Raw genomic sequence first — 56,298 nt, 5'->3', positions numbered from 1 at the left:
GCTCGACGCGATCAATACGGCCGGCGGGTCGCTGTTCGTCTCCGGTGTCGACCCGGGCTGGGGCAACGACGTGCTGCCGCTGCTGCTCAGCGGTCTGGGATCCGTCGTGGACGTCCTCCGCTGCCAGGAGATCTTCGACTACTCCACGTACGACCAGCCCGACTCGGTGCGTTACCTCGTCGGCATGGGGCAGCCGATGGACTACGAACCGCCGATGATCGCGCCGACCGTGCCGACGATGGTGTGGGGCGGGCAGATCCGGCTCATGGCGCGGGCGCTCGGCGTCGACCTCGACGACATCCGCGAGACCGTGCAGCGGCGCACCCTCGAGGCGGACGTGACCACCGCGACGATGGGCGACTTCGCGGCCGGAACCCAGGGCGCGCTGCGGTTCGAGGTGCAGGGCATCGTCGGGGGAGTGCCGCGGATCGTCGTCGAGCACGTCACCCGCATCCATCCGTCGTGCGCGACGGACTGGCCGATGCCGCCCGACGGCGGTGCCGGGGCGCACCGCGTGATCGTCGAGGGTCGCCCGCGGATCGAGGTCTCGGTGGAGGCGACCGACGAGGGCGGCAGCCGGGCCGCGGGTGGCAACGCGACCGCCGTCGGACGTCTCGTGAACGCGATCGACTGGCTCGTCGAGGCCGAACCGGGACTGTACGACGCCCTCGAAGTGCCGCTGCGGCCGTCGCCGGCACTGGGATTCTCGGCGACAGCCACGGCCGCGGCGGGCACACTGGGGACAACCGGAAGGACCGAGCAATGAGAATCGACATCCCCGAGGGCAAGGACCCCGTCGGCTACGTGTGGGGCGAGATGGTGCCCGGCATCGGGATCGCGGCGTCCAAGTTGTCGCTCGCCGTCTACTCGCAGTCCACGCTGGCGCTACGTGAGTTCGAGGCCGCCCGGCTGCGCATCGCCCAGATCAACGGCTGCATCGTCTGCATGGACTGGCGTACCGAACGCGACGGCGAGAAGGTCGAGGACGGGTTCTTCGAGGCCGTCGAGAACTGGCGCACCACAGACGCTTTCGACGACCGGACCCGCCTGGCCGCGGAGTACGCCGAACGGTACGCGCTCGACCACCACAACCTCGACGACGAGTTCTGGGCGCGGATCGCCGAGCACTACAGCCAGCGCGAGATCGTCGAACTGACCATGAGCATCGGCTCGTGGATCGTCTCCGGGCGGCTCAACCACGTCCTCGGACTCGACACGGTGTGCGCGCTGCCGGAACTCTGACGGCTGTCGGACCCCTGCGCTAGCGTCCGGTCATGGCACTCACACTCGGCATGATCACGATCGACTCCACCGATCCGGGACCGCTCGCGCAGTGGTGGGCGGACCTGACCGGCGGCACCATCGAGCAGGAGAACGACGGCTGGTTCTACATGGTCGGGGTCCCCGGCTGGGGCCACAAGCTGGGCTTCCAGAAGGTGGGCGATCCCACCCCCGGGAAGAACCGTCAGCACATGGACCTCGGGTCGGAGGATCTCGACGCGGAGGTCGAGCGCGTCCTGGCGGCCGGCGGCACCGAGGTGCACCGCGAGAACATGGACGGCTTCCGCTGGGTCACGTTCGCGGACCCGCAGGGCAACCAGTTCTGCGTCTCGGGAGCCCACTGAGTCGGGCACGCGGTACTGCATGATTGTCGGTATGCCATCGATGACGCAGGCCGACGCCCAGGGATTGTGTTCGTTCGTCGACGCTTCGCCGTCGCCGTTCCACGTGTGTGCGACGGTCGCGGCGGAGCTCACCGAGAACGGTTTCACCGAACTGCGCGAGACCGACGCCTGGCCGTCGGCGCCCGGCCGGTACTACCTGATCCGTGGGGGCTCGCTCATCGCGTGGAGCACCGAGGGCGTCCCGGACGGCGGCCCCGCGTCGCCGTTCCGCATCGTCGGCGGGCACACCGACAGCCCCAACCTGCGGGTCAAGCAGCACCCCGATCTCGTCTCCGCGGGCTGGCAGCTGGTCGGCCTCGAGCCGTACGGCGGCGCGTGGCTCAACTCGTGGCTCGACCGCGACCTCGGCATCTCCGGGCGACTGAGCGTCCGTGCCGGGGACGCGGTCGAGGAGGTCCTCGTCCGCGTCGACCGGCCCATCCTGCGGGTGCCGCAGCTGGCGATCCACCTGTCCGAGGAACGCAAGGGTGTGCAGCTGGACCCGCAGCGGCACGTCAACGCGGTGTGGGGGACGGGCACCGAACCACGCTCGTTCATCGGCTTCCTCGCCGGTGAGGCCGGGGTGGCCGCCGACGCGGTCCTCGGCTGGGAGCTGATGACCCACGACCTCGCCCCGTCTGCGGTGGTGGGGGAGGACGCGTCGCTGGTGAGCGCGCCGCGGCTCGACAACCAGGGCACCTGCTACGCGGGGACGCAGGCGCTGCTCGCGGCAGTCGCCGAGCCCGGCGACTGCACACCGGTGCTGGCGCTGTTCGACCACGAGGAGGTCGGCAGCATGTCCGACCGCGGCGCCTTCTCGGACCTGCTGAACTCGGTGCTCGAGCGGATCGTGCTGCTGCGCGGCGGCGGCCGCGAGGACTTCCTGCGGGCGATGTCCGGGTCGGTGTGCGCGTCCGGCGACATGGCGCACGCGACGCACCCCAACTACCCGGACCGGCACGAGCCCGCGCATCGGATCACGATCAACGGCGGACCGGTCCTCAAGGTCAACCAGAACCTGCGGTACGCGTCCGACGCCGCCGGCGCCGCCGAGTTCGCGCTGGCCTGCGACCGTGCCGGGGTGCCGCTGCAGCGGTACGTGCACCGCGCCGACCTGCCGTGTGGCTCGACCATCGGTCCCATCACCGCGTCGCGGACCGGTCTGTCGACCGTCGACGTCGGCGCACCGCAGTTGGCGATGCATTCGGCGCGCGAGCTGATGGGTGCCCGGGACGTCGGCATGTACGCGGACGCGCTCGCGGCTTTCCTGACGCCGGTGCGGTAGTCGGCCGGTCCGGCGACGGGGTGCGCAGTGTGTCGGCGCCCCCGGCTAGACTTTGGGCTGGCAGCCCGCCGTCCGGCCTGCCGATTCGATCCCAGAGGGAAGGGACCACACGCCCCGTGTCTCCGCAGGTAGATACCGTCACCAACGCTTCCGCGACTCCCGACGTCGCTCAGCCGTTCAAGGAGCTGGGCCTCAAGGACGACGAGTACGCCCGCATCAAGGAGATTCTCGGCCGCCGTCCCACCGACGCCGAGCTCGCGATGTACTCGGTGATGTGGAGCGAGCACTGCTCCTACAAGTCCTCCAAGGTCCACCTGAAGTACTTCGGTGAGACCACCACCGACGAGATGCGCGCCTCGATGCTCGCCGGCATCGGCGAGAACGCGGGCGTCGTCGACATCGGAGACGGCTGGGCGGTCACCTTCAAGGTCGAGTCGCACAACCACCCGTCGTACATCGAGCCCTACCAGGGCGCGGCCACCGGCGTCGGCGGCATCGTCCGCGACATCATGGCGATGGGTGCGCGTCCGATCGCGGTCATGGACCAGCTGCGCTTCGGCGCTGCGGACCACGCCGACACCCGCCGCGTCGTCGACGGTGTCGTGCGCGGCGTCGGCGGCTACGGCAACTCCCTCGGCCTGCCCAACGTCGGCGGCGAGACCGTGTTCGACGCCTCCTACCAGGGCAACCCGCTCGTGAACGCGCTGTGCGCGGGCGCGATGCGCGTCGAGGACCTGCACCTGGCGTTCGCGTCCGGCGCCGGCAACAAGATCATCCTGTTCGGTGCGCGCACCGGCCTCGACGGCATCGGCGGCGTGTCCGTCCTCGCGTCCGAGACGTTCGACGACAGCGCCGGTGGCCGCCCCAAGAAGCTGCCCGCCGTCCAGGTCGGCGACCCGTTCACCGAGAAGGTGCTCATCGAGTGCTGCCTCGACCTGTACCGCGAGAAGCTGGTCGTCGGCATCCAGGACCTCGGCGGCGCCGGTCTGTCCTGCGCCACCTCCGAGCTGGCGGCGGCCGGTGACGGCGGCATGCACATCGACCTCGACCTGGTCCCGACGCGTGCGACCGGGATGACCCCCGCCGAGGTGCTCTCGAGCGAGTCGCAGGAGCGCATGTGCGCGGTCGTCACCCCCGAGAACGTCGACGCGTTCATGGAGGTCTGCAAGAAGTGGGACGTCCTGGCCACCGTGATCGGTGAGGTCACCGACGGCGAGCACCTCGTCATCGACTGGCACGGCGAGACCGTCGTCGACGCCCCGGCCAACACCATCGCCCACGAGGGCCCGGTGTACGAGCGTCCCGTCGCGCGCCCCGACACGCAGGACGCGCTGATCGCCGACACAACCGCGAACCTGCAGCGTCCCGAGACCGCGGACGAGCTGAAGGCGACGCTGCTGAAGATGATCTCCTCGCCGGCGCTGTGCAGCCGCAAGTGGATCACCGAGCAGTACGACCGCTACGTGCGCGGCAACACCGTGCTCGCCGAGAACGCCGACGGCGGCGTCGTGCGCATCGACGAGGAGACCGGCCGCGGCATCGCGCTCGCGACCGACGCGTCGGGCCGCTACACGATGCTCGACCCGTACGCCGGTGCGCAGCTCGCGCTCGCCGAGGCGTACCGCAACGTCGCCGTCACCGGCGCCACCCCGAAGGCCGTCTCCAACTGCCTCAACTTCGGTTCGCCGGAGGATCCGGGCGTCATGTGGCAGTTCCAGCAGGCCGTGCGCGGCCTGGCGGACGGCTGCGCGCAGCTCGGCATCCCGGTCACCGGCGGCAACGTCAGCTTCTACAACCAGACCGGATCCACCGCGATCCTGCCGACGCCGGTCGTCGCCGTCCTCGGCGTGATCGACGACGTGCACCGTCGCATCCCCACCGGTCTCGGCCTCGAGCCGGGCGAGACGTTGATCCTGCTGGGCGAGACCCGTGACGAGTTCGACGGCTCGATCTGGGCCCAGGTCGAGCACGGTCACCTCGGCGGCGTCCCGCCGAAGGTCGACCTCGAGCGTGAGCGCCTGCTCGCCGACATCCTGCTCGCGGGTTCGCGTGACGGCCTGATCTCCGCCGCGCACGACCTGTCCGAGGGTGGCCTCGCGCAGGCCGTCGTCGAGGCGGCGCTGGCCGGCGAGACCGGCTGCCGGATCCTGCTGCCGGAGGGCGAGGACCCGTTCGTGACGCTGTTCTCCGAGTCGGCCGGCCGCGTGCTGGTCGCGGTGCCGCGCACCGAGGAGACCCGTTTCACCGGGATGTGCTCGGCCCGTGGTCTTCCGTGGACCCGGATCGGTGTCGTCGACGAGGGCTCCGACTCCGTCGAGGTGCAGGGTCAGTTCTCGGTCACGATGGCCGAGCTGCGTGAGACGCACGAGGCGACCCTCCCGGCATTGTTTGGGTGATGCGTGACGGACTCGGGGATCGAACGGGAGGCGGTCGCTGAGCTGCGGGAGGACCCGCAGCCGACGACCCCTGCCGTCCCCGGGTTCGATCAGCGGCACCCGTTCGTCCTCTGGGCCTGGGGCCTGCTGAAGCTCGACTTCACCGGCATCGCGTTCGCGTCGCTGTTCTTCTGCTGGTCGCTGACGCCGTCGCTGCTGCCGCGTGACTGGCTGTTCCAGGGCCTGATCGGCGGCATCAACGCCGCGTTCGGTTACGCGGTGGGCACCGCGATCGGCTGGGTCGTCTACGAGTTCGGGCTTGCCCGCCGGACGTGGTGGCCGCTGCCGGACCGGTACATGCGGGCGATCAAGGTCGCGGTACCGGTGCTGTCGGCGCTGGCCGCGGTCATCATGCTGGTGTACGCCGCCGGCTGGCAGCGGGAGCTGTCGGCGCTGATGAACGCCGAGGGCACCACCACCACCGGCTATATCCGCACCGGAGGGCTGAGCCTGCTGGTGGCGGCCGCCCTGATCTCGCTGTGGCGGGTGCTGCGCGACATCGTCCGCTGGGTCGCCCGGCAGCTCAACAAGTGGCTCAAGATCCCGCGTCCCGCCGCGTCGGCGGCCGGGTTCGCCGTCGTGCTCGTGCTCGTGTTCATGCTCGTCGACGGCATCCTGCTGCGGGTCGGCTACGGGGTCGTCAACTCGATCTTCAGTCTGCAGAACAGCGAGACCCGTCCCGGCGCCGTGCAGCCGATGCTGCCCGAGAAGTCGGGCAGCCCGGCGTCGGCGGCGCCGTGGGACACCCTCGGGTTCGAGGGCCGCAATTTCGTCTCCGGCGGCATCCACGCCGATGGACTCACCGCCGCGAACGGCGCGCCCGCCAAGGAACCGATCCGGGTGTACGCGGGCCTCGAGACCGCCGACGACACCGCCGCCCGTATGAACGTCGTGCTGGACGAACTCGAGCGGACCAAGGCCTTCGAACGCAAGACGCTCGTCATCATCCCGACCACCGGCACCGGCTGGGTCAACCCCACCGCCGCGCAGGCGATCGAACTCGTCGAGAACGGCGACAGCGCGCTCGTCGCGGCCCAGTACTCGTACCTGCCGAGCTGGATCTCGTTCGTCGCCGACCGCGGGCGGGCCGCGGTCGCCGGTAAGGCACTGATCCAGGCGGTCCACGACCGGTGGCTCACGAAACCCGAGGCCACGCGGCCCAAGCTGTACGTGTACGGCGAGAGCCTCGGAACGCAGGCCGGCGAGGGCGCCTTCGACGGCCTCGCCGACATTCGCGAGGACGTCGACGGTGTGCTGTGGGTGGGCCCGCCCAACTCGAACCCGCTGTGGCGCGCACTCACCGAGCGCCGCGATCCCGGCACCCCCGAGATCCAGCCGGTGTACGCGGACGGCCTCGTCGTGCGGTTCGCCGACGACGCGGGCGCGATCCCCGGCGGTCCCGGTCCGTGGCTCGAACCCCGGGTGCTCTACATCCAGCACCCGTCCGACCCGGTCGTGTGGTGGTCGCCGGATCTGGCGTTCGCCCGGCCCGACTGGCTCTCGGAGCCACCGGGATTCGACCGGCTCCCATCGATGAAGTGGTTCCCGTTCGTCACGTTCTGGCAGGTGAGCGCGGACCTCGCGAACGCGGCGGGCGTGCCGGACGGGCACGGTCACAACTACGGCACCGTGATCCTCGACGGCTGGGTCGCCGTCACCGCCCCGGACGGCTGGACGCCCGCCGACACCGAACGGGTGCGGGGCGTGCTCGAGGAGTTGCGCGGGCACGACGGGCCCGAGAAGTGAGCCGGGCGACGGCGCTGGGTTTCGGGTCGGCGCTCGTCGCCTGGAACAACGGCGTGCTGCCCGCGCTGCGGCTGTCGTCGCGGCATCGGGCGACCGCCGGCACCGTCGTCGCACTCGGGGCGACCGGTACGGCCCTGGCCGGCGGCCTACGCCCGGACGAGTTGGGGCTCGGCAACATTCGCGCCGGGCTGCTGTGGGGGAGCGCGGCGGCGGCCGTCCCCGTCGCCGGTTACGCGGTCGCGCTGGCGATGCCGTCGCTGCACAGCAGGTTCGCCGTGCCCGACGACGTGCGGCACGACTTCGTCGAATGGGTGGCCGCGCACATCCCGTTCGGCACGGTGATCACCGAGGAGTTGCTCTTCCGCGGCGTGCTGACCGCGCTCACCGATCGGGCATGGCCGGCGCCGGCGGCCACCACGGTGCGGGCGGCGGCGTTCGGGCTGTGGCACGTGCACCCCGCGCACGTCGCCGACGACTCTGTGCCCGGCACCGTCGCGTTCACGGCGTCGGCGTCGCTCGTGTTCGACTGGTTGCGGGCCCGCAGCGGCAGCCTGCTCGCACCCGCGCTGCTGCACCTGGCCGTCAACGTCGGGGGCGCGCTGTTCCTGCGCCGTATCCAAGTAACCACCGGGGCCGACGAGGCGCCGCTGCCGCCGGTGTGACGCGACGTCAGGGCAGTGCGGCCATGCCGTACACGCGGTCGGCGCGGACGCGCAGCACCAGGCGGCGCTCCTCGACCATCGCGCGACGGAACTCCTCCCAGTCCTCGTGCTCGCGCCCCGTCGCCGCCCGGTAGACGTCGACGAGTTCGTCCACTGCGGCGTCGTGCGGGTCGGCGGCCACCGCGGAGAGTTCGGCGTCGGCCTCGAGGACGGCATAGCTCCAGAAGTCCGGCGCGCTCACGTGCAGGGACACCCGGGGGTCGCGTGCGGCGTTGCGGGTCTTCGCGCGATCGGCGGTGACCGAGACCCGGGCGGTGCGGGTGCCCGGATCCCACGCGTACAGGACGTTGGACAGCTGCGGACGGCCGTCCCGCTTCACGGTCGCGAGGGCGGCCTTGTTCTGCGACGCAACGAGATCGAGAAGCGGGCGTTGCGCGTCGACGTCGGTGCTCATGACTCGTGCAACCGCGGCGTCGGAGGGCTTGTTCCTTCCGGTCGGTAGATTCGGTGCCCATGCCAGCCCGTCGTGCCGTCGATCCCGCCGAACTCCGCAGCGCCCTGCTCGCGGTCGGCCCGTGGCTGCGCGGTGAGGTCGAGGACAAGCCGGCCCGCGCCGAACTCGCCGCCGCGGTCCGTCTCAGCGCCCGCACACTCGAGCAGATCGCGCCCGGGTCGAGCGTCGAGGTGCGGGTGCCGCCGTTCGTGGCGGTGCAGTGCATCGAGGGGCCCCGGCACACCCGCGGCACGCCGCCGAACGTGGTCGAGACGGACCCCCGGACCTGGCTGTCTCTGGCGACCGGACTGCTCGGATTCGACGCCGCGGTCGCGGGCGGTTCACTGACCGCTTCCGGTGGGCGGGCCGGGGAGATCGCGCACTGGTTGCCGCTGCTACGCCTGTGATGCGCCTGTGACATGGGTCGCATCGGCGTGATCAGGTACACCGACCGTCGAATCTGCGCGAGCTGGTCGTTAGAATGGGGCACGCCCCCCGCACCGAATCCCCTAAGGGAGCGCTTGCCGTGACTCGTGCCGAACTGTCGGTCAACAGTCGGAATCTTCTCGCTACGACCGCACCAGACGAGGACGAGAACGAACCTCGCGAAGAGTGTGGCGTCTTCGGTGTCTGGGCGCCGGGCGAGGATGTTGCCAAGCTGACGTACTACGGGCTCTACGCCCTCCAGCATCGTGGCCAGGAGGCTGCCGGCATCGCCGTCGCCGACGGCTCGCAGGTGCTGGTCTTCAAGGACCTCGGTCTGGTCAGTCAAGTGTTCGACGAGCAGACCCTCGGCGCCATGCCGGGACACGTCGCCATCGGCCACTGCCGTTACTCGACCACCGGCTCCACCACGTGGGAGAACGCGCAGCCGATCTTCCGCACCACCGCCGCCGGCACCGGTGTCGCGCTCGGTCACAACGGCAACCTGGTCAACACGGCCGAACTCGCGCAGCGCGCGCGGGATGCCGGCCTGGTCGACGAGAAGCGGCCGGGCGCCGCGACGTCGGACTCGGACATCGTGGGTGCGCTGCTCGCGCACGCCGCCGCCGACAGCACGCTCGAGCAGGCCGCGATGAAGCTGCTGCCGACGCTGCGCGGTGCGTTCTGCCTGACCTTCATGGACGAGCACACGCTGTACGCGGCGCGTGACCCGCACGGCATCCGCCCGCTCTGCCTGGGTCGCCTCGACCGCGGCTGGGTGGTCGCGAGCGAGACCGCCGCTCTCGACATCGTCGGCGCGTCGTTCGTGCGCGAGATCGAGCCCGGTGAGCTGCTCGCGATCGACGCCGACGGCGTCCGGTCGTCGCGGTTCGCGAACCCGGAGCCCAAGGGCTGCGTGTTCGAGTACGTCTACCTGGCCCGCCCGGACAGCGTGATCTCCGGCCGGTCGGTGCACTCGACGCGCGTCGAGATCGGTCGACGCCTCGCCAAGGAGCACCCCGCCGAGGGTGACCTGGTCATCCCGGTGCCGGAGTCCGGCACCCCGGCCGCGGTCGGCTACGCGCAGGGTTCGGGGATTCCCTACGGCCAGGGCCTGATGAAGAACGCCTACGTGGGCCGCACGTTCATCCAGCCGTCGCAGACCATCCGTCAGCTCGGCATCCGGCTCAAGCTCAACCCGCTCAAGGAAGTCATCCGCGGCAAGCGCCTCGTCGTGGTCGACGACTCGATCGTGCGCGGCAACACCCAGCGCGCGCTGATCCGGATGCTCCGCGAGGCGGGTGCGCTCGAGATCCACGTCCGTATCGCGTCGCCGCCGGTCAAGTGGCCGTGCTTCTACGGCATCGACTTCGCGTCGCCTGCCGAGCTGATCGCGAACGGTGCCGAGGGCAGCGGCGTCAACGCCACGTTCGACGAGATGCTCGACGGCGTCCGCCGGTCGATCGGTGCCGACTCGCTCGGCTACATCTCGATCGACGGCATGGTCGCGGCCACCGAGCAGCCCCGTTCGCGGCTGTGTGCGGCGTGCTTCGACGGCACCTACCCGATCGCGCTGCCGGAGGGTGGCATCGGCAAAAACGTCCTCGAGGGGATGTTGGAGTCGGCCGCGGGCGCCGCGGTCAGCCATGACAACGACAACGCGGACGCGCTGTCTCGCCCCTAGTTCGCAGGACGCTGCCGGGGTGCCGTGGGCACTCCGGTAGCGTTAGGGCGCAATCGAGGTGATTGCGCTGTACCCGTATGCCCGACGACGGCTGGCGCCGAAGTCGACATTCACCGAGATCAAGGCTGGAGCCAGAAACCGATGACCGAGGACAGTACCCGCACGCAGGGCGCTTCGTACGCCGCCGCCGGAGTGGACATCGAAGCGGGCGACCGGGCAGTCGAGCTGTTCGCCCCCCTGGCGAAGAAGGCCAGCCGCCCCGAGGTGATGGGTGGCCTCGGCGGGTTCGCCGGCCTGTTCTCGCTCAAGGGCGACTACAAGGAGCCGCTGCTCGCCGCCTCCACCGACGGTGTCGGCACCAAGCTGGCCGTCGCGCAGGCGATGGACAAGCACGACACGGTCGGCCTCGACCTGGTCGCGATGGTCGTCGACGACCTCGTCGTGTGTGGCGCCGAGCCGCTGTTCCTGCAGGACTACATCGCTGTCGGCCGCGTCGTGCCGGAGCGGGTCGCGGAGATCGTCGGCGGCATCGCCGAGGGCTGCATCCAGGCCGGCTGCGCGCTGCTCGGTGGCGAGACGGCCGAGCACCCCGGTGTGATGGCGGACGGCGACTACGACCTGTCCGCGACCGGTGTCGGTGTCGTCGAGGCCGATCAGGTCCTCGGCCCCGACCGTGTCCGTCCGGGCGACGTCGTCATCGGCATGGGCGCGTCGGGTCTGCACTCCAACGGCTACTCGCTGGCCCGCAAGGTGCTGCTCGAGATCGACCGCATGTCGCTGACCGGCCACGTCGACGAGTTCGGCCGCACCCTCGGTGAGGAACTGCTCGAGCCCACCAAGATCTACGCCAAGGACTGCCTGGCCCTCGCGGCCGAGACGGACGTGCGCACCTTCTGCCACGTCACCGGTGGCGGTCTCGCGAACAACCTCGCGCGGGTCATGCCGAAGGGCCTCGTCGCCGAGCTGGACCGCGGCACCTGGAGCCCGGCCCCGATCTTCACGATGATCGGGCAGCGCGGCCGTGTCGAGCGCGCCGAGATGGAGCAGACGTTCAACATGGGCGTCGGCATGGTCGCGATCGTCGCGCCCGAGGACGTCGACCGCGCCCTCGCGGTGCTCACGGCCCGCCACATCGACTGCTGGACGCTCGGCACCGTCAAGAAGGCATCGGACGGCGACGCCGCGCGCGCGCTGCTCCTGGGCGATCACCCGCGCTTCTGACGCACCCTTACATCGCGCACGTCCCCGGTACCTCGCAAAGAGGTGCCGGGGACGTCGTGTTTCGGGCGCAGATTCCGGAGCGCTACAGCCGGCGCCGGATACCACGAAATGAGGGGGAGCCGTCGGGCTCCCCCTCATTTCGAGGTGTGTCAGGTGACGTCAGTACGACAGTCAACGACGCCAGTCGTCGTAGTCGTCCTCGTCCCAGCGCGAGCGAGAATCCTCGTCGGCGCGCTTGTCCGCGATCACTCCGCCATTGCGGGGCGAGCTCGGCGCTCCGCCAGTCGAGAGCTCTCGTTGCAAGCTGTCGAAATCCGTGGACGGCGAGCTGTATTTGAGCTCCCGTGCAACCTTGGTCTGCTTTGCCTTAGCCCGGCCGCGGCCCATGGCTGACCCCCTCGCGCTTTCGCGGGGCGGCCTGGGGAATTTGGCGGCCCCGCGTTGAGTGTTGATGTTTTCCTGACCCACACTCTAGCGTGCAAATCTCGCTTCCGCCTCCACGTATGGTCCCCAGCGGTGTCTGATTAGTCTCACCGGGCCTGTGAGCTGCCTCTATGCCCGATTCGTGCAGGCTAGAACACGCCCGGAACGGCGCGGATCGTGCCGACCCGGTTGCTCCCGCCGAGGACCGGCTGAGAGGCCAGTGCGGCGTGGTCCTCGGACCAGCCCACGCCGAGGCGATGCAGCAGCGCGGCGGTCAGCGGCAGCCGGGCCCGCTCGTGCCCGTCGTCGATCTTGAAGGCGAAGGCGGTGCCGTCGGGCAGCGCGCCGGCATGGACGCCGTCGGCTCCCGCCTTGCACAGCAGTCCGGGCACCGCGGGCATCAGTCGGGCGTCGTCGCGTCCGGTCCCGGAGATCACGTGCGGGTGCGCGCGGATCGCGTCGGCGACGGACCGTTCGGGGGTTCCGGGGTCGGCGGTGACGAGACGACCGAACGCGCGCGCGAGGTTGGTGAGCGACACCGGGACGATCGGCAGGCCGCAGCCGTCGATGCCGAGTTCGGTCTCCGGTTCGCCGGTGAGGTCCGCGATCGTCTCGATCACGATCTGCTGCAGCGGGTGCGCCGGATCGAGGTACGTGTCGAGCGGCCAGTCGTTCGCGACGCACGCGGCGAGCATCGCGGCGTGCTTGCCGGAGCAGTTCATGTAGACCGGGCGGCGCGGGGCGCGGGCCGCGAGGACCTCGGCGCGGGCCTGCTCGTTGCCGGGTAGGTCGGGCGGGCACAGCAACCGGCGTTCGTCGAGGCCGGTGTGCCCGAGGAGTCGCTCGACCAGTTCGACGTGCGCGGCCTCGCCCTCGTGCGACGCCGACGCGATCGCCAGTTCCTCGGTCGAGCGCGGCACGAAGCCGGCGCGCAGCAGCGCGACCGCCTGCATCGGCTTGTTCGACGAGCGCGGGTAGATCGGGGTGTGGACCTCGCCGAGTTCCACGCTCGCCGTGCCGTCCGGCGCCAGTACGACGAGCGACCCGCGGTGCACGCATTCGCGGAACCCGGATCGGACGACTTCCACCAGTTCGACGCTCACGACGGCACCTGTTCCTCTAGACGGTTCAAGAACTTGCGGGCGCGGGACTCGGCCCCGTCCGCGAGATCGGGTTGGGCGGCGAGAAGGGCGCGCAGCTTGTCCGGGTCGTCGCCCGTGAAGACGTCGCGGATCGTCACCCCGTGCGCCGGCACCGACAGGATCTCCACCGGATCGCCGGCCTGCAGGTGGCCGGGGGCGAGCACCCGCAGATACGCCCCGACGTCGGCGCGCTCGGTGAAGCGCTTGACCCACTGCGGCTCGCCGGTCCAATGCGCGAAGGTGCCGCACGGGACGCGCGGCTCGGTGACCTCGAGTTCGGTGGTCCCGATCCGCCAGCGGGTGCCGATCACGGCGTCGGTCGTCGCGACGCCGGCCACCCGGAGGTTCTCGCCGAACCAGCCCGGCACCAGCTCCCGTCCGAGCTCGGCGCCCCACCGCCCGGCCGCCTCCGCGGAGTACGCGTAGACGGCCTTGTCGAGGCCGCCGTGGAACTTCGTGTCGCACACGTGGTCGCCGGTCACCCCGCCGGTCTCGACGCGCACGGGACCCGGCACGGGCCGCTTGTCGATGGCCGTGCGCGGGGAGCGGCGGCTGGGGGCGTCGAGTTCGGCGAACACGACGCACACCGCCTCGACCCGCCCGGTCACCCGCGCCCGCGCAACTTGTCGACGGCCGCCCGGCCCGCCTGGACCTCGTCGTGTCGCGGCACCGAGTCGGCGTCGATCGCGGCGGCGCACGGTCCGGCGACGAGCGCGGTGTCGGCCGGCACGGAACGCTTGACGAGGGCCAGGGCGATCGGGCCCTCCTCGAAGTGGTCCACGACGGTGCCGACGCGGCCGACGGTCCGTCCGTCGGCGGTCAGGGCCTCGCCCACCTCGGGGCGGCCCTCGGCCGAGCCGTCGAGGTGCAGCAGCACCATGTGGCGCGGCGGCTTGCCGAGGTTGTGGACGCGCGCGACGGTCTCCTGACCGCGGTAGCAGCCCTTCTCGAGGTGCACGGCGCCGTGCTCGGCGGGGCCGCCGATCCAGCCGACCTCGTGGGGGATGGTGCGGTCGTCGGTGTCGAGTCCGATCCGGGGACGGTGCGCGGCCACCCGCAGCGCCTCGAACGCCCACGTGCCGGCCGGGCGGGCACCGGCCGCGGTCAGCCGGGACCACCACCGGGGCAGGTCGGCGCGCGGGACGAGCAGGTCGAACGAGGTGTCGGTGGGCCACGGCATGCGCCGGACGAACCCGCCGCCGTCGAGCGGCACGGCCTCGTACACGCCGGGCAGCGCGGGCACACCGAGTGCCTCGGCGAACGCGGAGGAGGTTGCGACGTCGGGGCCGATCAGGCTCAGTACGGCCATCTCGTTGCCGTCGCGGGGTTCGGCCTTGGACCAGAACACCATCTTCTGCAGGAAGCCGAGCAGGTCGGGCCCGCGGTCGGCCTCGGTGTCGATCCACGTCACGCCGTCGATGTCGGTCATCACGAAGTGGTGTTCGACGCGGCCGTTGAGGTCCAGGCTCAGGTTCTCGGCGCTCGCGCGGTCGGGCAGCGCGGCCACGTGCTGGCTCGAGATGGTGTGCAGCCAGGTGAGTCGTTCCTCCCCGGAGATCGCGATGACGAACCGGTGGGAGCGGTCGACGACGGCGGCCGACCGGATCGCGGCGCGCTGTTCGGCGAACGGATCGCCGTGGTGCCACGCGACGCCGGCGTCGGGTGATCCGTCGAGCGGCGGCACGGCGCCGGGGGAGGAGAGGAGCGGACTGGGCGCGGCGAGCGGGGTGTCGGACACGGGCCCATTCTAGGAGCGTGGGCCCGTCGGGCAGGGGTGGGCGGGTGCGGAACTGCTGGTCGCGCGCGGTTCTGGTTATGGTGGGCGCATGGCTGAGCAGGTTCTGGTGACGCTCGACGGGCAGGTCCGGGATGCCGGCACGCCCCTGCTGCACGTGGACGACCTCGCGGTGGTCCGCGGCGACGGCGTCTTCGAGACGCTGCTGGTGCGCGACGGGCGGGCCTGCAAGCCGGCCCTGCACCTCGATCGGTTGGAGGCGTCGGCGCGGGCCCTGGACCTGCCGTGGCCCGGGCGCGGCCTGTGGACCCGGGCCGTCGAGACGGCCGCCCGCGAGTGGGGCGGTGACCGCGAGGGCTGGATGCGCCTGGTGCTCAGCCGTGGCCGGGAGGCCGGCGGGCCGCCGACGGCGTTCGTGACCGTCGGGGCGGTAGCGGAACGGGTGCTGCGGGCGCGCCAGGACGGGGTGTCGGCGCTGACGCTGCCGCGCGGCTATTCGGTCGATCTGTCCGCGTCGGCGCCGTGGCAACTGTTGGGCGCGAAGACGTTGTCGTACGCGACGAACATGGCGGCGCTGCGGCACGCGCAGGCGCAGGGCGCCGACGACGTCGTCTTCACCAGCAGCGAGGGCAGGGTCCTCGAGGGGCCGCGCTCGACGGTGGTGATCGCCCGCGGTAAGACCTTGATCACTCCGCCGCCGGAGCAGGGCATCCTCCCGGGCACCACGCAGAAGGCGCTCTTCGAGGTGGCCCCGGACAAGGGGTACGCGTGCGAATACGCCCCCCTGTTTCCCTCCGATCTCATTGCGGCAGAAGGTGTCTGGCTGGTCTCGAGTGTCACGCTCGCGGCCCGGATCCACACCCTCGACGGGCTGGCGCTGCCGGAGTCCCCGGCCGCCGAGGACGTCGCCTCCCTGATCGATCTGGCGGTGGAAACGGTCGGTTCGGACTGACCCCGGCTAGGTTTGTACCGACGGGTCTACTACATTCCGTAGTAGCAAATAGCTGCGCTGAGCTTCACGGCGCAGTAACTTTGTGAACAGGGATCGAGCGGACGCCCACGTCTCGACCCCGAAGCCTGTCCTACGGGCCGAGTTTTCGGAGTAGCCATGGATGTCTTGGATGTCTCGCGGTGGCAGTTCGGAATCACCACCGTCTACCACTTCATCTTCGTTCCGCTCACGATCGGACTGGCGCCGCTGGTCGCGATCATGCAGACCATGTGGGTGGTGACGAAGAAGGACCACTGGTACCGCCTCACCAAGTTCTTCGGCAAGTTCTTCCTCATCAACTTCGCGATCGGTGTCGCGACAGGCATCGTCCAGGAATTCCAGTTCGGCATGAACTGGAGCGAGTACTCCCGCTTCGTCGGTGACGTCTTCGGTGCGCCACTGGCTCTGGAGGGTCTCGTCGCGTTCTTCCTGGAATCGACCTTCCTGGGCCTGTGGATCTTCGGGTGGACCCGGTTGCCGAAGGGTGTTCACCTCGCGACGATCTGGCTGGCCGCGATCGGTGTGAACGCGTCGGCGTACTTCATCATCGTCGCGAACTCGTTCATGCAGCATCCGGTCGGTGCACGCTTCAACCCGGACACCGGACGTGCCGAGCTCGAGAGCATCTGGGCGCTGCTGTCCAACAACACCGCGATCGCCGCGTACTTCCACGCGGTCGCGGGCGGGTTCCTCACCGCAGCGACGTTCGTCGTCGGCATCGCCGGTTGGTGGATGGTGCGCAACATGCGCAAGTCCAAGACCGTCACCGGCGAGGAGTCCGAGGGCCTGGTCAAGGACGCGCGCGAGATGTTCCGGCCCGCGGCCCGGATGGGCATGCTGGTGATGATCATCGCCGGCATCGCCGTCATCTACACCGGTGACGTGCAGGGCAAGCTGATGTTCCAGCAGCAGCCGATGAAGATGGCGTCTGCGGAGTCGTTGTGTCACACCGAGACCGATCCGGACTTCTCGATCCTCACCGTCGGCACCCACAACAACTGTGACAGCGTCACGCACGTCTTGAAGGTGCCCGCCGTGCTGCCGTGGTTGGCCGAGGGCAAGTTCAGCGGCGTCACGCTGCAGGGCGTCGAGGACCTGCAGGCGCAGTACGAGCAGCAGTTCGGACCCGGCAACTACCGCCCGAACCTGTTCGTCACGTACTGGTCCTTCCGCGCGATGATCGGCCTCGGCGCCGGTGCGCTCGCACTGGCACTGGCCGGACTGTGGGTCACCCGGAAGGGGCGCGTCCCGGACCAGAACTGGTTCAAGTGGTTGTGCCTCATCGCGATTCCGACGCCGTTCCTCGCGAACAGCGCGGGCTGGATCTTCACCGAGATGGGCCGTCAGCCGTGGGTGGTGCACCCGAATCCGACGGGCGTCGACCTGATCCGGCTCACCGTCGACCAGGGCGTCTCGGATCATTCCGTCGGGCTGGTGTGGACGTCGCTGATCGTGTTCACGCTGCTGTACGGCGCACTGGGTGTCGTGTGGTTCTACCTGATCCGCCGGTACGCGATCGAAGGCCCGTCGCCACACGATCTGCATCCGCCGGGCGAGGGTCCGAAACCGAAGGCCGGTGGCCCGGGCGAACCGGGTGAACCGGAAGCCGACGAACAACTTTCGTTCGCCTACTAGGAGACCGTCATGGGACTGCAGGAGTTCTGGTTCATTCTCATCGCGGTGCTCTTCGTCGGATACTTCGTCCTCGAGGGATTCGACTTCGGCGTCGGCATGCTGATGCCGGTGCTGGGCAAGACGGAGAACCGTCGCCGCGTGCTGCTCAACACCATCGGACCGGTGTGGGACGGCAACGAAGTGTGGTTGATCGTCGGTGGCGGTGCGCTGTTCGCGGCGTTTCCGGACTGGTACGCGACCCTGTTCTCAGGGTTCTATCTACCGTTGCTGATAATCCTGGTGGCGTTGATCCTGCGGATCGTCGCGATCGAATGGCGCGGCAAGATCGACGACGACAAGTGGAGGGCCCGCGCCGACTGGGGCATCATGATCGGCTCGTGGGTGCCGGCGGTGCTGTGGGGCGTGGCCTTCGCGAACATCGTCCGAGGTGTCGCGATCAACGCCGACAAGAAGGTGACGTCGAGCTTCTTCGATCTGCTCAATCCGTATGCGCTGCTGGGCGGTATCACCACCGCACTGGTGTTCGCGCTGCACGGCGCGGTGTTCATCGCGCTCAAGACGGCCGACGACGTGCGGATCGACGCTGCGGAACTGGCGAAGAAGCTGGCCATTCCGACCGTGCCGATCGCCGGCGGGTTCGTGCTGTGGACCCAGCTGGCGCACGGCAAGGGTTGGACGTGGATCCTGGTGGCGCTAGCGGCAATCGCGGTGATCGCGGTCGTGTTCCTCACCCGCGCCGAGAGCGAGGGCTGGGCGTTCGCGTTCACGACGCTCGCGGTGATCGCCACGGTGGTGCTGCTGTTCGCGTCGCTGTACCCGAACGTGATGCCGTCGACCACGAGCGACGCGTACACCCTCACGATCGAGAACGCGTCGTCGAGTCCGTACACGCTGAAGGTGATGAGCTGGGCGGCGGTGATCCTCACCCCGATCGTGCTCATCTACCAGGGCTGGACGTACTGGGTGTTCCGTAAGCGGATCTCCACCAAGCACATTCCGCCGTCGATCGGGCTGCCTCGCAAGGCCGGATCCACGAAGGTCTGATGAGTACAGAGGTCGAACGCCCCGCCCGATCGCGACGACGGGCGGGGCGCCGGGAAGGTGGGCGTAGCGGTCCCGTCGATCCCCGGCTGTGGAAGTACTCGGCGTCGGCCCGCGGCTACCTGATCCTCACGGTCGTGCTGTCCGCGGTGAACGTCGCGATGGTGATCGTGTCGGCGGTGCTGATCGGCACGATCCTCGCCGGTGTCATCACGTCGGACCGGCGCGACATCGCGGACTGGCGCACCGACTTGATGTGGCTGGCCGCCGCGATCGCGGTCCGGGTGCTGGCGGCGTGGCTGCACGCCCGCTACGCGCACCGCGCCGCGAATCGGGTGGTCGCCGAGCTCGAGGTCGAGGTACTCGAGTCCGCGACCCGGATGTCGCCGCGGGAGCTCGATCCGCGGCGCGACGAGATCGCGACGGTCCTCACCCGCGGGATCCGGGGCCTCGCGCCGTATCTCACCGGCTACCTGCCGGCGCTGATCCTGGCGGCGACGCTCACGCCCGCGACGTTCGTCGTGATCGCCCTGCAGGATCTGACGGCGGCGATGATCGTCGTGATCACGCTGCCGCTGATTCCGGTGTTCATGATCCTCATCGGACTGCTCACCAAGGGGAAGTCGGAGGCGAACCTCGGTGCGATGACCCGACTCTCGGGTCAGCTGATGGATCTGCTCGCGGGTCTGCCGACCCTGCGTGCCCTGGGTCGCGAGCACGGTCCGGCCGCCCGGGTCCGGGAACTGGGCGACGCGCACCGCAAGACGACGATGTCGTCGCTGCGGGTCGCGTTCCTGTCGTCGATGGTGCTCGAGATGCTCGCGACGCTGTCGGTCGCGCTGATCGCGGTGAGCATCGGCCTGCGGTTGGTGTTCGGCAACATGGAACTCGAACCCGGCATCGTGGCGCTCATCCTCGCCCCCGAGGTGTATCTGCCGCTGCGCATGGTCGGTATGCAGTTCCATGCTGCCGAGGACGGTCTCGCCGCCGCGAACAAGGCGTTCGCGGTGATCGACGAGGCGCCCGAGCGCCGATCGTCCGCAACCGGTTCCGAGGTGCCCGCCGACAACTCCGTCGACCTGGTGGGCGTCAGCGTGCACTCCCGGTCCGGTCTCGCACCGCACCGGCTGGACGTGTCGTGCCCGCCCGGTGCGGTGACGGTGCTGACCGGGGCCAACGGCTCCGGGAAATCGACGGCGCTGCAGGTGATCCTGGGCCTCGCCGAACCCGTCGAGGGTGAGGTGCGCGTCGGCGGCGTCGATGTCGCCGACCTGGACCGGACGCGGTGGTGGGACCGGATTGCCTGGCTCCCACAGCACCCGGTCCTCCTGCCGGGCACCCTCGCCGAGAACCTCGCACTCGTCGGCCCGGTGGATCCCGACTCCGACGAGGTCCGCCGGGCCTGCCGGGCAACCGGATTCGACGAGGTTCTCACCGAACTCCCGCGGGGGTGGGACACCGTCGTCGGTACCGGTGGAACGGGCCTGTCGCTCGGTCAGCGGCAGCGTCTCGCGCTGACCCGGCTGCTGGTGTCGCCGCGTCCGGTGCTGCTGCTCGACGAGCCAACCGCGCACCTCGACGACGACACCGAACGCACCGTGCTGAACTCGCTGCGCGACCTCGCCCGGGAGGGCCGGACCGTCGTGGTGGTGGGCCACCGCCCGACGGTGCTCGCGGCGGGTGATCGGGTGGTCCGGGTGGAGGCCCAGCAGGAAGTCGGGGCGCAGCAACATGAATCGTGATCTGGTGCGGGCGATCCGCCTGCTCGACCTCGAGCCGCGACGCGTGCTTGCCGCGATCGCGGCCGGCGTGGCGACGCTGGGCAGTGCGCTCGCGCTGGCCGCGTTGTCGGCGTGGTTGATCACCAAGGCGTGGCAGATGCCGCCGGTGCTGGACCTGACCGTCGCGGTGGTCGCGGTACGGGCGCTGGGCATCTCCCGGGGCCTCTTCCGCTACCTCGAGCGGCTCGCGACGCACGACGCCGCGCTGCGCGGCACGACCTCGGCGCGGACCATGATCTACCGGCGTCTCGCCGACGGCGACCCCGCGGCCGCCGCGGGGCTGCGCCGCGGTGATCTGCTCGCCCGCACCGGAGCCGACGTCGACGCGCTCGGCGACGTCGTCATCCGGGCGCTGGTGCCGATCGCGGTCGCCGTCGTCATGGCACTGTCCGCGGTGGTCCTGCTGGGGCTGATCTCCCCGGCCGCCGCGCTGGTGCTCGCGGTCGCGCTCGCGGTGTCCGGGATACTGGCCCCGTGGCTGTCGGCCCGTGCGGCGCGTCTCGCGGAATCCGAGAGTGCCGCCGCGACGGCCCTGTTCAGCGAGACTGCCGTCACCGCGTTGGATCACGCAGCCGAGCTGCGCGTGGCCGGACGCCTCGACGACGTCGTCGCCCGCGCGGAGGCCGCCGACGACGCGGCCGTCCGCGCCGCCGACCGCGCGGCGATGCCCGCCGCGTTCGCCGCGGCCGCCACCCCACTCGCGATCGGTGCGAGCGTGCTCGGTTCGCTGCTGATCGGCATCACGCTGTACGGGGCGGACGGCGGGGCGCCGGGCGGTATGACGCCGATGTCGCTGGCGATCCTCGTGCTGGTGCCGCTCGCGGCATTCGAGGCGGCCGGCGCGCTGCCCGCCGCGGCCGTCGCGCTGACCCGGGCCCGGATCGCGTCCACCCGGATCCTGGCGCTGCTCGACCGCGCGGGCGAGCCGCAGCCCGGCGGCACCCGCACGCCGCCCGACCCGGCGCACGTCCGGGCGCAGGATCTGCGCTGCGGCTGGCCCGGCGGCGACAAGGTGACCGCACCGCTCGACCTGGATCTGCCGCCGGGCGCGCGTGTCGCGGTGGTCGGTGGCAGCGGCGCCGGCAAGACCACACTGTTGATGACGATGGCGGGACTGCTGCCGTCGGTGAGCGGAAGCGTCACCGTCGACGGCGACGCCCTCACGGACTTCCGGCCGGACGACCTCCGCCGGGAGATCGGGTTCTTTGCCGAGGACGCGCACCTGTTCGACACGTCGGTGCTCGAGAACCTGCGGGTGGCCCGCGGTGACCTGACCGAGGACGAGGCGCTGGCGGCCCTGCGGACCGTGGGCCTGGGGGAGTGGGTGACGCGGTTGCCGCGCGGCGTCCACACGTCGTTGGGCGGTGGAGCGCGGGCCATCTCGGGTGGCCAGCGCCGACGCCTGCTTCTCGCCCGGGCACTCGTCTCACCGGCCCGAGTGCTGCTGCTCGACGAGCCGACCGAGCACCTGGACGCGGCCGACGGCGCACAGATCCTGCGCGAGCTACTCGACCGCCGCGGCACCCTCGTCGATCCCACTCGGACCGTGGTGCTCGTCACGCACCAGTTGCCCGTCGACGCGCGGCCGGACCGCATCGTTACCGTGGGGGAGGGACCGGTCGGAATTGGAGACGGTGTCAGTCCCGGCGAACCGCTCGGTGCGTCGCGGCGGCCCTGACCACGGACTATGTGAACCAGGCATCTCCACCGGCAGTGTTGTAACAGGTTCCAGTTTTGACGCGATCGTTCACGGGGGCTGTCGCGTTACGCTCGTCGAATCGTCGAAAAGTGCTCGCGACCTCGGTGCTAGATTTCTGGACGTACGTCCGATTCCGTAGCTAGTATGTGATCGACTTCACGACGAAATGGGCAACTCGGCCAAGTTGCACTCTCGATACTGAAACGCGTTCTACCTTCCCCCTCAGGCCCGAACGAAGGAGCATGTCCATGTCTCGAACTGTCAGCCGCCGCATCGCGGCCTCCGTTGCCGCTGCCGCTGTCGTCGCGGGCGGAACCGTTTTCGGCGTCGGTGCCGGCGCGGGAGTCGCTTCCGCGGCCGAGTGCGGCACAAAGGCGACCAAGGTTCAGTATGGCTCGGCGAACATCGTCGGCATCCGCTTGACCAAGGAGGTCGTCGGCAGTGCCTCTGTGGCCCCTGGTGGGACTGTCACGTACAAGACGACCGTTTCCAGCGCCAAGGGCGTGCCGCCGCTGCTTCGTGCGATGGCCGACTACTTCCCCGCCGGCTTCACCCTCCAGTCGGCGACTGTCAACGGCAACGCGACGACTCCGGCGGTCGACACCAACACGGGCGCTGCATCGGTGTACTCCGGCGGCGGGTGGCTGATCAACGGCGGCAACACTGCGACCTACGTCACCACGTACAAGGTCCCGGACAACGTTGCAGTCGGCACTGTCATCGACAGTGGTGCGTCCATGACCCCGGACATGTGGGGTGAGCAGAAGTGGAACCCGATCGGCGTGTGCGTCAAGGTCCGCGACAAGAACGCCGTCGAGGCCGGTACGGGCAGCCTCGAGGGCATGGGCGTTGATGGTCAGGTCTTCGGGTCGCTGACCGACCCGCAGGGTTCGATGTCCAACGTGATCGGCGGAATCCTGGGCAACGTGCTCGGCAACATGAGCTAGTTCCCCCCGAATGGGACACCACGGCACGCTTTCCGCGTGAACCCGTGCCGTGAGTTCCCGTTCGACCTGCACCACACACGAGCCCCGTCCCGGATCCGTCCGGGGCGGGGCTCGCGCGTTGCGCGAACCTCCTCGCCGAATAATCCGTTGCCGAGTGCCCGAGTCGGGCGTAGCTTCGGGCTTACACGAGGAAGGAGGTGGTCTGAAGTTGAATGACAAACGGACACGTGAGGTGGCTGTCAGCTAGCCACGATGCTCTCGGGTTTCTCTGACCGCAGCGCGGCTGGCGAATCCCAGGCAGCTACCCGACCCCCGAGCCCTCCGGTGCGTCCAGACCGGAACCCACGAATGACGAAACCCCCGGGCCTCGTCACGTGGACGGGCCCGGGGGTCGCTGCTTGTTCGAGGACGTGTCAGCCGATGTAGCGCTGGAGGCGCGCGGAGTACCGCGGCTCGAGGGGGCCGTCGGCGACGACGCGCTCCTCGACGTACGCCAGATCGCCGCCCTCGACGATGCCGTACAGGCGCTTGGCTCCGCCGATGAGCTCACCGGACTGGCTGCGGATCACGACGTCGGTCGCGAGTTCCCACGACGACTGCGTCAGCGCCTGCCCGTAGAACATTTCGACGACACCGGACGCGTGCGTGAGGAGGAGTTCGATGACCTCCTCGTTGGTGCTGCCGGGGATGCCGTCGCCGGCGACGCGCCAGTAGCCGCTCTCACGCTGATCGGGGCCGACGTATCCGCCGTCGGCGTCCAGGCGCCACGTGCGGGACTCCCAGGCCAGGTAGTTCTCGCCGTCGTGCGACACGACGATCTGCTGGCCGAACGGGTAGTCGCCGGTCTCCGGATCGTGCCCCTCGCCCTCGCCGCGCCACACGCCGACGAGCGGCAGGAGCGCGAGCAGACCGGGGTGCAGGTCCGGCCCGAGTCGCAGATTCGCGGTGTCCTCGGGCAGGGGGAGATCGGGCAGCGTCGGGATGTTGCGTCCCGCCGTATCCTTCGCACGCTCTTCGGCAGCCGCGACCGCCCGGTCGCCGCTACCACGAACTACGTGCGACTCGGTGTCGTCAGGCTGCGAACCGCCTGCGTCCGGATCCTGATTCACGGCTTGTCGGTGACCAGCCGGTACACGACGTACAGCGAGAACCAGGTGATCAGGATGGCGGCAAGAACCAGGAGAACCTCGAAGAAGATGACCACGGGCTCATCTTAGACCGCGCCCCCGCAGCCTTCGAAATCGGACGGGACCGTGCCGCCGGGTGAATCGATCCGGCCGAATCCCGCTCGGCGCCCGTTTTGCGGGAGTACGGTGCTCCCGGATCGCCAACGGAACAAGATCAGCACTGTGTGCGAACGGTCGGAGGTGTCGATGGGACGCAGGGGTCGGCGGGTGGTCGGGTCAGCTCTCGGCGGACTGGTCACGGTGGTGGCGCTGCTCGTCTCCGGTGGTGTCGCCGCGGCGGAAGGGTCGGCGGGGGTGGGTTCGACGGGTTCGCCCGCCGTGGATCCGAACAACAACGGCGCCGGGTGCCCGGACATCCTGGTGGTCGCGGTGTCCGGTGCCGGCGATTCGACCGTGGACCGCGACCCGTTCGACGACAAGAACCAGCTGCCGGGGGCGAACTGGCTGAACCGGATCACGGTTCCGCTGGGACAGGCGAACCGGGACCAGCCGGGCACGGTCGGGTGGATGTACGTGCCCTACCCGTCGACGTACGGCCTCGGGCTGCTGTCCGACGTGCCGACGTACCAGGACTCGGTGGCCGCCGGTGTGGCGTCGGAGAACCGGATCCTCGACGAGAAGAAGGCGCAGTGCGGCGCCGCGACCCGGTTCGTCCTGCTCGGCTACAGCGTCGGCGCCGAGGTCACCGAGCGGGTGGCGCGCGACATCGGCCACCGGGACGCCTCGGCCACCGTGACCGCCGCCGACATCGCCGGGGTCGCGCTCGTCGGTGATCCCTACCGGCCCGCCGGGACGCCGTCGCTCGGCGAGCCCGGACCGGCCGGCGGCGGATTCATGGCGTCCGAACCGGCCGACTACGGCGCGCTCGAGGGCCGGATCCTCTACGACTGCCGACCGATGGACATCGCGTGCGACGCCCCGCCGGACATCGCGCTGCTCGAACTCGCGCTCGGCGTGCTGGGGCAGGTGCGGTTCACGATCCTCAACCCGGTGCAGACGTTCGCCGACTTCGGTCGCGTCGCATCCGACATGTCGGCTCGCGCGATCGCCCACATCGTCACCCGCGAGGACTGGTTCACCTCCGACGAGTCGCTGCTCGATGTGCTGCGCACCGTTGCCGACCAGACCAACCGCGACGACGCGGCGATGGCCGCCGCGACGCCGGAACGCGTTGCCGCGCTGGATGCCTGGGCGCGCGGGCCGGGCGCGGACGTCGTGCGTGCGAAGGCGCAGGCCGAATCGGCGGGGTTCCTCGAGGACAACCGCGGCATCGTCGACCTGATCCTGAAGCCGTACATAGTCCTGGGCCCGCTCCAGCACGTCCTGTACTGGTTCGACGGCCCCGCCTCGCTCCTCGGGGACAGTGGGCGGGTGGCGGACTGGATCGACGGACTCCCGCGCGGCGGGGCTTAGGCAACGAAAAGGGCGCCACTCCAACAGGAGTGGCGCCCTTCTCGGTCTGGTGTCCGAACCTACTTCGCGACCGTCACGTCGACGGCGTAGACGCCGGCGCTGTCCGGGTTGATCGTCACGTCGCCGTTGCCGGTGCTCGACAGGGCGCGGACCTTCCACGTGCCGGGCGCGGCGAAGAAGCGGAAGTCGCCGGTCGCGGACGCGACGACCTCGGCCGTGAACTCGTCGGTGCCGTCGAGCAGGCGGACGAACGCGCCACCCACCGGCTGGCCGTCAGCGGCCAGGACGCGGCCGGTGATGACGGTCTCCTTCTCGACGTTCACGCCCGCGGGCAGGGTCTGGGTCTGAACAGGTGCTCCGCACATTTTCCTTATGCTCCCAACTCGATCGGTGCGCCGACCAGCGAGCCGTACTCGACCCAGCTGCCGTCGTAGTTCTTCACGTTCTGCTTGCCGAGGATCTCCTGCAGCACGAACCAGGTGTGGCTCGAGCGCTCGCCGATGCGGCAGTAGGCGATGGTGTCCTTGGTCTCGTCGAAGCCCTTGTCCGCGTACAGCTTCGCGAGGTCTGCGTCCGACTTGAAGGTGCCGTCCTCGTTGGCGGTGGTGCTCCACGGGATGTTGATGGCGCCGGGGACGTGGCCGCGCTGCTGCGCCTGCTCCTGCGGCAGGTGCGCCGGGGCGAGGATCTTGCCCGAGTACTCGTCGGGGGAGCGGACGTCGACCAGGTTCGCGGAACCGATCGCGGCGATCACGTCGTCACGGAAGGCGCGGATCGAGGTGTCGGCGGCGGCGGCCTTGTACTCGGTGGCCGGGCGGGTGACGGTCTCCTTCGACAGCGGACGGCCGTCGAGTTCCCACTTCTTGCGGCCGCCGTCGATCAGCTTGATGTCCTGGTGGCCGTACAGCTTGAAGTACCAGTACGCGTAGGCCGCGAACCAGTTGTTGTTGCCGCCGTAGAGGACCACGGTGTCGTCGTTCGCGACGCCCTTGGCGGACAGCAGCGCGGAGAACTGCTCCTGGTTCAGGAAGTCGCGACGGACGCCGTCCTGCAGATCCTTGCGCCAGTCGAGCTTGATCGCGCCCTCGATGTGGCTGGCGTCGTAGGCGGCGGTGTCCTCGTCGACCTCGATGAAGACGGTCTTGGGGGCGCCGAGGTTCTGCTCGGCCCAGTCTGCGGAGACCAGGACGTCGGAGCGAGCCATGAAGTGTCCTTTCGATGATGGAACGCGGGTGTGAATGCGTGGAGCGAAGCGAGCGGGACCGGTGCGGGCATCGGCCCGCACGGGTGGAGACGGTGCTGCGGGGTCAGGCTGCGCTGGGGGTGCCGGCGCCGCGCAGCCGCGCGACGAGCGGGTAGATCTGGCAGCCGAGGCAGATGCCGAAGGCGGCGTTGAGCAGGGCCGCGAACAGGGCGAACCCGGTCGCGATGCCGCCGACGATGCCCGCGCCGAGCAGGAACGCGACCGCGCCGACGACGGCGAAGGCCAGGCCGACGCCCTGCGCGAACCGCAGCGGGGCGACAGGCTCGCGTTCGACGGTGGGGCTCAGGCGCGGCGCGACGAAAGCCGCGAACAGCCGGCCGTACGGGCTGCGGCGAGGGCCGGCGACGGCGCCGATCCCGAACACCACGGCCTGCGCGGTGAGCAGCAGGCCGGCGGCGAGGATGGAGACGGTCGAGAGCAGCAGCACGACGACGAGGACCGCGCTCGTGACCCACGCGGCGAAGCGCGGACCGCGGACGTCGACCTGCTGGGTCTGGAGTGTGGACGTGGGAGTTGCCATTGTGGAGTGCTCCTGCGGGCTACCGATTGTTGACGTGCCGACGTGGAGATGCGGCAGGGACCGGACTCGGGGGATTCACCGATCGCGGACGGTGTTCTCAGCGGGAAGACGCTGGGCGAAGAGAGGAGACAGCCGTCTGCGGGATCAGCAGCAGGGACAGCAACAACCACCGAGGCGGCACAGGTCGACTGCGCGGCGACGGGTGAGCATCAGCTCGTGGTTGGCGTACACGTGGTGCAGCGTACCCGGTTTTTCAGGAATTGGGGCGCCCGGTTTCGAGGAGGGGTGCCAGCGCGGTCTCGAGGTCCGCGGCGGACGGCACACCGGAGATCCGGAAGCGCTCGGTGAGCGCGCCGTCGAGGATGAACGTGGTGGGCAGTGAAAGAACGCCGAGAGTCTTTGCCAGCGAGGGGTGTTCGTCGATGTCGAGTTCCACCTCTGTGGCGGCGGGGGTGCCGTCGTCGTCGGCGCCGAGTCGGGTGAGGACCTGTCCGATCACGCGGCGGACCGCGGCGCACGGACCGCACCAGTCGGCCGAGAAATGCAGCACGATCGGGCGTCCGGTGGCGGTGACGCCGGCGGCCACGAGTTGCGTCGAACGCTCGTCGTCGACGGCTGCGGTGGCGGCAGGGGCGGTGGCGCGCACCTTGCCGGCGCGCGACTGCAGGACCAGCCCGACGGCCACGGTCGCGGCGATGGCCACGACGAGAATGATCAGCGCGGTCACAGCTGGGCCTGCAATTCGTCGAGGTTGATGATGAGGTTCTCGCCGGTGCCCTCGATCACGATCTGCGAACCCTGCGCGTACACCTCCGTCGGCATGATCCCGAACGGCAGCGACTGCGGGTCGATCGTCTTGGTGAAGCGGTCGAGGACCTGCTGGCGCAGCGGGGCCGGCACCGTGAACTCGGCGTCGCCCTCGGGACCGAAATTGAAGTCGGTGGCGACGATCATCAGCTGCTCGCCGCGCAGGACCAGGTCGGCCTGCACACTCACCGTGGTCTGCAGCGGCCCGACCGGAACGGTGCCGGTGAGCACGATGCCGCCGTCGTCGGTGGTGGAACCCGATCCGCCCGATCCTCCGGTGCCGTCCGACTTGCTCGCCGGCGGCGCGGAAACCTGCAGGTCGGGGATGCCGAGGAACTTGCCGAGGTCGGTGGCGTCGATCTTCATGCGGCCGTCGAGGTAGTCCACGGGGACCGTGTGGACCGAGCCGTCGAGCAGCGCGGACGCCGGGACGGTGACCCCCTTCAGCGACGCCTCGATCGTGACCTCGCCGATCATGTCGGCCTCGACCTGCTGGGCCCGGATCTCGACGTTGTCGTACTTCCCGTTCCACGCCTGCGTGAGGAACGGGAATCCGTGGATGGTCACCTCGGGATCCGCGTTGAGCGACCCGCCCTCTCTCAGCGCACGCGAAACCCGGAACTCGGAGTAGGCAGCGGCGCCGAAATCGACGACGACGACGAGTCCGACGAGGCACACCAGGCCGATGATGAGTTTGCGCACCTCATCATTCTTACCGAGTCCGTCGGGCACCGGTGCGACGGTCCTGGTCGAACTCGCGCTAATCTGTCCCCGAAACATGAACGTCGGTCCACTCGGTGTCGGCCCCTGCGTCGGCACTCGCGACGCAGAGAGGGAGGTTGAGTGGAGCTACTGCTTCTGACCTCCGACCCCAATCCCGATACGGTGCTGCCCTCGTTGGCATTGCTGTCCCATTCCGTGCGCCCAGCTCCGACAGAGGTTTCGTCGCTGCTCGAGGCCGGCGCTGCGGATGTGGCGCTCGTCGACGCCCGCAGTGACCTCGCCGCGGCACGCGGCCTGTGCCGACTGCTCGGCAGCACTGGATCGGCGATTCCGGTCGTGGCCGTACTCACCGAAGGCGGCCTGGTCGCGGTGAACTCCGACTGGGGGCTCGACGACATCCTGTTGCCGTCGACCGGCCCCGCGGAACTCGACGCGCGGCTGCGGTTGCTGGTCGGCCGCAACGGCGGGGTGGCAAGCCCCGAAGCAGCCGGAAAGATCACGCTCGGCGAGCTGGTGATCGACGAGGGGACGTACACCGCGCGACTGCGGGGACGTCCCCTCGATTTGACTTACAAGGAGTTCGAGCTCCTCAAGTACCTCGCGCAGCACGCCGGCCGGGTGTTCACCCGCGCCCAGTTGTTGCAGGAGGTGTGGGGTTACGACTTCTTCGGCGGCACCCGCACCGTCGACGTCCACGTGCGACGGCTGCGCGCCAAGCTCGGCTCCGAGTACGAGTCGCTGATCGGCACCGTCCGCAACGTCGGCTACAAGGCCGTCCGCCCGGCACGGAGCTCGGGCCGCGGTGGCCCCGTCGGCGATCCCGGTGAACCCGAGGACGCCGACGACACAGACCTGACACCTACCAACGGATCGGCGTATTAGATGACCGTGCAGCAGCTCGACTGGATCGATTCACCGCCGGTCGAGGCGGTTCGCGCGATGATCGCCCGGGCCACGGTGGCCGACGGGACCGCGCCGATCTCCGAACAGGCGGTGCACGCACTGACCGCCGAGGGGCCGGCCCGGCACCTGGTCTGCACGGTCGACGACCGCGTGGTCGGCTACGCACATCTCGAGTCCGGGCACGGCGACCATCCCGCGATGGCGGAGGTCGTCGTTGACCCGGCCGAGCGCGGTGCCGGTGTCGGCGGACGTCTGGTGGCCGGGGTTCTCGAGGCGGGCGGGCCCGGCACCCGGGTGTGGGCGCACGGCAATCTGCCCGCCGCCGTCGCGGTCGCGCGACGGCTCGGCCTGACGGGCGCGCGCGAACTGCTGCAGCTGCGTCGCTCGCTCACCACCCCGGAACTGCCCGACGTCGTCGTGCCGGAGGGAATCACGCTGCGGACGTACCGCGGACCCGAGGACGACGCAGAACTGCTGCGCGTCAACGCGGCCGCGTTCGCGTGGCACCCGGAGCAGGGTTCGTGGACGCAGCACGAGATCGACGAACGCCGCTCCGAGTCCTGGTTCGACCCCGCAGGGCTGTTCCTGGCGTTCCCGTCCGACGACGCCGCGGGGGACACGAACCGACTCCTCGGCTTCCACTGGACCAAGGTGCACGCGCCCGAGAACGGCAACCCCGCGCTCGGTGAGGTGTACGTGGTCGGCATCGATCCCGACGCGCAGGGCCGCGGGCTGGGCCGGGTGCTCACGCTGGCGGGACTGCACTATCTGCGGGACCGCGGACTGGGCACGGTGCTGCTGTACGTCGAGGGCGACAACACTGCCGCGCTGCACACGTACGAGCGCCTCGGATTCGATCGATTCCACGTGGACGTCGCGTACGCCGCACAGCCCTGACCGGGCTGTTCGGGCGGTGTGACCCACGTCTCGGCTGATTTCCGGCGGGTGTTCATCTTCCGTTCACCGAACCGGGTCCCGTTGGCTACCGGGTGCCCCTACCTTTCTGGCCTGGGTGGCGAAACGTCACCCGGTGCGGGTCGCCTGCGTCCCGCGCCTACCGTGCCGCCCGACCGTGGGCGTGACGCTAGACCAGCGGAGGACCAGGGTGAATCTCGACCGCAAGGGCGCACTGCTCGGAGTGGTAGCTGTGGGTGCCGTGACGGCGATGTCGCTGACCGCGTGCGGCAGCGACAACAACGCCGCGTCGTCGACCGTCGACACGTCGGCGTCCACGGCCCTGTGTGACGGCAAGGACAAGCTCTCCGGCGCCGGATCGTCTGCGCAGAAGAACGCGATGGACGAGTTCACCTCGACCTACATCGCGGCCTGCCAGCAGAAGGGCAAGAGCGTCAACGTCGCGTACAACCCCAGCGGCTCCGGTGACGGCCGCACGCAGTTCATTGCGAACAACATCGACTTCGCGGGCTCCGACTCCGCCATCAAGGGCGAGCAGGCCGAGCAGGCCAAGCAGCGCTGCCAGGGCAACGACGCGTGGAACCTGCCGCTCGTGTTCGGTCCCGTCTCGATCGCCTACAACGTCGACGGTGTCGACAACCTGGTGCTCAACGGCGAGACTATCGCCAAGATCTTCAACGGCGGCATCACCAACTGGAACGACCCGGCCATCGCCGCGCTCAACTCCGGCGTGAAGCTGCCCGACGAGAAGATCAGCCCGATCGTGCGCTCGGACTCGTCCGGCACCAGCGACAACTTCCAGCAGTACCTCGAGGCTTCCTCGAACGGCGCCTGGACCCAGGGCACCGGCTCCGACTTCAAGGGCGGCGTCGGCGAGGGGGCGAAGGGCTCGGCCGGTGTCGCGCAGGCCGTTGCGACCGCGCCCGGTTCGATCACGTACGTGGAGAAGTCCTTCGCGGATCAGCAGAAGCTGCCCTCCGCGCAGATCGACACCGGCGCCGGCCCGGTGAAGCTGACCCAGGAGACGGCGTCGAAGGCCATCGCGAATGCGTCGTTCAAGGGCTCCGGGACCGGTGACCTCACGCTCGATCTGAAGTCGATCTACGGCACCAAGGAAGCCGGCGCCTACCCGCTGGTTCTGGCGACCTACGAGATCGTCTGCTCCAAGGGCTACGACGAGGCCACGGGCAACGCGGTGAAGTCGTTCCTCACCAGCGCCGCGAACGAGGGACAGCAGACGCTGGCCGACCAGGGCTACGTGCCGCTGCCGGAGTCGTTCCGCGCCAAGATCAACGAGTCGATCTCCGCGATCGCCTGATCGGAACGATCGTTCGACGGACCGCCCATCTATATTCAGACGGAGAATGTGAGCGCAGATGACTGACGCGAGCACAAGGTCGACACCACGCGCCTCCGACCCCGCGGACGGCGGGGCCGGGGTGGGCGGTCCGCACGGTACCCCGGAGGCCCCGATCACTACCCCACAGGCCACGAAGAACAAGACGGTCACCCGTCCCGGCGACCGGATCTTCGGATCGCTGGCGTCGGGATCGGCGGTCTTCATCACGCTGCTGGTCGCTGCCGTCGGCATCTTCCTGATCTGGCGCGCGGTCCCGGCGCTGCAGCGCAACGAGGTCAACTTCCTCACCAGTCGGGTGTGGGACACCGACAACATCAACGCGATGGCGTTCGGTGTCCTGGACCTGCTGTCGGTCACGGTGATGGTCTCGGTGTTCGCGCTGGTGCTGGCCATGCCGGTGGCGCTCGGCATCGCGATCTTCCTCACCGAGTACGCGCCCAAGAAGTTGTCCCGGCCGCTGGCCTACGTGATCGATCTGCTCGCTGCGGTGCCGTCGATCGTGTACGGCCTGTGGGGTCTGCTGGTGTTCGCGCCGGCGATCGCACCGTTCGCGGTGTGGCTCAACGAGCACCTCGGCTGGATTCCGATCTTCGCCGACGGCAGCGGCTCCATCCGCGGTGGCGGCACCATCTTCACCGCCGGCATCGTGCTCGCCGTGATGATCCTGCCGGTGATCACGGCCGTGACCCGCGAGGTGTTCGCCCAGACGCCCAAGGCGCACGTCGAGGCCGCACTCGCGCTCGGCGCCACGCGCTGGGAAGTGGTGCGCACCACGGTCATTCCGTTCGGCAAGTCCGGCTACATCAGCGGTTCGATGCTCGGCCTGGGTCGCGCGCTGGGCGAGACGATGGCGCTGTACATGATCCTGCGCACGACGTCGCAGGCGTTCAGCGGATCGCTCTTCGACAGCGGCTCGACGATCGCGTCGAAGATCGCGCTCGGATACGCCGAGTTCAACAACAACATCCAGGCGGGCGCCTACATCGCCGCCGGCCTGGTCCTGTTCGTGCTCACCTTCGTGGTCAACGCGGCAGCGCGTGCCGCGATCGCCGGAAAGCGGGACTGACCGATGACCAGCGTCCTCGACAAGCCGATCAAGGCGCCCGCCTTCCAGGGCGTCGGACTCCGTCGCCGCATCACCGATCTCACCGCCACGGTGCTGGTCACCCTCTCCGTCCTCGTCGCGCTCGTGCCGCTCGTGTGGGTGCTGTGGACGGTGGTGGTCAAGGGCATCGGCGCGATCACGTCGCAGACGTGGTTCACCCACTCACTCAGCGGACTGTCCGCGTCGGCCGACGGCGGCGGCATCTACCACGCCCTCATCGGCACCCTCATGCAGGGACTCGTGTGCGCCGCGCTGTCGGTTCCGCTCGGTCTGTTCGTCGCCGTCTATCTCGTGGAGTACGCGGGCAATTCGCGGCTCGGCAAGCTCACCACGTTCATGGTCGACATCCTCTCCGGTGTCCCGTCGATCGTCGCGGCCCTGTTCATCTACGCGCTGTGGATCGCGACGTTCGGCTTCCCCAAGTCGGCCTTCGCGGTGTCGCTCGCGCTGGTGCTGCTGATGGTCCCGGTCGTGGTCCGCAGCACCGAGGAGATGCTGCGCATCGTGCCGAACGATCTGCGGGAGGCGTCGTACGCGCTGGGCGTACCCAAGTGGAAGACCATCGCGCGCATCGTGGTTCCGACCGCGCTGCCCGGCATCATCACCGGCGTCATGCTGGCCCTGGCCCGCGTGCTCGGCGAGACCGCGCCGCTGCTGATCCTGGTGGGCTACGCGCCGTTCATCAACTTCAACCTGTTCGGTGGAGAGATGGGCACGCTGCCGGGCGTGATGGTCGCGGAGATGAACAACCCCACGGACGCCGGCTCCAACCGGATCTGGGGTGCCGCGCTGACCCTGATCCTCCTCATCGCGGTCCTCAACATCGTCGCGAAGGCGATCGGTCACTTCACCACGGTGCGCAACAAGTGAGCACCGAACACGCGGCGATCGACGCAATCACCGCAACCCCCGAACCTCGTAAGCACATACTCGAGCTGTCGCTCGCACCAGTAGGGAGCCGATGAATGGCCAAGCGTCTGGATCTCAAGGACGTCAACATCTACTACGGCAAGTTCCACGCCGTCGCCGATGTGGGGCTGTCGGTACCTCCGCGCAGTGTCACCGCGTTCATCGGCCCGTCGGGCTGCGGTAAGTCGACGGTGCTGCGGTCGCTCAACCGCATGCACGAGGTGACCCCGGGCGCGCGCGTCGAGGGCTCGGTGCTGCTCGACGGCGAGGACATCTACGGCTCCTCGGTCGACCCGGTCGGCGTCCGCAAGACCATCGGCATGGTGTTCCAGCGGCCCAACCCGTTCCCCACGATGTCGATCCGCGACAACGTGGTGGCCGGCCTCAAGCTGCAGGGCATGCGCGACAAGAAGAAGCTCGACGAGATCGCCGAGCAGTCGCTGCGCGGCGCGAACCTGTGGAACGAGGTCAAGGACCGCCTCGACAAGCCGGGCGGCGGCCTCTCCGGTGGTCAGCAGCAGCGTCTGTGCATCGCCCGGGCGATCGCGGTCTCGCCCGACGTGCTGCTGATGGACGAGCCGTGTTCGGCGCTGGACCCGATCTCGACGCTCGCGATCGAGGACCTCATCACCGAGCTGAAGAAGGACTTCACGATCGTCATCGTCACGCACAACATGCAGCAGGCCGCGCGCGTGAGCGACCAGACGGCGTTCTTCAACCTCGAGGCCACCGGCAAGCCCGGCAAGCTGATCGAGATCGACGACACCGAGAAGATTTTCTCCAACCCCACCCAGAAGGCCACCGAGGACTACATCTCGGGCCGCTTCGGCTGATCGCCTTTCGACACGACGAGACCCGGTGCCACGACCGTCGCGCCGGGTCTCGTCGTATTCGGCTGCGGCCGCAGGCTCAGATCCGGTCGGCGTCGGTGTAGCGGATCACGCCACGAATGTTTCTGCCGTCCAGCATGTCCTGGTAGCCGTCGTTGATCGCCTCGAGGCTGTAGGTCTTGGTGATGAGGTCGTCGAGGTTCAACTTGCCGGAGTGGTACATCGACAGCAGCGACGGGATGTCCTTGCGGGGGTTGGCTCCGCCGAAGATCGTGCCGCACAGCTGCTTCTGCAGCATCGACAGCTGGAACAGGCTGAGCCGGGTGTCCATGTCCGTCACCGAGGCGAGGCCGATGACGACGCACTTGCCGCCCTTGGCGGTCAGGATCATCGCGGGCTCGATGTCCTCGCCGTGCACCACACCCATCGCCAGCATCACCTTGTCGGCCATCCGACCCCAGGTGATCTCCATGACCGGTTCGATCGCCTCCTCCATCGAGGCGAAGGTGTGGGTGGCGCCGAAACGCTTGGCCTGGTCGCGATGGAACTCGACCGGGTCGATCGCGATGATCCGCTCGGCGCCGGACGCCGCGGCCGCCTGCACCGCGTTGATGCCGATGCCGCCGATGCCGACGACGATCACGTTCTCGCCCGGGCGCACCTCGGCGATGTTGGTGGCCGACCCCCAGCCCGTCGTCACACCGCAGCCGACGAGCGCGGCCGCCTCCAACGAGATGTACGGCTCGATCTTCACCACCGAGTACTGGTTCACGGTCACGTACGGCGCGAAGGTGCCCAGCAGACACATCGGGATGACGTCCTTCCCGCGCGCCTGCACGCGGTGGGTGCCGTCGGAAATCGCCTGGCCGGTGAGCAGATACATGCCGAGGTCACAGAGATTCTGGTGGCCGGTCGAACATTGGACGCACTGGCCGCAGGCCGGGATGAACGACAGCACGACGTGATCGCCCTCGGCCAGACCCTTCACGCCCGGGCCGACCTTGCTGATCACGCCGGCGCCCTCGTGGCCACCGAGCGCCGGGAAACTCGGCAAGGCGATGTCGCCGGTGACGAGGTGGTGATCCGAGTGGCACAGTCCCGACGCCGCGAGTTCGACCTGGACCTCGCCTTCGCGCGGATCACCGAGTTCGATCTCTTCGACCGACCACGGCTCGTCGATACCCCACAGGATTGCACCCTTGGTCTTCATGCTGCGGATTCCCCTCTACGAGACGACGTTGTGATGACGGACTTCGAAGTGAGTACTGCACATGGATCAGTGGTCGAGTCGTAAACGATCTCGGCTCGGATTGCTCACACAATGGCACTCGCTGGACGGCGTGTCAACGAAATCTGCGACGCCGGCGGAGGTAGACATGTCTGGACGAAACCGTCACGCGCTGAGGTGCGTGAGGCCTTCGCTGTGCGTCGGCCGCTTCTTCTGATTGCTTTGGTGCATAGGGGATCTGGTTGGGCGATGAAGCTAGGTGTTACGAGCCGTCGGGGCGCAGTCGGACGTCGACCAGCAGACCGTGATGGTCGGATCCGACGATGTCGATGCGCTCGAGGTCTGTCGCCGCGGCACCCTTCGTGACGACCCGATCGATGCCGGTGATGGCGGGGTACCACCGCGCGGCCGGCATCGTCGGCACCAGACCGGCGCCCACCTGATCGGCGGCGTCGGCGTAGCCGTCGGTGAGCAGTGCCCGGTACTGCGGCTGGGTGTAGCTCGCGTTGAAGTCCCCGCTGACGACGACGTTGTCGCGACCGGCAAGTGCGCGCATCTCGTCGTGGATCCAGCCCAGTTCCGCCGCCCACAACTGGGCCGGGAACAGATACGCGGGCGCGGGGTGAACTGCTAACAGCGCCAGCGGTTCCCGAAGTCCCACGTCGATGTCGGCGGTGAGATTCACCGAGAAGAAGTCGGGCAGGTTGTGGGTGTTCGACAGCGGGAACCGGCTGTAGACACCGCCGCCCTGTCCACCCGGGCCGTACGACATCACGAACCTGTGGGGGAGGACGTCGTCGAGACCGGCCGCGTCCAGTGCCTCGATCGACTCGTCGGTCAGCTCCTGCACGGTCAGGATGTCGACGTCCCGGTCGCGGGCGGTACGGACCAGCGCGTCCGGATCGGCCTGCCCCACTTTGATGTTGGCCTGCATGACGCGGACGGTGGGGCCGGTGGCCGTGTCGGGGGAGATGCCGTCGGCCCCGGGGATGTAGAGCGGTGCGAGCAGCCATGTGCCCAGCGCGCAGACGACGAGGCACGAGGCGGCCGCGAACCAGCGGCGGCCGAGCGTGGCGACGATCGCGCCGAACAGCGTCAGCAGAAGCAGGGACGGCGTCCGGCCCGCCAGTAGCACGACGAACCGATTCTCCACCGGCACGGTCGAGGCGAGCAGTCCCACCGCCCCGTACCCGGCGCACAGCGCACCGACGATGCCGGTCGCTCGTTCGAGGTGTCGGGGCAGGCGCACGTGTCGATCATGCCTGTCTTTCGACGCGAAGCGCCCGCCGGGAAACCCGGCGGGCGCTTCGGAGTCGGTGCGCTACAGCTCGGGGTACGTGGTGAGGTCGTCGGACTCGGTGCTGGGCTCGACGGGCATCTTGCCGGTGACGAGGAAGATCACGCGGCGCGCGACCTCGACGGTGTGGTCGGCGAAGCGCTCGTAGAAGCGGCCGAGGAGGGTGACGTCGACGGCGGCGGCGACGCCGTGACTCCACTCGCGGTCCATGAGCACGCTGAACAGGTGGCGATGGAGGTCGTCCATCGCGTCGTCCTCTTCGTGCATCTTCGCGGCGCGCTCGGGATCGCGGGTCTCGAGGACCTCCTTGGCACCCGCGCCGAGGGCGACGGCGATCCGGCCCATCTCCGCGAAGTAGCCGTTGACCTCCTCGGGGAGGACGTGGTTGGGGTGGCGGCGGCGGGTGATCTTGGCGACGTGCAGCGCGAGGGCGCCCATCCGGTCGATGTCGGAGACGATCTGGATGCCGCTCACCACCGAACGGAGATCGCCGGCCACCGGGGCCTGCAGCGCGAGCAGCGCGAACGCCCGCTCCTCGGCGACGACGCTCAGCTCGGTGATCTTCTCGTGCTCGCCGATGACCTGCTCGGCGAGTCCGAGATCCGCCTGCAGCAGTGCCTGGGTTGCCTTCTCCATGGCCGCACCGGCCAAGCCCGCCATCTCGCCGAGGGTGTCGGCGAGCTCGGTCATCTGTTCGTTGTAAGCCACGCGCATGAGGTCACAGCCTACGGCGTGCCGGAAACCAAGTCACCACGGTCGGGTGAACGGAGAGTGAATGACCGGGGCAGTTCCGGGCTCAGGCGCAGGGGTTGTCGGTGGCGTTCGTGACGGCGAGGTCGGCGGGCAGTTCCGCGTCCTCGTCGGCGTAGATGCGCGTGGGGCCGGAGTCGACGGGCGTGCCGGGCGCAGCGGGTGCGGTGAGCGTGCCGTCGAACTCGGTACCGAGAACCACCTCGACGATGCTGCCCAGCCCCGACGTGGACTCGAGTACGGCGCCCGGAATCGCCGACGCGACCGTGGCGGCCTCGGCCTCGAGGCCCGGGGCGAAGCGCACGATCGTCTGCCGGCTCGTCGAGCTGTAGTTGCCGACGCTGTAGATGCCGAAGCCGTAGGCGGCGAGTCGGTCGGCCGTGCCGGCGGCCAGGCCGGACACGCCGGAGCCGTTGGAGATCTGCAGCGACAGTTCCTCTGGGGTGGTCGCGACCTCGGTGACCTCCGGCGCGGGGGCCGGCGTGGAGTCCTTCTTGTCGCCGGTCGAGCGTTCCTCACCGGGCAGCGGCTGGTCGTCGATGATGGCCTGGAAGATCGCCTTGATGTCGTCGAGGCGCGGAATCTCGTTGCCCCAGTCGTTGGTGCCGGCGGTGGGGACGGTGATGAACGTGACCGCTCCGGCGTCGACGTTGCGCAGGGACTGGCCGAGCGTGAGCAGCGACCGGGTGTCGACGCCCTCGACGAACGTGGCGCGGGTGAACGCGTTGATGAAGCCGTTGAGCTTGCCCGGATCGAACAGCACCTTGCTCGACATGGCCTCGCGCAGCAGCGCGGACAGGAACAGCTGCTGACGCTTGATCCGGCCGTAGTCGCCGTTGCCCTCGGCCTCGACGTGGCGGGCGCGGACGTAGTCGAGGGCCTTGCGGCCGTCGAGGGTCTGATTGCCGGCGGTGGCCAGGACGGTGCCGAGTTCGCCGTCGATCAGCGGCTGCGGGACGCACACGTTCACGCCGCCCACCGTGTCGACCATGCTCTCGAAGCCCGCGAAGTCCATGCCGACGAAGTGCTTGATCTGCAGGCCGGACATCTTCTGGATGACCTTCACCAGGCACTTCGGGCCGCCGAGCGCGTACGTCGCGTTGAGCTTGTCGCCGTCCGCGGCCGGGTACTTCTCGCTGGAGTAGGTGCCGGTGTCGTTGTCCCAGGCCTGGCACACCGGTCGCTCGACGTCGAGGTCGCGGGGGAACGAGACCGCGACGACGCGGCTGCGGTCGGCGGGCACGTGGACCAGCATCACGGTGTCGGAACGGGCGCCCTCGGCGTCCTCGACGGTGCCGGCGCCGATCGCGCCGGACGCACCGGCACGCGTGTCGGTGCCGACGATGAGGTAGTTCTCGTCGCCCATCTGGCCGCCGGGATCGACGATGTCCGCCGAGTTGGTGTCGAGTGCGGCGATCTGCGAGAAGCGGCCCTCGGCGGAGCGGAGGTAGCCCCACACCGTTCCGGTGGCGAGCAGCGCCATGACGGCGACGAAGGCGACCATCGAGCGCCCGACCACCAGCGCCTTGCGGCGCTTACGGCTCTTGTTCGCGGCGAGACGACTCCGGTTCGGGGTGCCGACGGCCTGCGGGGAAGCAGTGGTCACCGCCTCCTCGACCCAGTTGGGTTCGGCCGGCGCCGGCTCAGGCCAGGAATCGGCGGGTGGCACGTCGGTGACAACGGGAATGACTTCGGTGGCCTCGACATCGGGGACGGGACGGAAGCCGGCATCCGGCTCGTCGACCGCCGGGGACTCGTCGACTTCGTCGGACTCGCCGATTTCGTCGGGCTCGTCCGGCCGCGCTCGGCGGCGTCCCGATGCGGCGGGCGCCGAGTGGCCCATCTTCTGCATCAGGTCGGCGACGGACAGCTGCTCGCTGGGTTCGTCGTCCAGAGCCCGGCGACCGGTGTCGCCGTCGTGGCGACTGCGGCGGTGGCTGTGCGCTTCGCGATAGTCGGGATCGGCGATGGGGCGTTCCCAGGGGGCCCGGCCTTCCGGCGCGGCGTGACCGGGATTGTGCTCGTCACCCACCTATTCGCCCTGACCTTCCCGCCTCCAAATAGATACCGTCGCTCGACGACGTCGCAATGATACTGATTGATGCCCGCTGGGGCATCAGTGCGCGGCGGGGAGATCCGTTGTCCCGGTTGCCGGGGAGGTCAGCGGACGCCGTCCCAGCGGTGCGGATCGCACTCGAGTGCGGTGCGGTCCCACTCACCGTTGTCGGCGGCCGCGACGTACGTGGTCTGCAGGAATCGCTGCAGCGTGGCATCCGGGTCGGCGGCGGTGCGGACCACCTCGTACGGCAGCAGGAACTGCCGGAACTCGGGGCTGTAGAACGCTTGTTCGGGCTCGACGGGGTGGCTCGCGAAGCCGTCGGGCTCGGGATACGCGTACGCGTAGAAGGCGCCCTCCTCGCCGCCGCCGGGCCAGAACCCGCAGCTCGACAGTTCCCGCGAGTAGCCCTCGACCATCACCCAGTCACCGCAGTTGGGGGCGCCGCCGGGATGTGGGGGAGCGGTCCGCCCGGAGAACCGGGTGCACGCCAGGTCGAACGAGCCCCAGAAGAAGTGCACGGGGCTGACCTTGCCCATGAAGTACGACCGGAACGTGTGCAGGCCGCGGTCGGCCTGGATGAGCTGCTTCCAGAACAGGCTCGCGGCGGCCGGGTCGTACGAATCGTGGACGGTGTCCTCGGCGAACGGGATGGCGTCGGGCACCTCGTTGGGCGTCGGCTGGATCTGCGTCTCGATGCCCAACTCGTCGAGGGCCCGCATGACGCGGGTGTAGAAATCGGCCACCGGCATCGGCTGGAGCGGGAACTCGCGGTGCGCGCCGTTGCTGTCGCGGATCACCAGTTGGTGGCCCGACAGGTCGAACTCGATCTCGAACACCCGGGTGCGGTACGGGATCGCCGACGTCGTCAGCCCCCGCGCGCTCACGTACAGCGGCACCTGCCACCAGTGGTTGACCAGCGGGGTGTGCGCCATCCGGACCTTCCCGACGATCTGCGTCCACATGTGCAGGGTGTCGCGGGTGGGTTGCCAGTCGTCGACCCGCAGCGCGGGCCACGGGTCCGAATCTGCTGGTGAAGCGGCCACGACGTCTACCTCCGGAAGAAATCCTCGAGGAACTGCAGGCTTCTTCGGAGTGTAGGCGCGGGGCGCGAGCGGCCGGGGCTATCCGCCGGAATGCATGATGTCGGCGCCGGCCGGGACGAGGGTGTCCTCCGGGTCGTCGAGCCAGCCGTCGGGCAGTGCGACGGTGCCGGGCGAACCCTGGCGGCCGCGCGGACCCTCGGCGTCCTTGGGGAACGGGACCGTCGGATCGAGCTGGCCGAGGAAGCCCTCGAGTTCGGCCAGTGACGACACTCGGGCCATGCCGTTGCGCAGTTCGGAGCCGGCCGGGAAGCCGCGCATGTACCAGGCGATGTGCTTGCGCATCTCGCGCATGCCCTTGTCCTCGCCGTGGTGATCGGCGAGCAGACGGCCGTGCCGCATCATGATCGCGGCGACCTCGCCGAGCGTCGGCGGCGTCGGCACCTCGGTGCCGTTGAGCGCGGCACTGAGCTCGGCGAACAGCCACGGCCGGCCCAGGCAACCGCGTCCGACGACGACGCCGTCGCAGCCGGTCTGGGACATCATCTTCTCCGCGTCCTCGGCGGCGAAGATGTCGCCGTTGCCGAGCACCGGGATGTCGGTGACGTGCTCCTTGAGGCGGGCGATCTCGGACCAGTCGGCCTGGCCCGAGTAGCGCTGGGAGGCGGTGCGCCCGTGCAGCGCGACGGCGGCGGCACCCTCCGCGGCGGCGATCCGTCCCGCGTCGAGGTGGGTGTGGTGCTCGGCGTCGATACCGACGCGCATCTTCACGGTGACGGGGATGTCGGTGCCCTCGGTCGCCTTCACCGCCGCCGCGACGATCTGCCCGAACAGGCGGCGCTTGTACGGCAGGGCCGATCCGCCACCCTTGCGGGTGACCTTGGGGACGGGGCAGCCGAAGTTCATGTCGATGTGGTCGGCGAGGTTCTCGTCGACGATCATCTTCGCCGCGGCGTAGGTGATCTCCGGGTCGACCGTGTACAGCTGCAGCGAGCGCGGCGTCTCGGTGGGGCCGAAGGTGGTCATGTGCATCGTCACCGGGTGGCGTTCGACGAGTGCGCGGGCGGTCACCATCTCGCACACGTACAGACCCGACGTGCTGCCGGCGCGCTCGAGCTCGAGTTCGCGGCACAGCGTGCGGAACGCGACGTTCGTGATGCCCGCCATGGGGGCGAGAACGACGGGGCTGCCCAGCTCGAGCGAACCGATGCGAAGGGGTGACATGGAGACCTCGGGATAATTCTTCGGGAGAAAAGACTGTGCCCGGTACCGAATCCGGTACCGGGCACAGGATAGCTGCAACGAGGCAGGTGGCGACCTGTCAGGAGGCCTTCTCGGCGCGAGCGGCGTCCCGCGCGAGCGAGCGGTCGCGCATCTCCTCGAACTTGGTGGCCTGCTTCTCGAGGGTCTCGAGGAACGTGGCGAGTTCTTCGCGGGTGTCCTCGCCGCGGGCGGTGAAGTCGGTGCGGTCGAAGACGTTCCACTTCCGCAGGACCGGCATCACGACCTCTTCGAGGTGCTGACGCAGGTCGTAGATGCCGTGCTTGGCCATCAGCACACCGTTGCGCCGGAAGTTCGGCATCCCGGCGCCGGGCATCTGGAAGTTCATGATGATGTCGGTCACGGCCTTGAGCGTCTGGTCCGGCGCGATGTCCATCGCGGCGCCGCAGATGTTCCGGTAGAAGATCATGTGCAGGTTCTCGTCGGCCGCGATGCGCTGGAGCATCTTGTCGGCGACCGGGTCCTGGCACGCCTTGCCGGTGTTCCGGTGCGAGACGCGGGTCGCGAGTTCCTGGAACGTCACGTACGAGACCGAGTGCAGCAGGCCCACGCTGTCGCCGGCGGGGGAGCTGTAGCCGTTGGTCATGTGGATCATGCGGGCGTTCTCGAGTTCGACGGGATCGACGCCGCGGGTGACCACGAGGTAGTCGCGCATCACGATGCCGTGCCGGTTCTCCTCGGCAGTCCACCGGCCCACCCACGTGCCCCAGGCGCCGTCGCGGGAGAAGTTCTCCGCGATCTCCCGGTGGTACGAGGGCAGGTTGTCCTCGGTCAGCAGGTTGGTGATCATCGCGGCCTTGGCGACCTCGTCGAGGCGGGACTGCTCGGGATCCCAGTCCTCACCGCCCATCGCGGCGAAGTTGCGGCCCTCGTCCCACGGAACGTAATCGTGCGGATGCCAATCCTTGGCCATGGCGAGATGCCGATTGACGTTCTCTTCGGCGACCGGCTGCAGCTCCTGCAGCAGCTCGAGCTGAGTGAGGTCTCTCGACATCGGTATCTGCCTCCGTGAAAGTTGTTGACGCTGAATGCCTGTGGCGCTGTACTTCAGGATCGTGCTGACAACCTACGGTACCGTAGGTTCGAGGCCGGGACGGAGTTCGGAACAAACCGATCGGTGTCTCCCGGATGCCCCCGCACCGGTTTTCACGCACGTTCCCCGCCCGTTGCGAAATGCACCGTCTCCCGTGTGGCGAACGTTACACGTCGGTGACCAGGCCGGGACCCGTTTTCGGCGGTTCCTCCCGCTGCGAATCGGCTGTGAAACGCAGGAATCGATCCGCCGCGGGTGGCAGTGGACGGCCCTGCGCCCGGATCATGCCGATCTCCCGACCGGCGCCGCGCAACGGGACGAGGGTGACGCCGTCGGGCCACGAGCGGGGTTCCTGCCACGGCATCACCGCGACCCCGAGCGACGCCGACACCAGGCCCCCGATGGTCGCCAGTTCACTCGACTCGAACACCACGTCCGGCACGACGCCGGCCTCCGCGCACAGTTCGTCGAAGATGCGGCGCATCCCGTAGTCCTCGTGCATCCCGATGAACTGTTCGCCCGCCGCAGCCCCGAGGTCGAGGTCGGCGCGGGTGCTCAGCGGGTGTCCGGACGGCACGGCGAGGGCGAGCCGCTGGTACGTCACCGGCGTCCAGTGCACTTGCGGCGTGCGCGGCCGGGGGGAGACGAAGGCGAGGTCGTCGCGGCCCTCCACTACCCGATCCACCAGCGTCTGGGCGGCGTCCTGGTACAGCGTGAACGACACCCTCGGGTGCTGCGCGCGGTAGGCGCGCAGCACGTCCGGGACCAGCCAGGTGCCGAACGAGTGCAGGAAGCTCAGCCGGACGGTGCCCCGATCCGGGCTGTCGAACGCGTCGATCTCGCGCTGGGCGGCGGCGAGCTCGGTGGCGGCGCGGCGGGCGTGATCGAGCAGCACCCGTCCGCGGTCGTTGAGTTCGAGGCGCCGGCCGTGCCGGTCGAACAGTTCCGCGCCGATGTCCCGCTCGAGCCGGGCCAGGCGGCGCGACAGCGTCGGCTGGGAGATGCGCAGCATGTCCGACGCGGCCGTCACCTGCTCGGTCTCGGCCAGCGCTATGAACCAGCGCAGGCCCTCGATCAATTCCACCGCCCAAGCTTATGCACAAGATGCATCAACAACTGTTGATAGATGTATTTCCTTTGTATCGGTGACCTCGACAGGATGGTTCACGGAGGAAGATGCATGGATCACACGTTGGCGAGCGATACGCCGTCGGAGTCGACGAGCCCGCCCGGCGCCCGGCCGACCCGGGGCACCCGCGGGTACCGCGCGGTCACCGTCGCGCTGTTCGCGGCCGGGCTGACGACCTTCGTCTCGATGTACTCGGCGCAGGCCCTGCTGCCGGCATTGACGGACGAGTTCGGGGTGTCGCCGGCCGTTGCCGCGCTCGCGGTGTCGGTCACGACCGGCATGGTCGCGCTCGCGATCATTCCGGCGAGCGCGCTGTCCGAACGATTCGGGCGTACCCGGGTGATGGTGACGTCGGCAGCGGTGTCGAGCGTGCTCGGCGTGCTGCTGCCGTTCAGTCCGAGCATCGAGGTGCTGCTGATCGGGCGCGCCCTGCAGGGCGTCGCGCTGGCGGGAATCCCCGCAGTCGCGATGGCCTACCTGGCCGAGGAGATCCACACCCGTGACCTCGGCGCGGCGATGGGCCGGTACGTCGCTGGCACCACGATTGGTGGTCTGATCGGACGCCTGGTGCCGTCGGGGGTGCTCGACGTCGCGTCGTGGCGCTGGGCGATGGAGGCGGCCTCACTCCTGGCGCTCGCCCTGGCCGTCGTGATGACCCGCAAACTCCCGCCGTCGCGACACTTCTGTCCGCAGCGGGTGAGCCCGCGGATCGTGCTGTCGAATCTGGCCGGGCACCTTCGCAATCCGGCGCTCGCGCTGCTGTTCGCGCTGGGCTTCCTGCTGATGGGCGGCTTCGTCTCCGTCTACAACTTCCTCGGGTTCCGGTTGCTCGATGCCCCGTTCTCGCTGCCAGAGGCGCTCGTCGGCCTGGTGTTCCTGCTGTATCTGTCCGGGACGTACACGTCGGCCGCGGCGGGGGCGGCCGCGGACCGGTTCGGCCGTGCCGTGGTCCTGCTCGGCGCGGTGCTCGCGATGTCCGTCGGTCTGGCGATCACGTTGTGGGCGGTGCTCCCGCTCGTCCTGGCCGGGATGCTGCTGTTCACCGGCGGATTCTTCGCCGCCCACTCGGTGGCCAGCGGTTGGGTGGGACTGCTCGCCACCGAGCACCGGGCGGAGGCGTCGTCGATGTATCTCTTCGCGTACTACCTGGGTTCGAGCGTCGCCGGTGCCGCGGCGGGGATCGCCTACGCGCACGGCGGCTGGCCGGCGACGGTGGGGTTCGTCGGCACACTGCTGGTGGTTGCGCTGGCGGCGGCGTCAGCGATGTTCCAGCAGTCGCGTCGCCGCGTCTCCGCGTCCGACACCGTGCCGGGCCCCGGCGAGGGCCGCGATCCCGGCTGCGACCAGGAGCATCCCGGCGCCGAGTCCCGTGACCGTGCTGGGCGCGACGTCGGTTGCGAGCCCGACGGCGAGCGCGGCGGCCGCGACTGCCGTCACGGCAACGCCGAGAGGGACGAGCCACAGGTCGTCGAACAGGCGGGCCAGCGGTAGGAAATGGATGCCGACGCCCGCGCAGATCCACACCGGGATCCAGGTACCGAGTCCGACCGCCCCCATCAGCGCCGACCCGGCGAAAAGGATGCCGAATTCGGCCGCGACCACGATGTTGTACCGCCGCCGTACGAGGGGGTCGGCCATCGGAGTGCGCTCCCCGGTGCTCCGGATCGCGGTCACGACGCCGGCGATCACCAGCAGTCCGGCAACCACCTGCCCGGCGATCAGCGGACCGGCAAGCCAGCTCGGAGCGTCGGCTGATCCCCAGCCGAACCACATGAACGCGAAGAATCCCTCGATGACGGCCGTGATTCCGCGGGTGCGGTTGTTCGTGGCGGCAGCAACCTGAGTCACCCGCAGATTGAAACATCCCTCGCCGACATCGTCTCGCCGAAAACCTTGCGGCACGGGGCGCGGGGGCACAGAATCGCGCCATGGTCGCGAACATGACTCGGCTGCAGCGGATCGTCGACGAGCTGCCCGAGGCCGTGCGCGTCGACATCGAGGAGTGGGGCGGACATCCCACGTTCCGCGTGCGCGGCAAGAATTTCGTGTTCAGCGACCCGGACGCGTCGAGCCTGTCGCTCAAACTGCCTCACGACGAAGCCGCCGCCGTGGTCGCCACCGAAACGGGTGCGGAGCCGGCCGGGTACGGGCTCGGCCGGCACGGCTGGATCTCGCTGACCGTGCCGCCGTCCGGCCGCGACGACTGGTGGGATCAGCTGCGGGAGTGGGTACGCACGTCCTACACCCTGATCGCACCGAAGACCCTGGCGCGCGTCGTCCTCGCCGAGGACGACGCGCCGACGACAGGAGGTTGATCGTGAGCGACGCTTCCACGACCGCGCCCGCGAAGTCCGGACTGCCGCCCTGGGCGCGGAAGGCGATCTGGGCTGCCGTGATCGTGGTGGCGCTCATCGCCCTCTACTTCATCCTCGCCGCGTTCCTACCCCGATGGTGGGCGCAGAGTGTGGGTTCGCTGGCGTCGGGCAGCTTCTCCCGCGGCATCATGTGGGGCCTGCTGTACGGGGTGGTGTGCACGGCAGTTCCGTTGCTGCTGTTCTATTCCGCGTGGCGATCGCGCCACCGCACACACGCTCGGGTCTGGGTCATCTCCCTCCTCGTCCTCGGGGTGGTCGTCGCCATCCCGAACCTGCTGACCCTGTCCGTCGTGCTCGGCAACAGCAGCGCCGCGCACGCGGGGGAACGGACGTTCGACGTCGACGCCCCCGGGTTCCGGGGCGCGTCGTTGTGGGGAGCGATCATCGGTGCGCTGTTGTCCGCGGCGGCGGTGTTCCTCCACATCCGGTACCGCAAGCGCGGGAACGAGCTGGCGAAGCTGCGCGGCGACCTCCACCAGCGTGAACCGCAGTCACCGGGAGAGTCGCCGGCACCCGAGATGTGAGCCGGGCACCCCGCCCGGGCCTTGCATCGGCGGCGTCGTCGGCGAAGGCTGAAGCAGGGGCCGTCAGCCGGGGGACGAGTTGCTCCGAGGCCGGACATGGACACCGAGGTCACCGAGATCGCCGCCGACATCTTCCGGCTCTCGACGTTCGTCGACGAGGCCGACCTTCCGATGAACCAGTTCCTGATCCTCGGCGACGAGCCGCTGCTGTTCCACACCGGGATGCCGATGCTGTTCCCGTCCGTTTCCGCCGCCGCCTCCAAGCTGCTGTCGCTGGAGACGTTGCGCTGGATCACGTTCGGTCATGTCGAGGCCGATGAGAGCGGGTCGATGAACCGCTGGCTCGCAGCCGCCCCGCGTGCGCAGGTGGCGCACGGGGCGATGGGCTGCTTCGTGCAGATCGGGTACCTCGCCGACCGCGCGCCGCGACCGCTCGAGGACAGTGAGGTCATCGACATCGGTGGCCGTCGGGTGCGTCGAATAGAGACCCCGCACGTCCCGCACGGCTGGGATGCCGGACTGATGTTCGAGGAGACCACCTCGACGCTGCTGTGTGGCGACTTCTTCACCGCGTTCGGTAGGCCGGTGGCCGAGACCGACCACGACATCGTCGAGCCCGCACTGGCCGCGGAGGATCTCGGGCACGCGACGGCGCTGACGCCGGCGCTGGGGGCGACGCTGCGCGGGCTCGCAGATCTGGAGCCGGCGGTGCTCGGCTTGATGCACGGTCCTGCCTACCGGGGCCCCTGCTCCACGGCGCTGCGTGAACTCGCGGCCGCCTACGACGACCGGCTGGATGCCGAACTGCAGCGGGTCCGCGGCTGAAACCGGCCCCGGGAGTGGGTCCTTGGTCCCTGATCGGTGGGCCGTTGCGCCCGTTCTCGCCTTCAGGCCTTCCGGCAGATGCCACGGTGTGGTGATCTGTTGATGCCTCCTCGCGCGGGGGCCGGCCGTCGGCTACGGGTGCTGTCGACAGTCCGCTGAACGCCCCGTCTGTCTGGAGGCGGGGCGTTCACAGTCTTCCTCCCTTTCGAGGGGCCTTCGTCGAACCCTCGGGGGAGGGCGGTCGTCGGCGCCGGTGGGGCACACTCTCCTTCACCGCGCGCCGACGACCGAGTGCCACTGGGCTGCTCGAATGCAGCACGGGAGATTCCGTGTCGGGGCGCAGTTTCCTCCCGCCGGTCGATCCCACTAGACTCTGCCCGCACGCCCCTATAGCTCAGTTGGTAGAGCTACGGACTTTTAATCCGCAGGTCGTAGGTTCGAGCCCTACTGGGGGCACCGCTCGAGTCGCCCTCGTCCACCGCACCGGTGGGCGGGGGCGTTTCGTCGTTCAGGGGGCCGCCCCACATCAGCCAGTCGCGATCGACGCCGAACGCGAGTGAGATCTTCTTCACCTTCACGTCCAGGCCACGGGGGCTTTTGCCGTCCTCGATGCTCTGGATCTGCGACGCCGGGATTCCACACTTGGCGCCGAACTCGCGCTGCGACATACCGAGCTCTGCGCGCACGAGCTTCATGCGGTTGGCGAGCGAATCGGCCGGTCGCCACGAACTGTTAAGTGCAGCGGTCATGCAACGAATGATTACACGCCCTGAGTTGCATTCACAAACAATTTGGCAACCTGACCTGCTGCGCATGTAATGCGTTCTGTATGACATCGATGACACTCAACAACTTGCATTGCAAGCTTTCGGCCATGGCCACAGCTACCCGACACCTCATCGAGGTTCAGCTCAAGGGGAAGACGCTCAAGGGCCTGGTTGTCAGCGCACGCCGTTCCGGTCGTAGCTGGCAGGCGATCGCCGATGAGGTTCGAGACCTCACGGGCGTGATCGTCAGCCGCGAGACGCTCCGGAGCTGGTTCCGCGACGTACCGGAGCCCCAGCACTCGCTTCCTGATCCCAATGAAAGAGCCCGCCAGGTCTCGCACACCTTACGGGCATCGATCCCCACGAAAGGAATCCGATGTCGCAGTCTACGACCCCATCTGGCTTGTCAGCCGGCGGCCGTATCCAACCGGCGCATCCCCTCGAACCCCATGCGGTGGCGCACGATCTCATTCACGGTCGTGTGACGCGGGACATCCTCAACGGTCCGCCACATGATGCTGGCGCGGAATGTGGTCGACACTGCCGCGCCTTCGCTCGGCATGATGAAGATGTCCCGGTTGTTCGACCCTCGGTAGGCGGGGTTCTTTCGCACCTCTTCGAAGTGCTCCTCGAGTGCAGTCGTGACGTCGAGACGGAGCTCGCCGAACGCGGGTATGTGCTCGGCAGTCGCGTCCGCTACGCGGTTGCTACGCACATCGACGACTGCGGTCACGTGGTGAGCGTCATGGGCGCCGTCATTGACCACCCTCGCAGTCCCGTCGTCATCAACCTTGAGAACCCAGGCGTACTCAACACTGTCCTCGGCTACAGCGAGGGCACGCCGGGCGACCACATTCGCGTCGCCTGCCAAGTCGTTCGCATCCTCTGCGATGCGATTTGCCTCGCCGGCCTTCCGGACAGCGTCAATCGCCGACTCGTTCCCCTGCTTCGCGAGAGCGTTCGACGTTTGAGCATCCTGTCGGGCACCGCGGGCGATCGACAGGCTGACGAGACCGAGTGCGAGTCCGCCGAGCCCAGCGATCGCGCCGATGATGCCGAGAATCCACTCGCCAGCTTCCATATTGAGACTTCCCCTTCGGTTGATGGTTGTGGCGACCTCACCGTAGGGGAGCGGACCGACTCGGGAGTGGCCCTCAATACTCCCGAGTCGGATACCACTGGTGGTGGCGCGTGACCGCCTATCTCTACGACGGCGATCTCGACGCCATCATCGAGAACCCGGCACCCCGCGATCGACGATCGCCACGACGAGATCACCGACGTCGTCGCGAGTGTCCGCATGGCCGTCGACCGGCTGCCCGAGCTCGCGTACAAGGGACCGTGTCCTGCGCTCGTCGACGACGCACGCGAGCACGCCGTCCGGCATTGCGGCGCAGACTTGTACGCCGAGAAGGGGCAGGACTGGGTGAAGTGTCGACGCTGCGGCTCGAACCATGATGTGCGCGAGATCAACCGGGCCGCGCGCGAGCACGTCGTGGACATGCTGTTCACTGCGACTGAACTTCACGGGCTGCTCGAGGAGCTCGGCTCGCCGGTGCCAAAGGGCACGATCTGGTCCTGGGCCTCGCGGCGACAGCTCCATCCACGTGGATGGAGGAGAAACGGGCGGATCACAGATCACTGGATCCATCGGAATGACCCGCCGGTGTACCGGCTGGCCGATGTGCTCGAACTCGCGAATCGGCCGCATTGTCCACCATCCGGCCATAATTTTCCGTAAATACTCACTTTGTGTCTATAGTTCGCGAATCCGAACAAGCGGACATAGATCTGGGGGAAACTCTCTCGTGCGTAAGCCACTTCTCGCCACTGCTGTCGTTGCCGGCACCGTCGTCGCCGCTTCCATCGCAGGCACCGGCGTCGCGGCAGCATTTGACCCGTTCAACCACGCGCGGCACGCATTCGTATGCGGCTACTTGGGCGATTTGGGTAGCTCCGGTCTCGCGCCGGAGTGCAACGGATGGCGTTTTCCCGGCACGTTCAACAGCTGGGGTGAGTGTGAGAGCTTCGGCCGCATGGAAGTCACCCGCCCGGGTCATGTCGCGAACGAATTCCTCTGTGACCCGATCGGGGCCAGCAACTTCTACGTCCTGACGCTGAACCCCTAGTCGGCTCTCACCCCCGAGCTCCTCGCAATCCACCCAAGCGCATCCGTGGGGCCGAGGTCTGAATGTAAAAGCACCCCAGCTAATTCCCGTCGTGGAACTAGCTGGGGTGCTGTTGATCTGGCGGGTACGGGATCGAGTGGTCCGGGTCTGCTACCCGACGAGCGCGCCCGACAGGGACAGCAGTACACCGGCGAGTGCCGTCACGGCGCCGACTCCGAGGAATCCTGCCGCGACGGTGTCGAGCAAATCGAACTGCCGAATACGTTCACGTGCCACCGCTAATCGACCTCGGGATCGCGCAGCGTTCAGCTTCTCGAGGTTCGCAATCTCGTGCCGGATCGACATTTCGATCGCCCCATTGAGATCGAGAGGCACGAGCCTCTGGGCGTCCACGGTCATGATTTCACCTCGAATGTCGATGAGCATCTTGAGGTTCTCGTGGGGGGACTTTCGGTTGTTGCGGGTCGCGACCCATGCGGCGATGCCGGCCGCGACGATGATCGCGGCAGGCCCGAGCGCGCCTTGCCACCAGGGGGTCTGGGCCGCGGTATCGGCGGCAGCATCGACCGCATCGCTTGCGAGGATCACGGGCGACATCCTGCCCGAATCGGACATGCTCGCGTGGCAACTTGAAGCGATCTGGAAGGAAGACTCTGCCGACCCAACGCCTCCGGCGTGTCGGCGTCACCCCGGAGTCGAGCAGAAGTGTCGGCGGTCCTCACTACGATTACCTAGATGAACTTGAGTCGAAGGATGGAGCATGGGCGGGACTGACCTGGCCGCGTCGTTGGTGGATTCACTCGTCTGGCCGATCGTTGCGGTGGTCGCGATCCTCACGTTCCGTGGACAGATTAGGTCGATTCTTGAGGCCCTTCGCAATCGAATGCGAGACCTGAAGTCGTTCACGGTTCCGGGTGGTGGTGCTGAATTCACTGAACGCATGGCCGCTGCGGCCTCGACAGGTGAGCAGGTGGAGGCAGCCACATCCGAGGCGGCGCCGCCAACACCTTCCGGCCAACTTGGAGCGATGGGTGCCACACAGGAGACGGCCTCGCCAATCAATGAGTGGATGCTCGGCGGCGCGTGGGTGCTCGGAGATCGGGACCGCCGCAAGCTAGCCTTGCGCTCGATGGCTGCGAGCGACCCTCGTGCGGCAGTTGTGGGGGCAGGTGCGAATCTCGAAGTCGCCCTGCGTGCCGCGTACGAGCGCCTGTTCCCCGCGGAGGGCACCGCTTACCTCACCCTGGATCCTGAGCAGTTGGCAGCGAGGATCGCGGCGCACTACGCACTTCCCGACCAGGCTGAGACGCTCATCCCTGAAGTGATCGCGCTCGGTAGAGATGTGTCCCATCTGGCCAACTTCGAGGTCGACAGCAAGACGGTAGACCGATACCTGAGGACGACGGACTTCGTCGTCGCCCATCTCAACACGCTCGGCGTGGAACCCTTCAGCCCGGAAAGTGCGGCAGCCAAGAATTGACAGCCTCCTTACCTGCTCCCACTGCATCCCCTGCAGGGGGAGCCAGTGTGTCTACTCTACGGTTTCGCCCACTCCACGAACTCCCGCCCTGGTTCACGCACCCTGGCCGCGCCGCGTCAGCGCAGTGCCGGACTCGAAGCGCGCGCACTCTCGGCTGATCCGCCTCACCTCACAGGGGGCGGTGGTGCCACTGCCCGGGCGGGCTCAACGTCAAGAGGTGACCGTGTCCGATTCGATCCTCCTCGGCCTCCTACCCCAGCGCGTCGTGGTCCTCCTCGACGACGGAGGCAGGCTTCGCGCCGGTCAACTTCCCGAGGGCACGACCGTCCCGATGGTCATCACGTACGGAGAGTCCGAGTGGTCCTTCGACGCGGTGTTCGTCGGTGACCGGATCTTGTGGCAGATCCTGCCCGCAGAGGCCGCCGTGATCCCTTGCGGCGCCGAGGTGCTCGTCCGACCTGCCCGCGCCGGTCTCGTGGCTGAAAGGCGTTGTCGACCGTGACGATTGACCTGCGCAACGGTACGACCGTCGCGGTGCCGATCCCGCCTCGCGTGCCGACCGTGTCGCCGCCGCCGCTGCCGTCGCCCGATGGCGTGACGCTCCCCGGCGCAGGGCAGCCTGACGCCCGCGCAGATCGCGTCGATCGTGCGCGAGGTGACGGCGAAGGTCGTCGCCGAGCTGGGCGGCGATCCCCGCGAGATCCGGTGGGAGTCGATTATCGACGCACCCGCCGCCTTCCTTGCTGAGGCGCACCGGCACAACGCATCCGAGATCGACGACCTCCCGTCCGGCGGTGGTGGTGCGGATATCGACGACACCACCGCCGGCACCGACACCACCTGGTCGTCGCAGAGGACGTCGGACGAGCTGGCGGGCAAGGCTCCGGCAGGGTGGTCATCCATCCTCGACATCTTCGGTGGCAGTTGGGATCACCCCGTTGAGACTGGGCTGCCGATCCAACAGGGCCTCGATGAGACATTCCTGACCGCCTACAGGATCTCGCAGTACGCCATCGCCATCTCGTTGGAGCTCTCGTACGAGCAGACCATCCAACTTGTGACCGAACTGCCACCGAGCCCGGATCCGGGCGTGCTCTATATGGTGCGCGCTGCTGATGGAACCGTCACGTGGCATCTGCCCACCCTGTGGGTCTGAGAACGGAGACCCGATGAACCTGACGATCACCATTCCCGCCGACACTGAGTCTCGTGTCCTCGAAGCCCTCTGCGGCACAGCAGGACACACCCCGTGCGGTGACCAGCCCGCGTGCGCGCAGAAGCAGGTGTCGGCGGTGATGAGTGCGAAGGTCATCGAGTACGACCAGTTCAAGCTGAAGCAGGCTGTCATCGCGTCCGTGCCGCCCCTCACCCTCGGTGGAGCGTTGTGACGAAGTGGCTGGCCGATCTGTTCATCGGCATCGGCGAGGTACTGCTTACCGAGCAGCAGCGGGTTGACCGTGGCGGGATCGTGATTCACGCCGAGGTCGTGCACGTCACTGCACCCGCGCCCGAGGTTGTCGAGAAGGCCGAGCGCGTGGGGCTGCGTGATCGGCTCCGCTTCGTTCGCCGCTGACCGATGCTCTACGTCGTGACCGGCCCGCCGGCCGGGGGCAAGAGTACCTGGGTTCGTGAGCACGCCGGGCCCGCCGACGTCGTCATCGACTTCGACCTGATCGCCAACGCACTGAGCGGCCCACGCGAGGGCGAGTTCCACAAGCACGCAACCGCGGTGAAGACCGTCGCGAAGGCGGCACGGCGGGCGGCAATCGACAAGGCGCTCAGCATGACCGACGTCGACGTGTACGTGCTCCACTCGACGCCGTCGGCCGCGCTGCTCGACCACTACCGCGGACTCGGCGCCGACGTCGTCACCGTCGACCCGGGCATGGATGTCGTGCTCGCTCGGGCGCACGGCGGTACCAAGGCCGACCGACTGCTCCACGGGCACTGCAACCGGTCGCGCGGGGATGGCTCGCGAGACCACACGCGGCCCACTGCCTCGTCTGTGGGGCCGGTGGGACCAACACGATGGGCTGGTGATCGGGGGGGCGGAGAAAATTCGGACCCCCACCCTCCTGACTCTTCCCTCAGTCGCGGCCCGCGTGGAGGAATGTACGAGCGGGGTGTGACAAGACGGACGCGGCTACACAGCGGGTGGCTTCCGCAGGCCGTGCGACTTTGGAGCCTCGTGGATTTCAGCCGGATGGCTCGATGCCGACGGGCTGGCAGGTTGCAGAGCCTGATCGGCCGAGGGGGTGACGACCGACGGTTGAGGTGCCGCTGCGGCGTCACTCGCGGCTGTAGTTGAACGCTGCAGTACGCCCTTGGCAGATGCGACGCTAATCAGACCGATAATCGCCATCACGACGAGCCCGCCTCCATACGCAGTGGGCGAACTCGTCGTGCACACCTCCAGCCCGAGGTCGCTGAACGGATTCGGGACGCAAGACTCGGGGGCATTCGCGATCTCGATCATCTGGACAACGCCCCCGAGTGCAAGGGACAGCCAGAGCCAGGTGGACAGCCCGCGGAAGAGCGCACGTTGATTGACGGTCATATCTCGAGATTGAACCAGACCGATCGGACCTTTTTGCCCGGAACGACTAACGCTCGTCGCGTGATGTTCTGTGGAGCGTGCCGAGAGGCTGTCGCGCCGCGTGTGCCCACATTTTGCCCACACTCCACTTCGAAACGATCAGAACGACGCGGGTTCGCTCGGATCGAATCTGCAGCTCATCGGCGGTCCGAGCCCTTCACCTGCACTGTTGAGATGGTTCGAGCCCTACTGGGAGCACGTGCAGGCGGTTGATTCCGCCGCAGTTCAGCGGCCCGCTCCGGACTCCGGAGCGGGCCGCTGACACGTTTCTGCCGGTATCCCGCCCACCGGCGCTCGGTGACGGTCGGAAACTGCGGGTCCCTGCCCTCGTGGGCGGAGCGGGACCGGGGAAATGCGCGGGTATATCCACAATGGCGGGAAGGTCCATTTTGTAAGCATTGTTAAATCAGTGTATTCCTGTGCACGTATCGACCTGTGGTGCATTTATCAATCCGTTATGGAAGAACACAACGGGGGGTCTGTTGTCCTGTTACTGTGACGTCGTCATCATTCATGGAATTCCTATTCAGGAGGCTCGAATGGGCAGCATCTTCGATCTGTTCTTCAAACTGTTCAACGAGAATGCCTTCAGCTCCGAACTGGGCTTCGGGTCTGAGAACAGTGGCAGCAACATCAGCGGCAGTACCTTCGGTGGCAGCACCTTGCCGGTGTAGGGGGCTCTCTTGCGGCGCAAGGTGATCCCGCTGTTTGGCCGGGTCGTCGAGCGCTGACCCGCCTGGTGGCGGAAACGATCCGTGGGGACCTGTGCTGAGGACGCCGTTCTCGCCCACGGGGGCCTGCTGGATGCAACCCGCCTTGGTGAACCAGCCGAGGCTGAGGAA

Annotated in this window: 59 protein-coding genes, 1 tRNA gene and 1 pseudogene (1 of these 61 only partly in view); 37 read left to right on the top strand and 24 right to left on the bottom strand. The window is 68.6% G+C overall.

The window, feature by feature from the left end; all coding sequences use genetic code 11:
• The 7 genes from LCL87_RS03790 to LCL87_RS03760 all read left to right on the top strand — a co-directional run.
• Positions 1–766 carry the 3' portion of a dihydrodipicolinate reductase gene (locus LCL87_RS03790; protein ID WP_225016851.1) on the top strand. The gene continues 362 nt to the left of window position 1, outside the view, so the window shows 766 of its 1,128 coding nt (coding positions 363–1,128); its start codon lies off the left edge, out of view; the stop codon is at positions 764–766.
• Complete coding sequence (locus LCL87_RS03785) at positions 763–1,242, top strand: carboxymuconolactone decarboxylase family protein (protein WP_225016849.1); 480 nt, start codon at positions 763–765, stop codon at positions 1,240–1,242. Before LCL87_RS03790 ends, LCL87_RS03785 begins: the two co-directional genes overlap by 4 nt.
• 32 nt (positions 1,243–1,274) lie before the next feature.
• The gene (locus tag LCL87_RS03780; RefSeq protein ID WP_225016848.1) at positions 1,275–1,625 is read left to right on the top strand and encodes a VOC family protein; all 351 of its coding nucleotides are present in this window, start codon (positions 1,275–1,277) and stop codon (positions 1,623–1,625) included.
• Positions 1,626–1,656: 31 nt separating this feature from the next.
• Positions 1,657–2,949 (top strand): M18 family aminopeptidase, encoded by a 1,293-nt coding sequence (locus tag LCL87_RS03775; RefSeq protein ID WP_225016846.1) that lies wholly within the window; start codon positions 1,657–1,659, stop codon positions 2,947–2,949.
• Positions 2,950–3,065: 116 nt separating this feature from the next.
• Positions 3,066–5,345, top strand: coding sequence for a phosphoribosylformylglycinamidine synthase subunit PurL (gene purL, locus LCL87_RS03770; RefSeq protein ID WP_225016844.1), 2,280 nt, complete (start codon positions 3,066–3,068; stop codon positions 5,343–5,345).
• Positions 5,346–5,348: 3 nt separating this feature from the next.
• A complete protein-coding gene (locus tag LCL87_RS03765) occupies positions 5,349–7,130 on the top strand; it encodes an alpha/beta-hydrolase family protein (protein ID WP_225016842.1) in 1,782 nt (593 codons plus the stop codon).
• Positions 7,127–7,792 (top strand): type II CAAX endopeptidase family protein, encoded by a 666-nt coding sequence (locus LCL87_RS03760; RefSeq protein ID WP_225016840.1) that lies wholly within the window; start codon positions 7,127–7,129, stop codon positions 7,790–7,792. The genes LCL87_RS03765 and LCL87_RS03760 overlap by 4 nt, the downstream gene beginning before the upstream one ends.
• A gap of 7 nt (positions 7,793–7,799) precedes the next feature.
• Here LCL87_RS03760 and LCL87_RS03755 read toward each other — a convergent pair whose 3' ends face one another.
• Positions 7,800–8,246, bottom strand: coding sequence for a PPOX class F420-dependent oxidoreductase (locus LCL87_RS03755; RefSeq protein ID WP_225016838.1), 447 nt, complete (start codon positions 8,244–8,246; stop codon positions 7,800–7,802).
• A 59-nt stretch (positions 8,247–8,305) separates the two neighbouring features.
• Here LCL87_RS03755 and LCL87_RS03750 point away from each other — a divergent pair, with 59 nt between their 5' ends.
• The 3 genes from LCL87_RS03750 to purM all read left to right on the top strand — a co-directional run bounded on the left by LCL87_RS03750 (position 8,306) and on the right by purM (position 11,613).
• Positions 8,306–8,692, top strand: a complete 387-nt coding sequence (locus LCL87_RS03750) for a sterol carrier family protein (protein WP_225016836.1) — start codon at positions 8,306–8,308, stop codon at positions 8,690–8,692.
• 119 nt (positions 8,693–8,811) lie between these two features.
• Complete coding sequence (gene purF, locus LCL87_RS03745; RefSeq protein ID WP_225016821.1) at positions 8,812–10,392, top strand: amidophosphoribosyltransferase; 1,581 nt, start codon at positions 8,812–8,814, stop codon at positions 10,390–10,392.
• 141 nt (positions 10,393–10,533) lie between these two features.
• Positions 10,534–11,613, top strand: a complete 1,080-nt coding sequence (gene purM, locus LCL87_RS03740; protein WP_225016820.1) for a phosphoribosylformylglycinamidine cyclo-ligase — start codon at positions 10,534–10,536, stop codon at positions 11,611–11,613.
• A 171-nt stretch (positions 11,614–11,784) separates the two neighbouring features.
• Here purM and LCL87_RS03735 read toward each other — a convergent pair whose 3' ends face one another.
• From LCL87_RS03735 to ygfZ, 4 genes are all read right to left on the bottom strand, one after another.
• On the bottom strand, positions 11,785–12,000 hold the full coding sequence (locus LCL87_RS03735; RefSeq protein WP_225016818.1) for a DUF3073 domain-containing protein: 216 nt from the start codon (positions 11,998–12,000) through the stop codon (positions 11,785–11,787).
• A gap of 185 nt (positions 12,001–12,185) precedes the next feature.
• Positions 12,186–13,139 (bottom strand): asparaginase, encoded by a 954-nt coding sequence (locus LCL87_RS03730; protein ID WP_225016817.1) that lies wholly within the window; start codon positions 13,137–13,139, stop codon positions 12,186–12,188.
• Complete coding sequence (locus tag LCL87_RS03725) at positions 13,136–13,786, bottom strand: MOSC domain-containing protein (RefSeq protein ID WP_225016815.1); 651 nt, start codon at positions 13,784–13,786, stop codon at positions 13,136–13,138. The genes LCL87_RS03730 and LCL87_RS03725 overlap by 4 nt, the downstream gene beginning before the upstream one ends.
• Positions 13,783–14,916, bottom strand: a complete 1,134-nt coding sequence (gene ygfZ / locus LCL87_RS03720; RefSeq protein WP_225016813.1) for a CAF17-like 4Fe-4S cluster assembly/insertion protein YgfZ — start codon at positions 14,914–14,916, stop codon at positions 13,783–13,785. Before ygfZ ends, LCL87_RS03725 begins: the two co-directional genes overlap by 4 nt.
• 88 nt (positions 14,917–15,004) lie before the next feature.
• Here ygfZ and LCL87_RS03715 point away from each other — a divergent pair, with 88 nt between their 5' ends.
• The 6 genes from LCL87_RS03715 to LCL87_RS03690 all read left to right on the top strand — a co-directional run bounded on the left by LCL87_RS03715 (position 15,005) and on the right by LCL87_RS03690 (position 23,007).
• Complete coding sequence (locus tag LCL87_RS03715) at positions 15,005–15,865, top strand: aminodeoxychorismate lyase (RefSeq protein WP_225016811.1); 861 nt, start codon at positions 15,005–15,007, stop codon at positions 15,863–15,865.
• Between the two features lie 156 nt (positions 15,866–16,021).
• Entirely contained in the window at positions 16,022–17,539 is a 1,518-nt protein-coding gene (locus tag LCL87_RS03710) for a cytochrome ubiquinol oxidase subunit I (protein ID WP_225016809.1), read from the top strand.
• Between the two features lie 9 nt (positions 17,540–17,548).
• Entirely contained in the window at positions 17,549–18,583 is a 1,035-nt protein-coding gene (gene cydB, locus LCL87_RS03705; protein ID WP_225016807.1) for a cytochrome d ubiquinol oxidase subunit II, read from the top strand.
• Positions 18,583–20,322, top strand: a complete 1,740-nt coding sequence (gene cydD / locus LCL87_RS03700) for a thiol reductant ABC exporter subunit CydD (protein WP_225016806.1) — start codon at positions 18,583–18,585, stop codon at positions 20,320–20,322. The genes cydB and cydD overlap by 1 nt, the downstream gene beginning before the upstream one ends.
• Positions 20,312–22,039 carry a thiol reductant ABC exporter subunit CydC gene (gene cydC, locus LCL87_RS03695; RefSeq protein ID WP_225016804.1) on the top strand — a complete coding sequence of 576 codons (1,728 nt, stop codon included), beginning with the start codon at positions 20,312–20,314 and terminating at the stop codon, positions 22,037–22,039. The genes cydD and cydC overlap by 11 nt, the downstream gene beginning before the upstream one ends.
• 269 nt (positions 22,040–22,308) lie before the next feature.
• The gene (locus LCL87_RS03690; RefSeq protein ID WP_225016802.1) at positions 22,309–23,007 is read left to right on the top strand and encodes a hypothetical protein; all 699 of its coding nucleotides are present in this window, start codon (positions 22,309–22,311) and stop codon (positions 23,005–23,007) included.
• Positions 23,008–23,420: 413 nt separating this feature from the next.
• Here the strand turns inward: LCL87_RS03690 and LCL87_RS03685 are convergent, their stop codons facing one another.
• On the bottom strand, positions 23,421–24,116 hold the full coding sequence (locus LCL87_RS03685) for a heme-binding beta-barrel domain-containing protein (RefSeq protein WP_225016801.1): 696 nt from the start codon (positions 24,114–24,116) through the stop codon (positions 23,421–23,423).
• Between the two features lie 264 nt (positions 24,117–24,380).
• Between LCL87_RS03685 and LCL87_RS03680 the strand changes: the two genes are divergently transcribed.
• Positions 24,381–25,607, top strand: a complete 1,227-nt coding sequence (locus LCL87_RS03680) for a cutinase family protein (protein WP_225016799.1) — start codon at positions 24,381–24,383, stop codon at positions 25,605–25,607.
• A gap of 59 nt (positions 25,608–25,666) precedes the next feature.
• Here LCL87_RS03680 and LCL87_RS03675 read toward each other — a convergent pair whose 3' ends face one another.
• The 6 genes from LCL87_RS03675 to LCL87_RS03655 form a co-directional block, all read right to left on the bottom strand.
• Positions 25,667–25,972 (bottom strand): DUF1416 domain-containing protein, encoded by a 306-nt coding sequence (locus LCL87_RS03675; protein WP_225016797.1) that lies wholly within the window; start codon positions 25,970–25,972, stop codon positions 25,667–25,669.
• Between the two features lie 5 nt (positions 25,973–25,977).
• Complete coding sequence (locus tag LCL87_RS03670) at positions 25,978–26,811, bottom strand: sulfurtransferase (RefSeq protein ID WP_225016796.1); 834 nt, start codon at positions 26,809–26,811, stop codon at positions 25,978–25,980.
• Positions 26,812–26,914: 103 nt separating this feature from the next.
• Complete coding sequence (locus LCL87_RS03665) at positions 26,915–27,391, bottom strand: DUF4395 domain-containing protein (RefSeq protein WP_225016794.1); 477 nt, start codon at positions 27,389–27,391, stop codon at positions 26,915–26,917.
• 144 nt (positions 27,392–27,535) lie between these two features.
• Complete coding sequence (locus LCL87_RS25725; protein ID WP_350317252.1) at positions 27,536–27,622, bottom strand: putative leader peptide; 87 nt, start codon at positions 27,620–27,622, stop codon at positions 27,536–27,538.
• 22 nt (positions 27,623–27,644) lie between these two features.
• Positions 27,645–28,118, bottom strand: coding sequence for a thioredoxin family protein (locus tag LCL87_RS03660; protein WP_225016792.1), 474 nt, complete (start codon positions 28,116–28,118; stop codon positions 27,645–27,647).
• Positions 28,115–28,900 carry an LmeA family phospholipid-binding protein gene (locus LCL87_RS03655; RefSeq protein WP_225016790.1) on the bottom strand — a complete coding sequence of 262 codons (786 nt, stop codon included), beginning with the start codon at positions 28,898–28,900 and terminating at the stop codon, positions 28,115–28,117. Before LCL87_RS03655 ends, LCL87_RS03660 begins: the two co-directional genes overlap by 4 nt.
• A gap of 141 nt (positions 28,901–29,041) precedes the next feature.
• Between LCL87_RS03655 and LCL87_RS03650 the strand changes: the two genes are divergently transcribed.
• From LCL87_RS03650 to pstB, 6 genes are all read left to right on the top strand, one after another.
• Complete coding sequence (locus LCL87_RS03650) at positions 29,042–29,803, top strand: response regulator transcription factor (protein ID WP_225016788.1); 762 nt, start codon at positions 29,042–29,044, stop codon at positions 29,801–29,803.
• Positions 29,804–30,721 (top strand): mycothiol synthase, encoded by a 918-nt coding sequence (gene mshD, locus LCL87_RS03645; protein ID WP_225016786.1) that lies wholly within the window; start codon positions 29,804–29,806, stop codon positions 30,719–30,721.
• A gap of 208 nt (positions 30,722–30,929) precedes the next feature.
• The gene (gene pstS, locus LCL87_RS03640) at positions 30,930–32,057 is read left to right on the top strand and encodes a phosphate ABC transporter substrate-binding protein PstS (RefSeq protein WP_225016784.1); all 1,128 of its coding nucleotides are present in this window, start codon (positions 30,930–30,932) and stop codon (positions 32,055–32,057) included.
• A 58-nt stretch (positions 32,058–32,115) separates the two neighbouring features.
• Complete coding sequence (pstC, locus tag LCL87_RS03635) at positions 32,116–33,165, top strand: phosphate ABC transporter permease subunit PstC (RefSeq protein ID WP_225016783.1); 1,050 nt, start codon at positions 32,116–32,118, stop codon at positions 33,163–33,165.
• Positions 33,166–33,168: 3 nt separating this feature from the next.
• On the top strand, positions 33,169–34,074 hold the full coding sequence (gene pstA, locus LCL87_RS03630) for a phosphate ABC transporter permease PstA (RefSeq protein WP_225016781.1): 906 nt from the start codon (positions 33,169–33,171) through the stop codon (positions 34,072–34,074).
• A gap of 95 nt (positions 34,075–34,169) precedes the next feature.
• A complete protein-coding gene (pstB, locus tag LCL87_RS03625; protein WP_225016779.1) occupies positions 34,170–34,946 on the top strand; it encodes a phosphate ABC transporter ATP-binding protein PstB in 777 nt (258 codons plus the stop codon).
• Between the two features lie 76 nt (positions 34,947–35,022).
• Here pstB and LCL87_RS03620 read toward each other — a convergent pair whose 3' ends face one another.
• The 8 genes from LCL87_RS03620 to LCL87_RS03585 all read right to left on the bottom strand — a co-directional run bounded on the left by LCL87_RS03620 (position 35,023) and on the right by LCL87_RS03585 (position 44,715).
• A complete protein-coding gene (locus tag LCL87_RS03620; protein ID WP_225016777.1) occupies positions 35,023–36,153 on the bottom strand; it encodes an NDMA-dependent alcohol dehydrogenase in 1,131 nt (376 codons plus the stop codon).
• Between the two features lie 280 nt (positions 36,154–36,433).
• Positions 36,434–37,420 carry an endonuclease/exonuclease/phosphatase family protein gene (locus LCL87_RS03615; RefSeq protein ID WP_225016775.1) on the bottom strand — a complete coding sequence of 329 codons (987 nt, stop codon included), beginning with the start codon at positions 37,418–37,420 and terminating at the stop codon, positions 36,434–36,436.
• Positions 37,421–37,492: 72 nt separating this feature from the next.
• Positions 37,493–38,182, bottom strand: a complete 690-nt coding sequence (gene phoU, locus LCL87_RS03610; RefSeq protein WP_225016773.1) for a phosphate signaling complex protein PhoU — start codon at positions 38,180–38,182, stop codon at positions 37,493–37,495.
• A gap of 82 nt (positions 38,183–38,264) precedes the next feature.
• Positions 38,265–40,250, bottom strand: coding sequence for an LCP family protein (locus LCL87_RS03605; protein WP_225016771.1), 1,986 nt, complete (start codon positions 40,248–40,250; stop codon positions 38,265–38,267).
• A gap of 128 nt (positions 40,251–40,378) precedes the next feature.
• On the bottom strand, positions 40,379–41,320 hold the full coding sequence (locus LCL87_RS03600; RefSeq protein ID WP_225016769.1) for a DUF5996 family protein: 942 nt from the start codon (positions 41,318–41,320) through the stop codon (positions 40,379–40,381).
• Between the two features lie 78 nt (positions 41,321–41,398).
• Complete coding sequence (dusB, locus tag LCL87_RS03595) at positions 41,399–42,541, bottom strand: tRNA dihydrouridine synthase DusB (RefSeq protein WP_225016767.1); 1,143 nt, start codon at positions 42,539–42,541, stop codon at positions 41,399–41,401.
• A 97-nt stretch (positions 42,542–42,638) separates the two neighbouring features.
• Positions 42,639–43,592, bottom strand: a complete 954-nt coding sequence (locus LCL87_RS03590) for an acyl-ACP desaturase (RefSeq protein ID WP_225016765.1) — start codon at positions 43,590–43,592, stop codon at positions 42,639–42,641.
• Between the two features lie 205 nt (positions 43,593–43,797).
• On the bottom strand, positions 43,798–44,715 hold the full coding sequence (locus LCL87_RS03585; RefSeq protein ID WP_225016763.1) for a LysR family transcriptional regulator: 918 nt from the start codon (positions 44,713–44,715) through the stop codon (positions 43,798–43,800).
• A gap of 96 nt (positions 44,716–44,811) precedes the next feature.
• Here LCL87_RS03585 and LCL87_RS03580 point away from each other — a divergent pair, with 96 nt between their 5' ends.
• From LCL87_RS03580 to LCL87_RS03555, 6 genes are all read left to right on the top strand, one after another.
• Complete coding sequence (locus LCL87_RS03580; protein WP_225016761.1) at positions 44,812–46,251, top strand: MFS transporter; 1,440 nt, start codon at positions 44,812–44,814, stop codon at positions 46,249–46,251.
• Between the two features lie 7 nt (positions 46,252–46,258).
• On the top strand, positions 46,259–46,603 hold the full coding sequence (locus tag LCL87_RS03575; protein WP_225016759.1) for a hypothetical protein: 345 nt from the start codon (positions 46,259–46,261) through the stop codon (positions 46,601–46,603).
• 85 nt (positions 46,604–46,688) lie between these two features.
• Positions 46,689–47,075: an MmcQ/YjbR family DNA-binding protein gene (locus LCL87_RS03570; RefSeq protein ID WP_225016757.1), complete on the top strand. Its 387-nt coding sequence runs from the start codon at positions 46,689–46,691 to the stop codon at positions 47,073–47,075.
• The gene (locus LCL87_RS03565; RefSeq protein ID WP_510850691.1) at positions 47,075–47,659 is read left to right on the top strand and encodes a hypothetical protein; all 585 of its coding nucleotides are present in this window, start codon (positions 47,075–47,077) and stop codon (positions 47,657–47,659) included. The genes LCL87_RS03570 and LCL87_RS03565 overlap by 1 nt, the downstream gene beginning before the upstream one ends.
• Before the next feature lie 96 nt (positions 47,660–47,755).
• Entirely contained in the window at positions 47,756–48,484 is a 729-nt protein-coding gene (locus LCL87_RS03560) for an oxygen-binding di-iron domain-containing protein (protein ID WP_225016753.1), read from the top strand.
• 383 nt (positions 48,485–48,867) lie between these two features.
• Positions 48,868–48,940 (top strand) — tRNA-Lys (locus tag LCL87_RS03555).
• Between the two features lie 83 nt (positions 48,941–49,023).
• On the opposite strand, the pseudogene LCL87_RS25720 reads toward LCL87_RS03555, so the two are convergent.
• Positions 49,024–49,179, bottom strand: a pseudogene (locus LCL87_RS25720) (helix-turn-helix domain-containing protein); the annotation flags it as partial.
• Positions 49,180–49,657: 478 nt separating this feature from the next.
• Positions 49,658–50,332, bottom strand: coding sequence for a hypothetical protein (locus LCL87_RS03545; RefSeq protein ID WP_225016751.1), 675 nt, complete (start codon positions 50,330–50,332; stop codon positions 49,658–49,660).
• Between the two features lie 219 nt (positions 50,333–50,551).
• Between LCL87_RS03545 and LCL87_RS03540 the strand changes: the two genes are divergently transcribed.
• Positions 50,552–50,992, top strand: coding sequence for a hypothetical protein (locus LCL87_RS03540; protein ID WP_225016749.1), 441 nt, complete (start codon positions 50,552–50,554; stop codon positions 50,990–50,992).
• Between the two features lie 67 nt (positions 50,993–51,059).
• A complete protein-coding gene (locus LCL87_RS03535; protein ID WP_225016748.1) occupies positions 51,060–51,380 on the top strand; it encodes a hypothetical protein in 321 nt (106 codons plus the stop codon).
• A 150-nt stretch (positions 51,381–51,530) separates the two neighbouring features.
• Here LCL87_RS03535 and LCL87_RS03530 read toward each other — a convergent pair whose 3' ends face one another.
• Positions 51,531–51,968 (bottom strand): hypothetical protein, encoded by a 438-nt coding sequence (locus LCL87_RS03530; protein ID WP_225016747.1) that lies wholly within the window; start codon positions 51,966–51,968, stop codon positions 51,531–51,533.
• A 172-nt stretch (positions 51,969–52,140) separates the two neighbouring features.
• Between LCL87_RS03530 and LCL87_RS03525 the strand changes: the two genes are divergently transcribed.
• The 5 genes from LCL87_RS03525 to LCL87_RS03505 all read left to right on the top strand — a co-directional run bounded on the left by LCL87_RS03525 (position 52,141) and on the right by LCL87_RS03505 (position 54,433).
• Positions 52,141–52,860: a hypothetical protein gene (locus LCL87_RS03525; RefSeq protein ID WP_225016745.1), complete on the top strand. Its 720-nt coding sequence runs from the start codon at positions 52,141–52,143 to the stop codon at positions 52,858–52,860.
• A gap of 217 nt (positions 52,861–53,077) precedes the next feature.
• Entirely contained in the window at positions 53,078–53,362 is a 285-nt protein-coding gene (locus tag LCL87_RS03520; RefSeq protein ID WP_225016743.1) for a hypothetical protein, read from the top strand.
• A 153-nt stretch (positions 53,363–53,515) separates the two neighbouring features.
• Positions 53,516–54,016: a hypothetical protein gene (locus LCL87_RS03515; protein ID WP_225016741.1), complete on the top strand. Its 501-nt coding sequence runs from the start codon at positions 53,516–53,518 to the stop codon at positions 54,014–54,016.
• 13 nt (positions 54,017–54,029) lie between these two features.
• Positions 54,030–54,248 (top strand): hypothetical protein, encoded by a 219-nt coding sequence (locus LCL87_RS03510; protein ID WP_225016739.1) that lies wholly within the window; start codon positions 54,030–54,032, stop codon positions 54,246–54,248.
• Positions 54,245–54,433 (top strand): hypothetical protein, encoded by a 189-nt coding sequence (locus LCL87_RS03505; RefSeq protein WP_225016737.1) that lies wholly within the window; start codon positions 54,245–54,247, stop codon positions 54,431–54,433. Before LCL87_RS03510 ends, LCL87_RS03505 begins: the two co-directional genes overlap by 4 nt.
• 570 nt (positions 54,434–55,003) lie before the next feature.
• Here LCL87_RS03505 and LCL87_RS03495 read toward each other — a convergent pair.
• Positions 55,004–55,417 carry a hypothetical protein gene (locus tag LCL87_RS03495; protein ID WP_225017124.1) on the bottom strand — a complete coding sequence of 138 codons (414 nt, stop codon included), beginning with the start codon at positions 55,415–55,417 and terminating at the stop codon, positions 55,004–55,006.
• A gap of 578 nt (positions 55,418–55,995) precedes the next feature.
• Here LCL87_RS03495 and LCL87_RS25715 point away from each other — a divergent pair.
• Positions 55,996–56,130, top strand: a complete 135-nt coding sequence (locus tag LCL87_RS25715; RefSeq protein WP_510850688.1) for a hypothetical protein — start codon at positions 55,996–55,998, stop codon at positions 56,128–56,130.
• Positions 56,131–56,298: the final 168 nt, after the last annotated feature.

This window comes from Prescottella equi, from assembly GCF_020171745.1.
Taxonomy (GTDB): domain Bacteria; phylum Actinomycetota; class Actinomycetes; order Mycobacteriales; family Mycobacteriaceae; genus Prescottella; species Prescottella equi_A.
The sequence above is the reverse complement of the archived record's forward strand: the minus strand, read 5'-3'. Positions and strand labels throughout refer to the sequence as shown.

Excerpts from the sequence above, each read along its gene's own strand:
- LCL87_RS03675 (WP_225016797.1), bottom strand. The coding sequence starts at position 25,972 with ATGTGCGGAGCACCTGTTCAGACCCAGACCCTGCCCGCGGGCGTGAAC.
- LCL87_RS03495 (WP_225017124.1), bottom strand. The coding sequence starts at position 55,417 with ATGACCGTCAATCAACGTGCGCTCTTCCGCGGGCTGTCCACCTGGCTC.
- LCL87_RS03510 (WP_225016739.1), top strand. The coding sequence starts at position 54,030 with ATGAACCTGACGATCACCATTCCCGCCGACACTGAGTCTCGTGTCCTC.
- LCL87_RS03540 (WP_225016749.1), top strand. The coding sequence starts at position 50,552 with ATGGCCGTCGACCGGCTGCCCGAGCTCGCGTACAAGGGACCGTGTCCT.
- LCL87_RS03785 (WP_225016849.1), top strand. The coding sequence starts at position 763 with ATGAGAATCGACATCCCCGAGGGCAAGGACCCCGTCGGCTACGTGTGG.
- LCL87_RS03735 (WP_225016818.1), bottom strand. The coding sequence starts at position 12,000 with ATGGGCCGCGGCCGGGCTAAGGCAAAGCAGACCAAGGTTGCACGGGAG.
- pstA (WP_225016781.1), top strand. The coding sequence starts at position 33,169 with ATGACCAGCGTCCTCGACAAGCCGATCAAGGCGCCCGCCTTCCAGGGC.
- LCL87_RS03620 (WP_225016777.1), bottom strand. The coding sequence starts at position 36,153 with ATGAAGACCAAGGGTGCAATCCTGTGGGGTATCGACGAGCCGTGGTCG.
- LCL87_RS03710 (WP_225016809.1), top strand. The coding sequence starts at position 16,022 with ATGGATGTCTTGGATGTCTCGCGGTGGCAGTTCGGAATCACCACCGTC.
- pstC (WP_225016783.1), top strand. The coding sequence starts at position 32,116 with ATGACTGACGCGAGCACAAGGTCGACACCACGCGCCTCCGACCCCGCG.
- LCL87_RS03545 (WP_225016751.1), bottom strand. The coding sequence starts at position 50,332 with ATGGAAGCTGGCGAGTGGATTCTCGGCATCATCGGCGCGATCGCTGGG.
- LCL87_RS03560 (WP_225016753.1), top strand. The coding sequence starts at position 47,756 with ATGGACACCGAGGTCACCGAGATCGCCGCCGACATCTTCCGGCTCTCG.
- LCL87_RS03680 (WP_225016799.1), top strand. The coding sequence starts at position 24,381 with ATGGGACGCAGGGGTCGGCGGGTGGTCGGGTCAGCTCTCGGCGGACTG.
- LCL87_RS03670 (WP_225016796.1), bottom strand. The coding sequence starts at position 26,811 with ATGGCTCGCTCCGACGTCCTGGTCTCCGCAGACTGGGCCGAGCAGAAC.
- cydB (WP_225016807.1), top strand. The coding sequence starts at position 17,549 with ATGGGACTGCAGGAGTTCTGGTTCATTCTCATCGCGGTGCTCTTCGTC.
- LCL87_RS03750 (WP_225016836.1), top strand. The coding sequence starts at position 8,306 with ATGCCAGCCCGTCGTGCCGTCGATCCCGCCGAACTCCGCAGCGCCCTG.
- LCL87_RS03580 (WP_225016761.1), top strand. The coding sequence starts at position 44,812 with ATGGATCACACGTTGGCGAGCGATACGCCGTCGGAGTCGACGAGCCCG.
- phoU (WP_225016773.1), bottom strand. The coding sequence starts at position 38,182 with ATGCGCGTGGCTTACAACGAACAGATGACCGAGCTCGCCGACACCCTC.
- cydD (WP_225016806.1), top strand. The coding sequence starts at position 18,583 with ATGAGTACAGAGGTCGAACGCCCCGCCCGATCGCGACGACGGGCGGGG.
- LCL87_RS03575 (WP_225016759.1), top strand. The coding sequence starts at position 46,259 with ATGCCGACGCCCGCGCAGATCCACACCGGGATCCAGGTACCGAGTCCG.
- purM (WP_225016820.1), top strand. The coding sequence starts at position 10,534 with ATGACCGAGGACAGTACCCGCACGCAGGGCGCTTCGTACGCCGCCGCC.
- mshD (WP_225016786.1), top strand. The coding sequence starts at position 29,804 with ATGACCGTGCAGCAGCTCGACTGGATCGATTCACCGCCGGTCGAGGCG.
- LCL87_RS03525 (WP_225016745.1), top strand. The coding sequence starts at position 52,141 with ATGGGCGGGACTGACCTGGCCGCGTCGTTGGTGGATTCACTCGTCTGG.
- LCL87_RS25715 (WP_510850688.1), top strand. The coding sequence starts at position 55,996 with ATGGGCAGCATCTTCGATCTGTTCTTCAAACTGTTCAACGAGAATGCC.
- LCL87_RS03755 (WP_225016838.1), bottom strand. The coding sequence starts at position 8,246 with ATGAGCACCGACGTCGACGCGCAACGCCCGCTTCTCGATCTCGTTGCG.
- cydC (WP_225016804.1), top strand. The coding sequence starts at position 20,312 with ATGAATCGTGATCTGGTGCGGGCGATCCGCCTGCTCGACCTCGAGCCG.
- pstB (WP_225016779.1), top strand. The coding sequence starts at position 34,170 with ATGGCCAAGCGTCTGGATCTCAAGGACGTCAACATCTACTACGGCAAG.
- LCL87_RS03590 (WP_225016765.1), bottom strand. The coding sequence starts at position 43,592 with ATGTCGAGAGACCTCACTCAGCTCGAGCTGCTGCAGGAGCTGCAGCCG.
- LCL87_RS03780 (WP_225016848.1), top strand. The coding sequence starts at position 1,275 with ATGGCACTCACACTCGGCATGATCACGATCGACTCCACCGATCCGGGA.
- LCL87_RS03570 (WP_225016757.1), top strand. The coding sequence starts at position 46,689 with ATGGTCGCGAACATGACTCGGCTGCAGCGGATCGTCGACGAGCTGCCC.
- LCL87_RS03665 (WP_225016794.1), bottom strand. The coding sequence starts at position 27,391 with ATGGCAACTCCCACGTCCACACTCCAGACCCAGCAGGTCGACGTCCGC.
- LCL87_RS03690 (WP_225016802.1), top strand. The coding sequence starts at position 22,309 with ATGTCTCGAACTGTCAGCCGCCGCATCGCGGCCTCCGTTGCCGCTGCC.
- LCL87_RS03715 (WP_225016811.1), top strand. The coding sequence starts at position 15,005 with ATGGCTGAGCAGGTTCTGGTGACGCTCGACGGGCAGGTCCGGGATGCC.
- dusB (WP_225016767.1), bottom strand. The coding sequence starts at position 42,541 with ATGTCACCCCTTCGCATCGGTTCGCTCGAGCTGGGCAGCCCCGTCGTT.
- LCL87_RS03775 (WP_225016846.1), top strand. The coding sequence starts at position 1,657 with ATGCCATCGATGACGCAGGCCGACGCCCAGGGATTGTGTTCGTTCGTC.